General features: G+C 73.1%; 53 protein-coding genes and 1 tRNA gene (2 of these 54 cut by a window edge). 27 read left to right on the top strand and 27 right to left on the bottom strand.

Annotated features, from left to right (window positions below):
• On the top strand, positions 1-261 hold the 3' portion of the coding sequence (locus ACWCHM_RS31855; protein ID WP_454221073.1) for a sensor histidine kinase. 912 nt of this gene lie to the left of the window's left edge; 261 of the gene's 1173 nt are visible here — the last part of the coding sequence; the start codon falls outside the window, past its left edge; the stop codon is at positions 259-261.
• A gap of 42 nt (positions 262-303) precedes the next feature.
• Positions 304-1092, top strand: a complete 789-nt coding sequence (locus ACWCHM_RS31850; protein WP_454221072.1) for a hypothetical protein — start codon at positions 304-306, stop codon at positions 1090-1092.
• A 185-nt stretch (positions 1093-1277) separates the two neighbouring features.
• On the opposite strand, the gene ACWCHM_RS31845 is transcribed toward ACWCHM_RS31850, so the two are convergent.
• Positions 1278-1508 (bottom strand): winged helix-turn-helix domain-containing protein, encoded by a 231-nt coding sequence (locus ACWCHM_RS31845; protein WP_454221070.1) that lies wholly within the window; start codon positions 1506-1508, stop codon positions 1278-1280.
• A 175-nt stretch (positions 1509-1683) separates the two neighbouring features.
• Between ACWCHM_RS31845 and ACWCHM_RS31840 the strand changes: the two genes are divergently transcribed.
• The 3 genes from ACWCHM_RS31840 to ACWCHM_RS31830 are packed head-to-tail and all read left to right on the top strand — an operon-like array spanning position 1684 to position 2828.
• A complete protein-coding gene (locus tag ACWCHM_RS31840; RefSeq protein ID WP_454221068.1) occupies positions 1684-2274 on the top strand; it encodes a hypothetical protein in 591 nt (196 codons plus the stop codon).
• A gap of 42 nt (positions 2275-2316) precedes the next feature.
• On the top strand, positions 2317-2580 hold the full coding sequence (locus ACWCHM_RS31835) for a DivIVA domain-containing protein (RefSeq protein WP_204957539.1): 264 nt from the start codon (positions 2317-2319) through the stop codon (positions 2578-2580).
• Positions 2568-2828 carry a hypothetical protein gene (locus ACWCHM_RS31830; protein ID WP_454221067.1) on the top strand — a complete coding sequence of 87 codons (261 nt, stop codon included), beginning with the start codon at positions 2568-2570 and terminating at the stop codon, positions 2826-2828. Before ACWCHM_RS31835 ends, ACWCHM_RS31830 begins: the two co-directional genes overlap by 13 nt.
• Before the next feature lie 86 nt (positions 2829-2914).
• Here the strand turns inward: ACWCHM_RS31830 and ACWCHM_RS31825 are convergent, their stop codons facing one another.
• Positions 2915-3817, bottom strand: coding sequence for an ABC transporter permease (locus tag ACWCHM_RS31825; RefSeq protein WP_088643199.1), 903 nt, complete (start codon positions 3815-3817; stop codon positions 2915-2917).
• Positions 3817-6687, bottom strand: coding sequence for an alpha/beta fold hydrolase (locus tag ACWCHM_RS31820; RefSeq protein ID WP_454221066.1), 2871 nt, complete (start codon positions 6685-6687; stop codon positions 3817-3819). Before ACWCHM_RS31820 ends, ACWCHM_RS31825 begins: the two co-directional genes overlap by 1 nt.
• Positions 6688-7057: 370 nt before the next feature.
• Here ACWCHM_RS31820 and ACWCHM_RS31815 point away from each other — a divergent pair, with 370 nt between their 5' ends.
• From ACWCHM_RS31815 to ACWCHM_RS31785, 7 genes are all read left to right on the top strand, one after another.
• Positions 7058-8245 (top strand): hypothetical protein, encoded by a 1188-nt coding sequence (locus ACWCHM_RS31815; protein ID WP_454221065.1) that lies wholly within the window; start codon positions 7058-7060, stop codon positions 8243-8245.
• Positions 8232-11018, top strand: coding sequence for a nitrate- and nitrite sensing domain-containing protein (locus tag ACWCHM_RS31810; RefSeq protein WP_454221064.1), 2787 nt, complete (start codon positions 8232-8234; stop codon positions 11016-11018). The genes ACWCHM_RS31815 and ACWCHM_RS31810 overlap by 14 nt, the downstream gene beginning before the upstream one ends.
• Positions 11015-11485, top strand: coding sequence for a roadblock/LC7 domain-containing protein (locus ACWCHM_RS31805; protein WP_067305308.1), 471 nt, complete (start codon positions 11015-11017; stop codon positions 11483-11485). Before ACWCHM_RS31810 ends, ACWCHM_RS31805 begins: the two co-directional genes overlap by 4 nt.
• Positions 11482-11949, top strand: a complete 468-nt coding sequence (locus tag ACWCHM_RS31800) for a DUF742 domain-containing protein (RefSeq protein ID WP_204957533.1) — start codon at positions 11482-11484, stop codon at positions 11947-11949. Before ACWCHM_RS31805 ends, ACWCHM_RS31800 begins: the two co-directional genes overlap by 4 nt.
• Positions 11927-12682 (top strand): GTP-binding protein, encoded by a 756-nt coding sequence (locus ACWCHM_RS31795; RefSeq protein WP_454221062.1) that lies wholly within the window; start codon positions 11927-11929, stop codon positions 12680-12682. Before ACWCHM_RS31800 ends, ACWCHM_RS31795 begins: the two co-directional genes overlap by 23 nt.
• 41 nt (positions 12683-12723) lie before the next feature.
• On the top strand, positions 12724-13395 hold the full coding sequence (locus ACWCHM_RS31790) for a hypothetical protein (RefSeq protein ID WP_454221060.1): 672 nt from the start codon (positions 12724-12726) through the stop codon (positions 13393-13395).
• A gap of 112 nt (positions 13396-13507) precedes the next feature.
• On the top strand, positions 13508-15805 hold the full coding sequence (locus ACWCHM_RS31785) for an AAA family ATPase (RefSeq protein ID WP_454221058.1): 2298 nt from the start codon (positions 13508-13510) through the stop codon (positions 15803-15805).
• Positions 15806-16045: 240 nt separating this feature from the next.
• Here the strand turns inward: ACWCHM_RS31785 and ACWCHM_RS31780 are convergent, their stop codons facing one another.
• The 5 genes from ACWCHM_RS31780 to ACWCHM_RS31760 all read right to left on the bottom strand — a co-directional run bounded on the left by ACWCHM_RS31780 (position 16046) and on the right by ACWCHM_RS31760 (position 20068).
• A complete protein-coding gene (locus ACWCHM_RS31780) occupies positions 16046-16558 on the bottom strand; it encodes a GNAT family N-acetyltransferase (protein ID WP_204957529.1) in 513 nt (170 codons plus the stop codon).
• A gap of 133 nt (positions 16559-16691) precedes the next feature.
• Complete coding sequence (locus ACWCHM_RS31775) at positions 16692-17045, bottom strand: DUF3263 domain-containing protein (RefSeq protein ID WP_454223235.1); 354 nt, start codon at positions 17043-17045, stop codon at positions 16692-16694.
• A 98-nt stretch (positions 17046-17143) separates the two neighbouring features.
• Positions 17144-18157, bottom strand: coding sequence for an ABC transporter permease subunit (locus ACWCHM_RS31770; protein WP_454221057.1), 1014 nt, complete (start codon positions 18155-18157; stop codon positions 17144-17146).
• Positions 18154-19164 carry an ABC transporter ATP-binding protein gene (locus ACWCHM_RS31765; protein ID WP_421489973.1) on the bottom strand — a complete coding sequence of 337 codons (1011 nt, stop codon included), beginning with the start codon at positions 19162-19164 and terminating at the stop codon, positions 18154-18156. Before ACWCHM_RS31765 ends, ACWCHM_RS31770 begins: the two co-directional genes overlap by 4 nt.
• Before the next feature lie 118 nt (positions 19165-19282).
• Entirely contained in the window at positions 19283-20068 is a 786-nt protein-coding gene (locus ACWCHM_RS31760; protein WP_204957526.1) for a DeoR/GlpR family DNA-binding transcription regulator, read from the bottom strand.
• A 197-nt stretch (positions 20069-20265) separates the two neighbouring features.
• Here ACWCHM_RS31760 and ACWCHM_RS31755 point away from each other — a divergent pair, with 197 nt between their 5' ends.
• Genes ACWCHM_RS31755 through nagA form a run of 3 tightly spaced genes read left to right on the top strand, consistent with a single transcriptional unit; the run spans position 20266 to position 23236 of the window.
• Complete coding sequence (locus ACWCHM_RS31755) at positions 20266-21195, top strand: SIS domain-containing protein (RefSeq protein ID WP_204957525.1); 930 nt, start codon at positions 20266-20268, stop codon at positions 21193-21195.
• Positions 21192-22130 carry an ROK family protein gene (locus tag ACWCHM_RS31750; RefSeq protein ID WP_454221055.1) on the top strand — a complete coding sequence of 313 codons (939 nt, stop codon included), beginning with the start codon at positions 21192-21194 and terminating at the stop codon, positions 22128-22130. The genes ACWCHM_RS31755 and ACWCHM_RS31750 overlap by 4 nt, the downstream gene beginning before the upstream one ends.
• On the top strand, positions 22127-23236 hold the full coding sequence (nagA, locus tag ACWCHM_RS31745; RefSeq protein ID WP_454221054.1) for an N-acetylglucosamine-6-phosphate deacetylase: 1110 nt from the start codon (positions 22127-22129) through the stop codon (positions 23234-23236). Before ACWCHM_RS31750 ends, nagA begins: the two co-directional genes overlap by 4 nt.
• Positions 23237-23717: 481 nt before the next feature.
• Here the strand turns inward: nagA and ACWCHM_RS31740 are convergent, their stop codons facing one another.
• Positions 23718-24926 (bottom strand): DUF4032 domain-containing protein, encoded by a 1209-nt coding sequence (locus tag ACWCHM_RS31740; protein WP_204957522.1) that lies wholly within the window; start codon positions 24924-24926, stop codon positions 23718-23720.
• 144 nt (positions 24927-25070) lie between these two features.
• Here ACWCHM_RS31740 and ACWCHM_RS31735 point away from each other — a divergent pair, with 144 nt between their 5' ends.
• Entirely contained in the window at positions 25071-25850 is a 780-nt protein-coding gene (locus ACWCHM_RS31735; protein WP_454223234.1) for a phosphatase PAP2 family protein, read from the top strand.
• 9 nt (positions 25851-25859) lie between these two features.
• A complete protein-coding gene (locus ACWCHM_RS31730) occupies positions 25860-27092 on the top strand; it encodes an APC family permease (RefSeq protein ID WP_454221052.1) in 1233 nt (410 codons plus the stop codon).
• Here the strand turns inward: ACWCHM_RS31730 and ACWCHM_RS31725 are convergent, their stop codons facing one another.
• Positions 27093-28886 (bottom strand): potassium channel protein, encoded by a 1794-nt coding sequence (locus ACWCHM_RS31725; protein ID WP_421489967.1) that lies wholly within the window; start codon positions 28884-28886, stop codon positions 27093-27095.
• 111 nt (positions 28887-28997) lie between these two features.
• Here ACWCHM_RS31725 and ACWCHM_RS31720 point away from each other — a divergent pair, with 111 nt between their 5' ends.
• Both ACWCHM_RS31720 and ACWCHM_RS31715 read left to right on the top strand, forming a co-directional pair.
• Positions 28998-29519: an MSMEG_6728 family protein gene (locus tag ACWCHM_RS31720; RefSeq protein ID WP_454221051.1), complete on the top strand. Its 522-nt coding sequence runs from the start codon at positions 28998-29000 to the stop codon at positions 29517-29519.
• A gap of 58 nt (positions 29520-29577) precedes the next feature.
• Entirely contained in the window at positions 29578-31104 is a 1527-nt protein-coding gene (locus tag ACWCHM_RS31715; RefSeq protein WP_454221050.1) for an FAD-dependent oxidoreductase, read from the top strand.
• 32 nt (positions 31105-31136) lie between these two features.
• On the opposite strand, the gene adhE is transcribed toward ACWCHM_RS31715, so the two are convergent.
• Positions 31137-33710 (bottom strand): bifunctional acetaldehyde-CoA/alcohol dehydrogenase, encoded by a 2574-nt coding sequence (adhE, locus tag ACWCHM_RS31710; RefSeq protein WP_454221049.1) that lies wholly within the window; start codon positions 33708-33710, stop codon positions 31137-31139.
• A gap of 223 nt (positions 33711-33933) precedes the next feature.
• Between adhE and ACWCHM_RS31705 the strand changes: the two genes are divergently transcribed.
• Both ACWCHM_RS31705 and ACWCHM_RS31700 read left to right on the top strand, forming a co-directional pair.
• Positions 33934-34902 (top strand): hypothetical protein, encoded by a 969-nt coding sequence (locus ACWCHM_RS31705; protein WP_454221048.1) that lies wholly within the window; start codon positions 33934-33936, stop codon positions 34900-34902.
• Between the two features lie 330 nt (positions 34903-35232).
• The gene (locus tag ACWCHM_RS31700; RefSeq protein ID WP_204957516.1) at positions 35233-35676 is read left to right on the top strand and encodes an HNH endonuclease; all 444 of its coding nucleotides are present in this window, start codon (positions 35233-35235) and stop codon (positions 35674-35676) included.
• A gap of 127 nt (positions 35677-35803) precedes the next feature.
• On the opposite strand, the gene ACWCHM_RS31695 is transcribed toward ACWCHM_RS31700, so the two are convergent.
• On the bottom strand, positions 35804-36568 hold the full coding sequence (locus ACWCHM_RS31695; protein WP_204957515.1) for an enoyl-CoA hydratase/isomerase family protein: 765 nt from the start codon (positions 36566-36568) through the stop codon (positions 35804-35806).
• Positions 36569-36674: 106 nt separating this feature from the next.
• On the bottom strand, positions 36675-39062 hold the full coding sequence (locus ACWCHM_RS31690; protein WP_454221047.1) for a M4 family metallopeptidase: 2388 nt from the start codon (positions 39060-39062) through the stop codon (positions 36675-36677).
• Positions 39063-39230: 168 nt separating this feature from the next.
• Between ACWCHM_RS31690 and ACWCHM_RS31685 the strand changes: the two genes are divergently transcribed.
• Positions 39231-39773 (top strand): hypothetical protein, encoded by a 543-nt coding sequence (locus tag ACWCHM_RS31685; protein ID WP_454221045.1) that lies wholly within the window; start codon positions 39231-39233, stop codon positions 39771-39773.
• 137 nt (positions 39774-39910) lie between these two features.
• Positions 39911-40597: a hypothetical protein gene (locus tag ACWCHM_RS31680; RefSeq protein WP_454221043.1), complete on the top strand. Its 687-nt coding sequence runs from the start codon at positions 39911-39913 to the stop codon at positions 40595-40597.
• Between the two features lie 18 nt (positions 40598-40615).
• Here the strand turns inward: ACWCHM_RS31680 and ACWCHM_RS31675 are convergent, their stop codons facing one another.
• The 4 genes from ACWCHM_RS31675 to ACWCHM_RS31660 all read right to left on the bottom strand — a co-directional run bounded on the left by ACWCHM_RS31675 (position 40616) and on the right by ACWCHM_RS31660 (position 42213).
• Complete coding sequence (locus ACWCHM_RS31675; RefSeq protein WP_421489960.1) at positions 40616-41050, bottom strand: ASCH domain-containing protein; 435 nt, start codon at positions 41048-41050, stop codon at positions 40616-40618.
• 58 nt (positions 41051-41108) lie between these two features.
• Complete coding sequence (locus ACWCHM_RS31670; protein ID WP_281902427.1) at positions 41109-41528, bottom strand: VOC family protein; 420 nt, start codon at positions 41526-41528, stop codon at positions 41109-41111.
• A 35-nt stretch (positions 41529-41563) separates the two neighbouring features.
• Positions 41564-41968, bottom strand: a complete 405-nt coding sequence (locus ACWCHM_RS31665) for a helix-turn-helix domain-containing protein (protein ID WP_204957510.1) — start codon at positions 41966-41968, stop codon at positions 41564-41566.
• 168 nt (positions 41969-42136) lie between these two features.
• A tRNA-Thr gene (locus ACWCHM_RS31660) sits at positions 42137-42213 on the bottom strand.
• Positions 42214-42579: 366 nt separating this feature from the next.
• Here ACWCHM_RS31660 and ACWCHM_RS31655 point away from each other — a divergent pair.
• The gene (locus ACWCHM_RS31655; RefSeq protein ID WP_088643228.1) at positions 42580-43671 is read left to right on the top strand and encodes an ABC transporter ATP-binding protein; all 1092 of its coding nucleotides are present in this window, start codon (positions 42580-42582) and stop codon (positions 43669-43671) included.
• 90 nt (positions 43672-43761) lie between these two features.
• On the opposite strand, the gene rlmB is transcribed toward ACWCHM_RS31655, so the two are convergent.
• Positions 43762-44907 carry a 23S rRNA (guanosine(2251)-2'-O)-methyltransferase RlmB gene (gene rlmB, locus ACWCHM_RS31650; RefSeq protein ID WP_281902422.1) on the bottom strand — a complete coding sequence of 382 codons (1146 nt, stop codon included), beginning with the start codon at positions 44905-44907 and terminating at the stop codon, positions 43762-43764.
• A complete protein-coding gene (gene cysS, locus ACWCHM_RS31645; RefSeq protein ID WP_454221042.1) occupies positions 44907-46322 on the bottom strand; it encodes a cysteine--tRNA ligase in 1416 nt (471 codons plus the stop codon). The genes rlmB and cysS overlap by 1 nt, the downstream gene beginning before the upstream one ends.
• 63 nt (positions 46323-46385) lie before the next feature.
• Between cysS and ACWCHM_RS31640 the strand changes: the two genes are divergently transcribed.
• On the top strand, positions 46386-47063 hold the full coding sequence (locus ACWCHM_RS31640; RefSeq protein ID WP_454221040.1) for an IclR family transcriptional regulator: 678 nt from the start codon (positions 46386-46388) through the stop codon (positions 47061-47063).
• An 87-nt stretch (positions 47064-47150) separates the two neighbouring features.
• Here the strand turns inward: ACWCHM_RS31640 and ACWCHM_RS31635 are convergent, their stop codons facing one another.
• From ACWCHM_RS31635 to ACWCHM_RS31625, 3 genes are all read right to left on the bottom strand, one after another.
• Positions 47151-48842: a S8 family serine peptidase gene (locus ACWCHM_RS31635; protein WP_204957506.1), complete on the bottom strand. Its 1692-nt coding sequence runs from the start codon at positions 48840-48842 to the stop codon at positions 47151-47153.
• A gap of 88 nt (positions 48843-48930) precedes the next feature.
• Positions 48931-49620 (bottom strand): HAD family hydrolase, encoded by a 690-nt coding sequence (locus ACWCHM_RS31630; RefSeq protein ID WP_204957505.1) that lies wholly within the window; start codon positions 49618-49620, stop codon positions 48931-48933.
• A gap of 59 nt (positions 49621-49679) precedes the next feature.
• Positions 49680-50642 carry an EamA family transporter gene (locus ACWCHM_RS31625; RefSeq protein WP_454221038.1) on the bottom strand — a complete coding sequence of 321 codons (963 nt, stop codon included), beginning with the start codon at positions 50640-50642 and terminating at the stop codon, positions 49680-49682.
• A gap of 77 nt (positions 50643-50719) precedes the next feature.
• On the opposite strand from ACWCHM_RS31625, the gene ACWCHM_RS31620 reads away from it, so the two are divergent.
• Complete coding sequence (locus ACWCHM_RS31620) at positions 50720-51268, top strand: CGNR zinc finger domain-containing protein (RefSeq protein ID WP_454223233.1); 549 nt, start codon at positions 50720-50722, stop codon at positions 51266-51268.
• Here the strand turns inward: ACWCHM_RS31620 and ACWCHM_RS31615 are convergent.
• The 3 genes from ACWCHM_RS31615 to ACWCHM_RS31605 form a co-directional block, all read right to left on the bottom strand.
• On the bottom strand, positions 51225-51806 hold the full coding sequence (locus ACWCHM_RS31615; RefSeq protein ID WP_454221037.1) for a GNAT family N-acetyltransferase: 582 nt from the start codon (positions 51804-51806) through the stop codon (positions 51225-51227). The two genes, ACWCHM_RS31620 and ACWCHM_RS31615, sit on opposite strands and share 44 nt — an antisense overlap.
• 287 nt (positions 51807-52093) lie before the next feature.
• A complete protein-coding gene (locus ACWCHM_RS31610) occupies positions 52094-52273 on the bottom strand; it encodes a DUF397 domain-containing protein (protein ID WP_454221035.1) in 180 nt (59 codons plus the stop codon).
• Positions 52264-53076 carry a helix-turn-helix domain-containing protein gene (locus ACWCHM_RS31605; RefSeq protein WP_454221034.1) on the bottom strand — a complete coding sequence of 271 codons (813 nt, stop codon included), beginning with the start codon at positions 53074-53076 and terminating at the stop codon, positions 52264-52266. The genes ACWCHM_RS31610 and ACWCHM_RS31605 overlap by 10 nt, the downstream gene beginning before the upstream one ends.
• 719 nt (positions 53077-53795) lie before the next feature.
• On the opposite strand from ACWCHM_RS31605, the gene ACWCHM_RS31600 reads away from it, so the two are divergent.
• Positions 53796-54044, top strand: a complete 249-nt coding sequence (locus tag ACWCHM_RS31600) for a hypothetical protein (protein WP_204958149.1) — start codon at positions 53796-53798, stop codon at positions 54042-54044.
• A 105-nt stretch (positions 54045-54149) separates the two neighbouring features.
• On the opposite strand, the gene ACWCHM_RS31595 is transcribed toward ACWCHM_RS31600, so the two are convergent.
• A complete protein-coding gene (locus ACWCHM_RS31595) occupies positions 54150-55550 on the bottom strand; it encodes a class II fumarate hydratase (protein WP_454221032.1) in 1401 nt (466 codons plus the stop codon).
• Positions 55551-55899: 349 nt separating this feature from the next.
• Positions 55900-56033 carry the final stretch of a fumarate hydratase gene (locus ACWCHM_RS31590; RefSeq protein ID WP_454221030.1) on the bottom strand. 1534 nt of this gene lie beyond the right edge of the window, so only the last 134 of its 1668 coding nucleotides appear in the window; its start codon lies beyond the right edge, outside the window; it ends in the stop codon at positions 55900-55902.

The raw sequence follows: 56033 nt of genomic DNA, 5'->3' as shown, positions 1-56033 counted from the left end.
TCGGTCGCCACGGCGGTGGTCGACGGTCGGGCCACCCTGACCGTCAGCAACAGCGGGCCGGTGGTGCCCGGGTACGAGATCGAGACGATGTTCCTGCCGTTCCGCCGGCTCAACCGGGAACGGGTCGCCGGTCAGCGGGGCTTCGGCCTGGGGCTGTCCATCGTGCGGGCGGTGGCGCGGGCGCACGGCGGGACGGTGCGGGCCGTCCCCCGCCCCGACGGCGGCCTGGTGGTAACCGTCTCCCTCCCCACCACCGGCTGACCCGGCGGCCCACGGCCAGCGGAGCCATGACGGGAGATGACGATGAACGCGACGAAGGTCGTTGTTGCCCTCAAAGCGGTGAACGACAACACCGTCGTACGCCCGTACGGCGACGGCCTGCTGGTCGACCTGCCGCTGACCTACGGCGACGGCGACGGAGTGCGGGTGTTGGTCGAGCCGATGGGATCGGGCTACCGGGTGACCGATCGTGCAGCCGCTGCCTCCCTGTTGGCCATGGCTGGAGTGAATCTGTCCACCGGCCGCGCTGCCGAGGCATTCGCCGAGCTCATGGTCGGGGCCGGCCTGAACGGGGTCAACGCTGCACCCGGTGAGATCACGACTTTCGGGGCCGCTGATGATCTGGGCAAGCTGGTGCTCGACGTCGCCCAGGCCTCCCTCCGCGCCGATCAGTTGCGATGGCTCGCCCCACGGCAGGCGGGAATGGGGTTCGTCGATCGGGTCACGGACCGGGTCACCGCTTGGGCCGGGCGCAGCCGCGAGCTTCAACGGGACGCTCCGATTCCGCTGGAGTCAGGGCGCAACCGCTCGGTCACCCTGCGGGTCGCCAATGACAGCGAGGCGGCCTATGTCCAGGCCGTCAGCCTGCGTGATCCCGATCAGGCAGCCGAACACTGCTACCACGTCTTCGGCCTGTCGACGATCGCGCGAGAGAGCCGGGTCGCGGCGCTGGACGGCTCGGCGCGCGACTGGCCGGCAGCGATCGTCGCCGAGTTGCGGACGGTCAGCGACGTCGAGTTCTTCGATGACCCACTCAGCCTCGAACGGCAACTCGACAAGGTCGTACCGCTCCCGCAGGCCGCGCTCCGGTAATGGTGGGAGCCGCACCGCCGGTGTGGGCACAGGTCGACGTCCATGATCATTTAACGTTTACGAGTACTTGACACGGCGTGTCGTCTCTCTGAACCGTCAATGATCATGAGGCCCACGTCAGCACCTCGGCGGCATCCTCGACCAATCCCTCGAACCACCTTCGCCACCCCCGTCGGAGGCGAGCGTCACGAGTTGCCCACCTCGCGGACGAACACTCCGCGCCCTGGGGCGCCGATCACCACACCCCGGTCACGCAGCAGCGCCACGGCTCGTGCAGCGGTGGAGAACGAGACGGAATAGAGGTCCGCGAGCTGAGAGTAGGAGGGCAGCTTGGCCCCCGGCTCATACTCGCCACCCTTGATCCGGCTGGTGATGTCGGCGGCGATATCGGTATAGCTCAGCGGAATCGCGGGCATGGTGATCCTCCCGGGTTGGCAATCCCATCTGATCACGTTGTGCAACTCACCTCAAGCGCTTGGTTGACCTATGTCACTAGGCGCAATAACATGGAGGCGAGCCGCCCGGGTTGGCACCAGGGCCGGTTCGCCCTCCGGGAATAGACCCGGACAGCGCCGGGGCAGAGGAGGCACGGTGGAGACGAATACGGAGGTGCCGGTCGCCAGTGCGATCTGGGCGGTCGAGCAGGTGGCCGCCGAGTTGCGGGAGACGTACCTCGGGGTGGCCGCCGCCATGGTGCTGCTGCAACGCGTCGGCGCAGGCTGCACGCACCCGGCGCTCCGGCTGGCCCGGCGCAGCGGCGAGGATGCCCTCGACCTGGCCGGCGAGGTCGACCAGCAGGTCACCGACGGGGTACGCCGACTCCGGGGCACCGCCGGACATGCGGAGCCGAGCACCATCGGTGAGCTGGTCGAGGTGCTGGACACCGTCGGCAGCCAGTGGAGTGCGGCGGCCGATCGGATCCGGCGGCTCCCGGCCCGGGTCACCGCCGCCGGCCAACAGCTCCGCGACGCGCCCCCCGCCGACGCCCCACCCACCGAGGTCACCGGTCCCGCCGGGGCGGCCACCCGTCGGCAGGGGCGGCACGACACCGAGACGACGGCGCGGCAGTGGCAGCACGCTGCCGAACAGCTCGACCTGATGGTGGAGAGCCTGACCTCGGCCGTCGCCGCGCTGGCGTCGTACACCGGCGGGTTGTCGGGGGCGCAACCCACGACCCGCTGAAGCGCACCGCGCACCCCGACGAACGAGGAGAGGCCACACAGGATGATCTATCGAGCCGGGCGGCGGCTGCTGCCGCAGCACGTCCGCACCGTCACCTTCGGCACCCGTCGGTGGCGCGGCCTCGACCCCGAGCAGGTGTACGCCTTCCTCGACCAGGTCGCCGACGAGCTGGAACGGGTCACCCGTGACCTGGCGACCGCCACCACCGAGGGCGAGCGCATCCGGGTGGCGCTGCGACGGTGGGGATCGGGGCACACCGACTGCCGCCGGACGAGAGCCGCCCGGAACAGGTGGTGGCCACGGTGACCGACCCATGCTGGATCATCCACCTGCCGACCAGGCTGACCAGCGTCGACGAGGTCGCCGCCCTGGCGGTGGCGTTGCGTCGCTCGCTCGGGCACGTGCTCGCCGTCGACTTCGGCGAGACGACCCTGTCGCCGGAGGACCGGCAGTCCGTGCGTACCCGGGTCTGGTGCGACGCCCCGCTCGGCGGCCCCGGCCGCTGCGGTCGCACCGCCGGCCACGACGGCGGGTGCGCCCCGACGACGGAATGATCGACTCAACGGGGCCGGTGTCGCGGTGTCCGCCGGCGGCGATAGCGCAACATCGACCCCGTTGCTCTACGGCGAGCGGGCGGGGGTCAGCTGGTGACGTCCTTGCGGGTGAAGCGCCAGAAGGCCAGTCCCCAGAACAGGGTGGCGTAGCTGACCGCCGAGATCGCGCCCCGGACCACGTCGTCGGTCTGCATCGGGGTGGACAGCAGGCCCAGCCAGGCGCTGCTGTAGTGGGTCGGCAGAAAGTCGCGCAGCACCCCCAGCGCGGTGATCTGGTCCAGGATGCTGGACAGGATCCACAGCAGCACCGCACCACCGACCGCACCCAGCGCGGCGTCGGTGACCACCGACAGCAGGAACGCCAGCCCGGCCACCACCAGCAGCACCACCGCCAGGTAGCCGAGCACCGCCAGCAGCCTTACCAGCCCCTCGGTCGGGGTCAGCTCGGCGGCGACCTGGCTGGTCAGCGGCGACCAGCCGTAGCGCAGGGTGCCGGCGAGCAGGGCCGTACCGGCCAGCAACAGCAGGGCCAGCCCCGAGTACGCCAGCGCCACCAACAGCTTCACCGTCAGCAGCCGGGCCCGGGGCACCGGCACTGCCAGCAGGTACCGCAGGCTGCCCCAGCTCGCCTCGCTGGCCACCGTGTCACCGCAGAACAGCGCCACCACCACGACCAGCAGGAACGACGCCGACACCAGGATCGAGAAGAGGGTGAAGTTGAGCCCGCCCGAGGTGGCCAGGTCGGCGAGGCTGGCGAATTCGCCCCCGCCCCCGCCGTCGTCGTCCCCGGAGTCGAACTGGAACGCCACCAGGATGATCAACGGCAGCAGCACCATGAACCCGAGCGCCAACTGGGTACGCCGCCGCGACGCCTGCCGGCGGAACTCCGCCCCGAACGGCAGGGTCGCCCCCGGCCGGTAGCCGGCCGCCGCCCCACCCGGCCCGAACTCCCCCACACCCGACGGGGAACCCACCGAAGAACCTGCCATCACCGGTCACCGCTTCCCCGAGAGTTCTCGCCCACCAGGGCGAGGAACGCATCCTCCAGGCGACGCCGTGGCACCACCCGGTCCACCCCGATCCCGGCCCGGACCAGCTCGGCCACCACCTCGCTGCGGGCGGTCCCGTTCGTGTCCACCACCAGCCCACCGGCGTCGTCGGCGGTCAGCACCTGCACCGCGTCGAGGCGGCCCAGCACCTCCCGCGCGGCGGCCTGGTCGGTCACCTCGAACAGGGTGCTCGGCGACTCGCCGACGATCTCCTCCACCGGGCCGGAGGCGACGATCCGGCCCTTGTTCACCACCACCGCGTGCGTGCAGGTCTGCTCCACCTCGGCCAGCAGGTGACTGGAGACCAGCACCGCCCGGCCGTCGGTGGCGTAGCGCTGGAGCACCCGACGCATCTCCGCGATCTGCGGCGGGTCCAGGCCATCGGTCGGCTCGTCGAGCACCAGCAGCTCCGGCAGGCCCAGCATGGCCTGCGCGATGGCCAGCCGCTGCCGCATCCCGTGGCTGTAGTTCTTGGTCCGCCGGTGCACCGAGTCGCCCAGGCCGGCGATCTCCAACGCCTCGTCGAAGTGCGCGTCGGCCCACGGCCGCCCGGTGGCCCGCCAGTACGCCTTCAGGTTCTCCAGGCCGGACAGGTGCGGCAGGAAACCGGGCCCCTCCACCAGCGCGCCGATCCGCGACAGCACCGGCGAGCCGGGCACCAGCCGGTGCCCGAAGACGTAGATCTCCCCGGCGGTCGGCTGGGTCAGCCCCATCAGCACCCGCAGGGTGGTGGTCTTGCCCGCGCCGTTCGGGCCGAGCAGCCCCATCACCTGACCGGGGTGCACCTCGAAGTCCACCCGGGACACCGCGACGAACCCGTCCGCGTACTCCTTGCGCAGGTCGCGGACGGCGAGCGGGATGCCCGCGTACTCGGGGTGGACGGAGTCGTCCTGGCGGCGGTGCCGGCGGCGGACCACGGCGACGACCACGACGAGCCCGACCACGATCGCGGCCAGCAGGCCGACCAGCACCCAGCGCCACACCGTCGCGGTGGTCGGGATCGGCGTGGCGGTGACCGTCGGCAGGCTCACCGCCCCGTCGACCGCCACCGTGTATACGGCCGGCGCGGCCGGCGTGGTGTACGCCTGGTCGGCGGTGGCCAGCACCACCCGCAGCCGGTGCCCGGCCTCGACCCGGCGGACGATCGCCGGCAGGGTGACCTGGACCGGCTGCGCGGCGTCGATCGTGGCCGGCAGCCCGGTCAACCGGATCGGGGCGACCAGCCCGTCCGGCAGCGTCGCCGCGCCGGCCGGGTCGACGTCGTAGAGCTTCGCGAACAGCACCGCCTCGCCGGTCGCCGACGCGGCCCGGACGGTGACGGTGGGCGCGCCCACCACGTCCACCGCCTCGGTCAGCGGCGCAGACTCGAACCGGGCGTGCTGGCCGGGCACGTCACCGGCCACCCCGTCGAGCAGGGAACCGAGCGAACCGGCGAACGGGATCGCCGAGATCGCCGCCGGGTTGCCGTTGGGCGGGTTCGCGACCGGCTGCGCCGTCCCGGTGACCGGCACCTCCCGCCGGGTGTCCCCGGTCACCCCGGGATAGTCGGCGGTGCGGTAACCGGTGGCGACCAGTCCCCGGTCGAGGGCGTCGAAGCCGGCGATCCGGGAGAACGTGAAGTCGTCACCGGGGGCCGCGCCGGTGCCCTTGACGTAGTGGTCCAGCCACTGCACGGTCAGGTACTTCACCCGGTCGGAGTCGCTGGTCGGCCCGGTGCCGCCGTCGTGGCCGCCGGTGAACCAGGCCACCCGCACGGGGGTGCCGGCGGCGGCGATGCCGCGCGCGTTGGCGTCCGCCTCGGTGAGCGGGAAGAGGGTGTCCGCCTCGCCCTGCACCAGCAGGGCGGGGGCCTTGATCCGGCCCAGCACGTCGGCCGGGGAGGAACGCCGGAGCAGGTCCACCGCCGCCTGGTCGGCCCGCCCGGTGGTGGCGATCCGCAGGTACGCGGCGCAGACGTCGGCGGCGAACCGGCCGCAGGACGGGTCGGCGGCGGCTCCCGGGGCACGCGGCGACCGGCTGCCCGGCCCGTCGCCCGGCTGCGGGCTGGGCGCACCGGCCGACGCGGGAGCGCCCTCCGGCTGGACGGCGGCGGTGTTGCCGGAGAGCCCGGCCGGCCCGGAACCGGCGCTGCCGCCGCCGCCGAAGAAGATGCCGGCCCAACCCTTCTTGAACACGCCCTCGGTGGCCGGCTTGCCGGTGCTCTCCGGCAGGAAGGCGCGGGACAGGTCGTTCCAGGTGATCATGGGGACGATCGCGTCGACCCGGGGGTCCTGCGCGGCCAGCAGCAGGGCCAGCCCGCCGCCGTACGAGCCACCGACCACCCCGACCCGGGGGTCACCGGCGGTGTCGGTACGCACCTCGGGGCGGGCGGCCAGCCAGTCCAGCAGCCGCTGGGCGTCGCGCACCTCGTAGTCGGGGCTGTCCAGGTGGATCTGCCCGCCGCTGCGGCCGAAGCCCCGCGCCGTCCAGGTCAGCACCGCGTAGCCCTGCCCCACCAGGTCCTCGGCGTCGGCGCGGACGGAGTCCTTCGTACCGCCGAAGCCGTGCGCCAGCAGCACCGCCGGTGCCTTCCGGTCGGCCGACGCGCCCTCGGGCAGGTAGAACGTGGTGTCCAGGTCGACGGGCTCGTCACCGGCCGGCCCGGAGCGCACGGTGAGCATGGTCGACTCGGTGCGGAAGTCCGGCCGGTCCGGCCAGACCGCCCAGCCGACGACCGCCGCCAACAGGACGACGACCACCGACGCGGCGACCCCTCGACGACCGGTGGGCAGGGCACGGCGAAGCCGGGCGGCCGACAACGGCGATTTCATTCGGCTCACGGTACGGCCCGGAAGCTGAGCGTTGGCTGAGATCCGCCGTACGTCCGTCCTGGCCAGCCGATCGGCGATCGGCGGAGGCAAACCGCACAAGGTCACCCGGCGTTCACGCAGAACGAATTCGGATTACGTGAATTCACGCGTAAGGCGCGATATCGCTATGGAAACGAGCATGTCACCGTGACAACAGTACGCAGCGTCACGAGAAGTTCAAACTTGCGTCACATCACTCGAAGTGACGCAAAACTGACCCGCGTAGACCTCCGACCAGGGATCACCCGTCGATTAGGTTCTCGGTCCGACGCACGGGACCGAATTGTCACGCCATCCCCGACCCCCTGCGCCGCCGCCGGAGGAGACAACCATGACCGTTCCCGCCTCGCGGGTCCGTCGACGGCCCAGGACACCGGGCCGCCTGTTGCCGCTGTTACTCGCCACTGCGCTGCTGCTGCCGGTGGCGTTCCTCGTCGTACAGGGCCACCAGCTCGTGGACACCGACCGTGAGCTGGCCGAACGGGAACGGCTCGGCGTCGAGTACCTGCGCGCCCTCGGCCCGGTCACCGAGGCGCTGGTCGACGCGCAGACCGCCGCCGTCGCCTCCCGCCCGGTGCCCCGCGACGCCCTGGACCGAGCCGTGGAGGCGGCCGCGGCGGTCGACGCCCGGGTCGGCGGCGAACTGCGCAGCACCGAACGGTGGGCCGGCCTGCGGGCGAAACTGGAGGGCCTGCCCAGCCGGTCGCTCACCGACCCGGAAACCGCCTTCACCGCGTACGGCGAGGTCACCGACCTGCTGCTCGCCCTGCACGGCAAGATCCGCGAAACCTCCGGCCTGATCCGCGACCCCGGCTCCGACTCGTACTTCCTGCAGGACGGCGTCGGCGAGGAGATGCCGGAGGCGACGGTCGCCGCCGGACGCCTCATCGACCTGGCCGTGCTGGCACAGCGACGCCCCGCCACCGACCAGGCCCGCACCGTGGGTGAACTGGCCACCCTCCGGTTCGCCGCCCTGCAACCGGCCGGCGACCTGGTCAACGACCTCCAGACGGTGGTCGACACCTCGGAGAGCGCCGACATCGGCGCCGGGGTGCTCACCCCGTTCGACACCTACCAGCGGGCGGTCGAGGCGCTGGGGGCGCTGTCCCAGCCCCGGGGCCGGACCCAGGAGCTGGACGTGGCGAAACTCGCCGCCGCCCGGACCCAGGCACAGACCGCCGCCCGGGAACTCCAACCGGTCCTCCTCGACGAACTCGACCGGCTGCTGCGGCAGCGCATCGACCAGCTCGACCGCGACGCCCTGCTGATCATCGCCGCCGGTGGGGTGGCCGGGCTGCTGCTGGTGGCGCTCGGCGCGAGCGGTTGGCTGCCGACCCGCCGCCGCGAACGCCCCACGGGCCGGGGCAACCCACCGGGCGGAGAGCCCGCCGACGCCACCGCGCCCACCCCATGGGAACCGCCGACGCCGCCCGGTCGCCTGCCCGCCGGGCCGGTGCTCCAGCCGGCCGGCCGGGGCACCGAACCCGACAGGTGGAGGCCCTTCGATGCTGCTCGGTAGGCTGCGGATCCGGGGCAAGCTTGCCCTGCTGGTGGTCGTCCCCCTGCTCTGCATGGCCGGGCTCACGGTGCCGGTGGTCTGGGAACGCGCCACCGAGGCCCAGCGGGCCGGCGACACCGCCGACCGGGTCCGGATCGCCAGCCGGGTCGGCACGATCCTGCAACACCTCCAGCAGGAACGCCTGCTCGCCGTCGGCCTGCTGCTCGGGCAGGTCCAACGCACCGACCTCGTGCAGAAGATCGCCGAGGTGGACGACCGGGTCGCCGACCTGCGCTCCGACCTCGGCGACGACCTGCCCGCCGAGGTCGACACCGCCCTCGACGGGGTACGCCAGCTGGCCACGCTGCGGACGGCGGCGGTCGCCGGGCAGACCGGCCCCGACCAGCTCATGGCCGGGTACGGGCCGGTGAACACCGCCCTGATCGACTCGCTGCGGCTGCGGCTCAACGCGGACACCCGCACCCCGGCCGGACGACAGGTGCTCGCCCTGGACGGCCTGCTACGCACCGGCGAGACCCTCAGCGCCGGGGCCACCCTGATCGTGCTGGTCGCCGCCCGACCCAACGCCCAGACCGTCACCGCCTACGTGGCCAACTTCGCCGTCCTCTCCGACGAGAGCGCCCGGCTCCAGGCCCTGGTCACCCCCGAGCAGCTCGACCTGCTCACCCTGGAGGAGATCGCGGTCGCCAACCGCACCGGGCCGAACTTCATCGACCAGAGCGCCGTCGACCCGGCCACCGCCATCGGCGCACTGGACGTGGCGACCCTCTTCCCCACCGTCGGCTCGATGATCACGCTAGGCCAGTTCGTCGAGAAGAAACTGGCCGCCGACGTCACCGCCGAGGTACGCGCCGACCGGCAGGTGGCGCTCGCCGGGGCGTACTGGGTGACGCTGCTGATGGTGACCATCCTGATCGCGGTCATCCTGCTCACCATGGCGGTCGGCCGGGCGGTGGCCCGACCGCTCACCCGGCTCACCCGTTCCGCCGACCGGGTCGCCCGGGTCGCCGAGTCCGAACTGGTCCGGGTCGCCGACGACGAGTCCGAAACCACCCCACCGGTACGCCTCGACCCGGTCGACGTGGGGGCCCGGGACGAGATCGGCGACCTGGCCCGCGCCTTCGAACGGGTGCAGAACACCGCCGCCCGGCTGGTGGAACGGCAGGTGGCCAGCCGACGCAACGTGGCCCAGATGTTCGGCCACGTCGGACGGCGTACCCAGAACCTGGTCGGCCGGCAGATCGCCCTGATCGACCGGCTGGAGCAGCAGGAGACCGAGCCGGGCCGGCTGGAACACCTGTACCGGCTCGACCACATCTCCAGCCGGCTGCGCCGCAACGCGGGCAGCCTGGTGGTGCTCTCCGGCGCGACCGGCGACGACGCGCACGTCGCACCGGTCCCGGTCGCCGACGTGGTCCGGTTGGCCCTCGGTGAGATCGAGGACTACACCCGGGTGGACGTGCAGGTCCCGCCGGAGGTCGTCGCCGCACCGGCGATCGTCGGTGACCTGGTGCTGACGCTGGCCGAGCTGATGGAGAACGCCACCGTGTTCTCCCCGCCGCACACCCGGGTCGTGGTCACCGCCGAGACGACCGACGACGGCGCCCGGCTGGCCGTCATCGACCAGGGCATCGGGATGAGCGGGCAACGGCTCGCCGAGGAGAACGCCCGGTTCACCCGCCGGGAACGGCTGGACCTGGCCCCGTCCGAGGTGCTGGGGCTCTTCGTGGTGGGTCGGCTCGCCCGCCGGCACGGCTGGACGGTGGAACTCGCCGCCACCCCGGGCGGCGGGGTGACCGCCAGCCTGGCGCTCCCCGGCTCCGCCCTGGCCCGCCCCGCGACCGGACGTGGCGGGGAACCCGTCAACCGGGTCGCGCTGCCGTCAAGGGACCGCCCCGTGACGCCCCCGCCGGCCGGACTGCCGACGCGGGAACGCCTTGCACCGACCGGCCCGGCCACCGACTTCCCCCTGCGGACCGGCCGCACGCCGGTCGTGCTCGACGCCGGTCCCGCCCGGCCGACGGTCGACGCGGCGTCGGCCCGGCCGGTGGTCGACGCCACGGCGCTGCCCGGGTTCGATCCCACGCTGCTCAGCAAGGCGACCAGGAGCATGGCGGCCACCGGCCCCTGGGACGCGTTCAGCACCGCGCCGGCCGACCAGGAGCCGTCCCGTGCCCCCGGCGGCGACCCGGACGTGGCCCGTCCCACCGGCGGCGAACCGGCCGGGGCGACGACGGTGCTGCCGGCCCGGGGCACCGCCCCGGTGGCCGACGCGCCCCGCCCGGCGGTCCCGCAGGCCGTCGGACTCCCCACGGTGGGGCAGACCACCGCGCCCACGGCGGACCGACCGGCCCCGCTGCCCGGCATCCGGCAGCGGGTCCCCGGGGCCAGCCTGCCCCGCGCCGCACCTGTCGTCGGGCCGGTCGACGGCAGCCGGGCCGACCCGGACGCCGCGCGGGCCCTGGTCGAGCAGTTCCAGTCCGGGGTGCACCGGGCCGAACAGGCCGGGCCGGCCGCCGCGTCCGTTGCCGCCCGACCCGCTGCCACCCGACCCCCTGCGGCCCAGCCCTCCGCCGAACCGGCGGTGCCCCGGCTGACCCGGCGGATCCCGGGCGCCAACCTGACCGTCTCACCGCCCCGGCAGGCACCCAGCCAGAATCCGGGAGATCCGGGCGAGGTCCGCGATCTCATCAACGCGTTCGAGACGGGCGTCGCCCGCGCTCTGCGCGAAGTCCGCACCGACCACCGCACTGAAGAAGGAACGACACGGTGACCAGCCCGCACGTACACGAGAACGTCGACTACCAGAACCATCCCGCCGGGGATCTCAGTCCGGAGGCGCGCACGTTCAACTGGCTGTTGGACTCGTTCACCTCCAGCACCGCCGGCGTCCTGGAGGCCATCGCGGTCTCCTCCGACGGGCTGCTGATGGCCATGTCGTCGATCAAGGACCGGTCCAACGCGGAACGCCTCGCCGCCGTCGTCTCCGGCATGACCAGCCTGGCCGGGGGTGCCGCCAGCTGGTACGCCCTCGGCGGGCTCAACCGGGTGATCGTGGACATGGCCGACGGCTACCTGCTGATCACGGCGATCAGCAGCGGTTCCGTGCTGGGCGTGATCGCCGACCGGTCGGCGAACCTGGGCACCGTCGCGTACGAGATGACGCTCTTCGCCGGCCGGGCCGGCGGCGCGCTGACACCGAGACTCATCGCCGAGCTGAAGAACGCCGTTCAGCAATGACCCGGGACGCCGCCGGCGAGGAACCGGAACCCGAACCCATGGTCCGGGTCCGCCCCTACCTGCGGATTCCGATCGGCGACGCGACACCGACGCCCGCGCCCGAGCCGGAGGCCGACCGCCCGGCCAGCCCCCGTCCGTTCGTGCTGACCGCCGGGCGGGTGGCCGGCGCGGACCCGGCGATCGGCCTGGAGACCCAGGTCACCGCCCGGTCCGGGCCGGGCCGGGCCGCCGCCGTGGCGGCCCTGCTGGCCCCCGAGTTGCAGGCGATCGTCGCCCTGTGCGGCGAGCCGATCTCGGTCGCGGAGATCTCCGCCCGGATGCGGCTGCAACTCGGCGTGACCCGGGTGCTGGTCGGCGACCTGCGGGCCGCCGGCCATCTCGACGTGCACGTCGGCGTCGTCGACGACGCATTTGACCCCGACCTCATCCTGCGAGTGATTGATGGACTCCGTGCGATCTCCTGAATGGCCGGTCGCCCCGCTCGGCGGGCTCGCCGCGAACAGTGCCTCCGCCCGCTACGGACAGCCCGTGGGCGGCCCTCCGACGGTGCCGCAGCACCTGGGCGCGCCACCGCCGTACCGACCACCGGCGGCGTCGGCGACACCGACGACGGACACCCGCAGCGGCCCGCCGGCCGCTCCGCCGATCCCGGTCAAGCTGCTCATCGCCGGGGGGTTCGGGGTGGGCAAGACGACCACGGTCGGTGCCATCTCCGAGATCGCTCCGCTGACCACCGAGGCCGAGATGACCAGCGCCGGGATCGGGGTGGACGACCCGGGGGCCCGCAGCGGGAAGACCACCACCACGGTGGCGATGGACTTCGGCTGCGTGACCATCGACCGGAGCCTGAAGCTCTACCTGTTCGGCACGCCCGGCCAGGACCGGTTCGGTTTCATGTGGGACGACCTGGCGCGGGGCGCGCTCGGCGCGTTGGTGGTGGTGGACAGCTCCCGGCTGGACGACTGCTACCCGGCGATCGACTTCTTCGAGCGGGCCGGCCTGCCCTTCGTGGTCGGGGTGAACACCTTCGACGGCCGGCTGACCCACGAGCTGGGGGCGATCCGGTGGGCGCTGGCGATCGGTGACCACGTGCCGCTGGTGCAGTTCGATGCCCGGGAACGGCTGTCGGTGCGGGACGCCCTGCTGGTCGTCCTGGACCGGGCGCTGGACCGGGCGGTACGGGAGAAGGGCGCCTGACCGAACCGACGCCCGGTCGTTTCATCGGAGAGGGGGACGTGATGAGGGGTGGTCTGGACGAGACACTGGCCCGGTTGGCCCGCCGTGAGGAGGCCCGTCGCCGCCGGTCGGCCGATCCGGAGGCCGACGACGGTGGACCGACCCTGGCCTTCGGGGCCACCGGCCACCCGCCCACCACCCCGGCCAGCCCTGGGCCGGGAGCGACGCAACAGGCACGCCCGGGGCCGGCCGCCACCGAGCCGACGCGCTCCGGGCCGGGACCCGCGACGCCGGCGGCCGGCGAACTGGCCCGGACCGGGTCCGGGTGGGCCGGGCCGGTGCCCGCCGCCGACGGCGACCCGGTGGAGGAGGTGGCCGAGGCCGTCCGCCGGGTGGTGGCCGCCCGTCCCGGGCTGACCGTGGTGCTGCGTGTCGAGTACGCGGGACGCACGTACCCGCTGCGCATCGAGCAGGCGCAGCCCACGGCCCGTAACGAGCGGCCGGGCACCGGGGCACGCACCGAACGACCGGAGAACGGGGCACGCAACGGGCGGCCGGAGGTCGGGGCACGGGCGGGTGTCGACCCGTCGGCCGCCCCGCCGCCGGCCTGGCCGCTGGCCGACCGGACTCCGCCGGCGTGGACACCGGCCCGGGAGATGCCGGGTGTCGATCCGGCCGCCCGGCTCGCCGAGTTGATCAGGCGGGACCCGACGCTGCTCGACAGCGACACCTGACGGTACGACCGGGGCGCGGGACCCCGCGTCGCCGGCCGGCCGGGCGGCTGGCCTGGGCGGTCGTACCGGATGACCACGGGCGTCGGCGGCGGCGGGCGGCTACTGTCGGGCGATGCCCGCACCGGATCTGACCCTGACCGCCAGTCTGCGCCCGGCCGCGCTGGATGCCCGACGTGGCATCGTCCGGCTGCATCCGGAGGTGCTCACCGCCCTGGCCCTGCGCCCCGGGGACCCGGTGCGGCTGGCCGGTAGGCGGGTCACCGCCGGGATCGTCGCGCCCGCCGAGCCGACCGCCAGCGCCGCTCTGCTCTACGCCGACGACCTGACGCTGGGCAACCTCGGGCTACGCGACGGCGGTCAGGTGACTGTCGGTCCCGCCCCGGTGACCCCGGCCAGGCGGGTGACCCTGGCCGGCCCGGTGTCGGTGCTCGCCGCGGTGTCCCCGGAGATGCTCCGGCTCGCCCTGCTCGGCAAGGTCGTCACCGAGGGCGACAACGTCTCGCTGCTCCCCCAGGACGTGCTCCCCGACGCCTCGGTGCGCGGTCTGGTCGAGGCCGCCCGCCGCAGTCTCGCCAACACCGTCGGGTACGCCTGGACGAGCACCCTGTTGACCGTGGTCGCCGCCGACCCGCAGACCGGTGGCCTGGTCACCATGGACACCGTGGTCGGTTGGGAACACGGCCAGGTCACCCACGGTTCGTCCGGTCCGGCCGGTGGCGGGCCGGGCTCGGCCGGCCGCGCCGGGACGGCTCCGGCCGGCAGCCCGACGGGCCCGACCGGAGAGGCCGAGAGGGCCGGGCAGGCCGGCGGGGCCGGGGAGGCCGGCGGGGCCGGGCACGACGACGACGTGCCGCACGTGGACGAACTGCCCGGCCTGCGGGCCCAGGCCGAGCAGCTGACCGAACTGCTGGACCTCGGCTTCCACCACCGGGAGGTGCTGGGGCGGCTGGGCACCACGGTCTCGCTCGGTGTGCTGCTCAGCGGGCCGGCCGGCTCGGGCAAGTCGGCGCTGGTGCGGGCGGTGGCCAAGACGGTCGGTGCCCGGGTACGCCCGCTGTGGGCGCCGGAACTCGCCGCGCTGACCAACGACGCGGCGGCCCGACGGCTGCGCGACACCGTCGCCGAGCTGGCCTCGGGCGGGCCGGCCGTGCTGCTGGTCACCGACGTGGAGGCGCTGGCCCCGGCCGAGGACGCCGGGCCGCTGGCCACCGTGTTCCGGCAGGTGCTCGCCGGGGCCGTCCGGTCGGGTACGGCGGTGGTGTGCACCACCTCGCGGCCGGAGTCGGTCGACCCGGGGTTGCGCGCGCCGGATCTGCTGTCGATGCGGATCTCGGTGCCGCTGCCCGATCCGGCGTTGCGTCGGGAGCAGTTGACCGTGCTGACCCGGCAGGTGCCGCTGGCCGAGGACGTCCGGCTCGACGAGGTGGCGGGGCGTACCCCCGGGTTCGTCGCCGCCGACCTCGCCGCGCTGGTCCGCGAGGCCGGGGTGCGGGCGGCGCTGCGGCAGAAGACGGCGCAGACACCGACGGTGGCGATGGCCGACTTCACGGCGGCGCTGGAGGTGGTCCGGCCGACCACCATGGCGGCGTCCACGCTGGAGCTGGCGACGGTCACCCTGGACGACGTCGGCGGCCTCGGCGAGGTGAAGCAGACCCTCACCGAGTCGGTGCTCTGGCCGCTGACCTACCCGGACACCTTCGCCCGGCTGGGGGTGCAGCCGCCCCGGGGGGTGCTGCTCTACGGGCCGCCCGGGTGCGGCAAGACCTACCTGGTGACCGCCCTGGCCGGCACCGGACGGGCGAACGTGCTGTCGGTGAAGGGTGCCGAACTGCTGTCCAAGTGGGTCGGCGAGAGCGAGCGGGCCGTACGGGAGCTGTTCCGCCGGGCCCGCGAGGCCGCGCCGACGCTGGTCTTCCTCGACGAGATGGACGCGCTGGCCCCGGTGCGCGGCCAGGCCACCGACGGCGGTACGACCGACCGGGTGGTGGCCGCCCTGCTGACCGAGCTGGACGGGGTGGAGGCGCTGCGCAACGTCGTGGTGATCGGGGCGACCAACCGGCCGGATCTGGTCGACCCGGCCCTGCTGCGCCCCGGCCGGCTGGAACGGCTGGTGTACGTGCCGCCGCCGGACGGCCCGGCCCGCGCGGAGATCCTGCGGGCCGCGTCCCGTGCCGTGCCGCTCGCCGGGGACGTCGACCTGGCGGCGCTCGGCGAGGAGCTGACCGGCTTCTCGGCAGCGGACTGCGCGGCGCTGGTGCGGGAGGCGGCGCTGGCCGCGATGCGGGAGTCGCTGTCGGCCGCCACGGTCACCGCCGCGCACGTCGCCACCGCCCGGGACCGCGTCCGCCCCTCGCTGGACGCCGAGCAGGTCGCCTGGCTCGCCGCCTACGCCGACAAGCACGCGGGCTGAGCCTGCTCGTGCAGCCGTGCCGGGCGGGTCGGGCCGTGCCGGGCGGTTGGCTCCGGCTGGGCGTGTCGTCGGGGAGGGTGGATGTGCCGGTGAGCGATATACCTGAGCGGCATAAATATGGCAGGTAGTCATATCACTCGCTGCGGGCATCTCGACCGTAGGCGACACGCCGCCCGCGCGGGGCAGACGAGGGGTCAGCCGTCGGCAACACGCCGATCCGCGCGGCGGCAGGCGAGGGGGTCAGCCGGCGGCGGGGGGCGTCGCGTCGAGTGAGATCTCCGCGTACACCTTGTGGTCGTCTTCGCGGAGCTTGGCGCCGCAGTTGCGCAGCACCGCGACGGCCCCCAGGTTGTCCGGGGTGGTCTCGGCGACGACGGAGTGCATGCCGGCCGCCGCCGCGGCGTTGAGCAGTTGCCGCAGGGCCGCCGCGCCGAGCCCCTGGCCCCGGGCCGACCGGCCGAGCCACATTCCGGTCTCGACCACGCCGGGAGCGTCGCAGCGGGTCATCCGGATCATGCCGACGACCTCGCCGCCGGCGCACACGGCGAACATCAGGGTGCGGGTCGGGCCGTCCAGCCCGCCGAAGCTGGCCCGGTGGAAATCCCGGAACGCCTCCCGGCGGGCCAGCGACCAGCCGGCGGGGGCGTCGACCGGGGGCATGACGTCAATCGGCTCCGCCTCGGCCGCCGCTACGGAGAGCAACGATTCCAGGTTCGCCTCGTCCACCGGCTCCAGCCGTACCGTGCCTGCCACGTGCCGCAGTCTGCCGCCCGTAGCGGCCGTCGTCCACCTCTTTGGCCGGTGACTGGCGGTCTGGTCGCAGGTCTCGGCCGGTCGTCCCATCGGAGCGGGCAACCTCACGCTCCGCTGTCGGTGCGCGCGGGTCTCAGCGGCGGCGGTTGCGGGCGCGGGAGGCGCGCAGCCGGCGGAGCCGACCGATCAGCAGCGGCTCGGCGGCCAGCGCGGCCGGGCGGTCGAGCAGGGCGTTGAGCAACTGGTAGTAACGGGTCGCGGACAGCCCGAAGGTGTCCCGGATGGCCTGTTCCTTGGCCCCGGCGTGCCGCCACCACTGCTGTTCGAAGGCGAGGATCGACCGTTCCCGCTCGGTCAGCTCGTCGCCGCCGGGGGGTGGGGGGTCGGCGGGGGGCACGGGCGGCATGGCGTCGGTGGGCGGCGGCACGGCGCTCCTCGGCAGGGTGGACGACCGGGCGTGCCGGCCGGGGAAACCCAGCTTAACCAGGGTGGGCGACGCTTCCGGACGACGGACGGGCCCGGCCGACACGTGGTCGACCCGGGCCCGTCACGGTCGGGTGCCGCCCGAACCGGGCGGCACCCGGATCAGGTGATGTCCCGCCGGCGCATCATCCAGAACGCGGCGACCATCACCACGGCGGTGCCGATGCCGAACACCAGCGCCGAGTCCTGCCAGGTCACCAGCAGTTCCTTGGGCGTGCACTCGCCCTGGACGAGCTCGCAGGAGCGGTAGTCGACAAGCGCCCACTGCTTCTGGAACCAGGCCAGCGCGTAGGTGGACAGCACCCACCGGTCACCGAAGCGCACCTCGGCGATCGTCGTGGCGATCCGGATGCCGATCTCACTGATCACCCCCGCGCCCACGGCCACCCCCAGGGCCATCGCCGTGTGCCGGCCCAGGGACGCCAGGGCGAAGGCCACCGCGCCGGCGGCGAGGATCATCGCCAGTGCCCGCAGGCCGCTGATCCCGGCGGACTGCCACACCCCGGAGGTGACCTTCTCGGTGGTCCCCCGGAAGCTGGCGATCAGCCAGAAGGCCAGGGTCCACAGCGCACCGAGCACCACCGTCACCCCGGTCAGCGTGGTGAGCACGGCGGCCAGCTTGGTGCCGAGCACGGTGAGCCGTTTCGGCCGCCACAGCAGCAGGTTCATCATCCCGCCGGTGCTCCACTCGGCCCCCACGAAGGAGGCGCCGATCAGGAAGCCGAACAGCGCCACCGCCCCGGCGAAGACGGCGATGAAGATCTCGAACTCGGCCCGGAAGTCGAACTGGTAGGGCAGGTTCCACTTCGGGTCGAACATCTCGGCGGTGGGCTTCCAGTCCCGGCCGCAGTTCGGGCCGTACCGCTCGTCGGTCTGCTCGCCACGGGCCTTGGCCGCGTCGCACTCGGCGATCGAACGCTCCCACTCCCGGAGGGCGTCGCGGAAGTTCGCGTCCGACTCCGCCTGCGCCTGGGCGATCACGGCCGGCGAGAGCTTCTGGCTGGAGAAGGTGAAGGCGGTGACGATGCCGGCCAGGCCGAGGACGAGCAGGATCAGCATGACCCGGGTGAGCCGGCGCTTGGCCAGCCGACGTAGTTCGGTGACGTACAGGCTCATGCGCCCCACCCTCCCGTGGTGCCGGCGGTGCGGCCCGGCTCGCCGATCGTGGCGGACTGGTCGACCTGGCGGTGCTGACCGGGGACCGGAGCGGTGGCGGTGATCTCCAGGAAGACGCTCTCCAGGTCCACCGAGACCGGGGCCAGTTCGCTGACGTACAGGTGTTGTTCGGCGAGCAGCCGGCTGACCGTGGCCGGCTTGTCCACGCCGGCCAGCATCAGGTGGTCCGGGTGGCGGGTGACCGCGACGCCGGCCCGGCCGAGCAGGTCGGCGGCGGCGGAGAGGTCCTCGGCGGCGTCCAGCCGCACCCGTACGCCGCCGTGCGAGTGCTGGGCCAGCACCTGCTCCACCGGACCGGCGGCGACCCGGCGGCCCAGCGAGATGATGGTGACCTCGTCGCAGATGAGCTGGATCTCGCCGAGGATGTGGCTGGAGAGCACCACGGTCATCCCGGATTCGGCGAGGGTGCGCATCAGGGTGCGCATCTCCCGGATGCCGCCCGGGTCGAGGCCGTTGGCCGGCTCGTCGAGGATCAGCAGTTTGGGGTTCTTGAGCAGGGCGGACGCGACGGCGAGCCGCTGCTTCATGCCGAGTGAGTACGTCTTGACCCGCTCGGCGGCCCGGTCGCGCAGCCCGACGAGTTCGAGCACCTCGTCGACCCGTACGGCGGGGACGTCGCCGGCCCCGGCCAGCAGGGACAGGGTGTCCCGGGCGGAGAAGTGCGGGAAGAACTGCGGGCTCTCCACGATCGCGCCGACCTGACCGGCGACGGTGGGCAGTGCGCCGGGCACCTCGTGCCCGAGGACGGCCATCCGCCCACCGTCGGGCTGGATCAGCCCGAGCAGGGTACGCAGGGTGGTGGTCTTGCCCGACCCGTTGGGGCCGAGGAAGCCGTGCACCTGGCCGGCCTCCACCCGCATGTCGAAGCCGTCCAGCGCGTTGCGGACCCCACGCCGGCGGCTCTTGTACGTCTTACGTAGACCTTCGATCTCCAGGACAGCCGACAAGCTGCGCCTCCCCCGATGGTGGCTGATGACAGCGGTCACCATACTCGGTATACCCGGGAGGGCAATACCCGGTATGCATCGGCGCTCGATTACTACCGACGGTGTACCGACGGGTCACTCAGGCACAGATGACGGCCACTCCGGCGGCGCGGAACGCATCGACCAGTTCCGGGGCCGCCCCGGAGTCGGTCACCAGGGTCTCCACCCGCTCCACCGGGCAGATCCGGGCGAAGGCGTGACCGCCCAGCTTGGACGAGTCCGCGATGATCACGACCCGTTTGGCCCGCGCCACCATCAGGTTGTTCATCGCCGCCTCCCCCTCGTGGTGGGCGGCGGCACCCAGCTGCGGATCGAGCGCGTCCACGCCCAACAGGGCGACGTCCAGGGTGACCTCGCGCAGCAACGCCCCACCGAGCGGCCCGACCAGTTCGAACGACTTCGGCCGCACCACACCCCCGGCGACCACCACCTTCATCCGGGAGCGGACCAGCAGTTCGTTGGCGATGTTCAGGGCGTTGGTGACCACGGTGAGCTGGGCACCCTCGGCGTTGGTGTTCAGATCCGGCCGGACGGCCAGGGCGCGGGCCACCTCGGTGCTGGTGGTGCCGCCGTTGAGGCCGACCACGGTGCCCGGCGACACGAGCGCGGCGGCGGCGGCCCCGATCCGCTGCTTCTCGGCCGAGTGCTTGGCCGTCTTGTAGCGCAGCGGCAGGTCGTAGGACACACCGTTGGCGACCGCGCCGCCCCGGGTCCGGGTGATCATCTGCTGCTGGGCGAGCTGGTCGAAGTCGCGGCGGATGGTGGCCTGGGAGACGTCCAGCCGCTCGGCGGCCTCCTCGACGCTGACCCGACCGCTGTCGGTGAGCATTTCGAGCAGAGCGTTCCACCTGGCGTACCGGTCCACGGGGGGCCTCCGACTCTGCACGAAGGGTGATCGAATGCGTGCACAGTAGTGCGCGAAACTCCCGGTACGCAAAACCATCGACTGCGCGATCCGGGGGCAGGTTGCCACGCGCACCTCGTTTCGCGCAGAATAACGCGCGAAAGACGGTGGTAATGAGCCGTATTGCGCACCTCCCTCCCCTGTGCGAGGAGTTCCCCATGGCGTACGTCGACGCGGAGATCGCCAGCCAGCCCGACTGCTGGCGGGAGGCGGCCCGACTGGCCGGCACCGTCGCCGGCACCCTTCCCCGCCCCGGCGAGCGGGTCGCCGTCGTCGGGTGCGGCACGTCGTGGTTCATGGCCATGGCGTACGCCGGGCTGCGCGAACGGGCCGGCCACGGCGAGACCGACGCCTTCCAGGCCAGCGAGTTCCCCGCCGACCGCCGCTACGACCGGCTGATCGCCATCACCCGCTCCGGCACCACCACCGAAGTCCTCGACCTGCTCGCCGCGCTGCACGGGCGGACCCCCACCACCGTCCTGGTCGGCGACCCCGGCTCGCCCGCCGTCACGTTCGCCGACACGGCCGTGCCGATGCCCTTCGCCGACGAGCGTTCGGTGGTGCAGACCCGGTTCGCCACCACCGCCCTGGCCCTGCTCCGCGCCCACCTCGGCGACAACGTCGAGGCGCTGGCCGCCGACGCCGAGGTCGCCGTCCGCGCCCCGCTGCCGCTCGACCCGGCCCGCATCGACCAGGCCACCTTCCTCGGTCGCGGCTGGACGGTCGGGCTGGCCCAGGAGGCAGCGCTGAAGTGCCGTGAGGCGGCCACCTTCTGGGCCGAGGCGTACCCGGCGATGGACTACCGGCACGGCCCCATCTCGATCGCCGGCCCCGGCCGGCTGGTCTGGGCGTTCGGTGAGCTGCCCGAGGGCCTGCCGGAGGACGTGGCGGCAACCGGGGCGGCGTTCGTGCACAGCCGGCACCACGGCTGCCACACCGTGCTCGGCAGTTGGGCGGCCGGCCGGACCCCGGTCGACCCGATGGCCGACCTGATCCTCGCCCAACGCTTCGCGGTGGCCCTGGCGACCAGCCGGGGGCTGGACCCGGACGCGCCCCGCCACCTGACCCGCTCCGTGGTGCTGGCATGACCGACGGGCCGCCGGGCGACGACCGGGTCGTCGTCGCGCTGGACGTCGGCGGCACCGGCATGAAGTGCGCCCTGGTCCGCCCGGACGGCAGCGTGCTGCACGCCGAACGGCACCCGACCGACGCCGGGCGCGGCCCGGACGCCGTGGTGGAGACCGTCCTGGCCGTCGCCGGGGGCCTGGCCGACCGGGCGCGTGCCGCCGGGTCGATCCCGGTGGCCTGCGGCGTCGCCGTGCCCGGGGTGGTCGACGAGGCCGCCGGGGTGGCGGTCTGGTCGGCCAACGTCGGCTTCCGGGACGTACCGCTGCGGGAGCTGGTGGGTGCGCGGCTCGGGCTGCCGGCGGCGCTCGGCCACGACGTGCGGGTGGGCGGGATCGCCGAGGCCCGGCTCGGCGCCGGCCGGGCGGCCCGGCACGTGCTCTTCGTCGCGATCGGCACCGGCATCGCCGCCGCGCACGTGGTCGCCGGGTCGGCCGCCGTCGGCGCGCACGGTGCCGCCGGCGAGATCGGCCACATCCTGGTACGCCCCGACGGCCCGCGCTGCGGCTGCGGCCGGACCGGCTGCCTGGAGGCCGTCTCGTCCGCCTCGGCCGTGGCCCGCCGCTACGCCGAACTGGCCGGGGCGACGGCGAGCGCGGCCGACGTGGCCAGGCGGGCGGCGGCCGGTGAGGAGCTGGCCGGGCGGGTGTGGCGGGAGGCCGTCGAGGCGCTCGCCGACGGGCTCGCCACCGGGCAGGCCCTCTACGACGTGGACACCATGGTCATCGGCGGCGGCCTGGCCCGGGCCGGCGGGCAGCTGCTCGACCCGCTCCGCGCCGCCCTGCACGAACGGATGACCTTCCATCGGGAGCCGCGCATGGTCGCGGCGGCCCTGGGCGACGAGGCCGGCTGCCTCGGTGCGGCCCTGCTCGCCCTCGACAGTCTGGAGAGACGATGACCCAGCGGGTGACCGGCAAGGTGGTGACCCCGACCGGCGTGATCCGGCAGGGGTGCGTGGAGCTGGACGGCGAGCGGATCACCGCCGTCGCCGAGTACCCGGCCAAGCGCGACGGGCACTGGATCGTGCCGGGCTTCGTGGACATGCACACCCACGGCGGGGGCGGGCACACCTTCACCACCGGTGACGCCGACGCCGCCCGCGAGGCCGCCGCGTTCCATCTGCGGCACGGCACCACCACCCTGCTGGCCAGCCTGGTCAGCTCCCCGTTCGAGCTGATGCGGACGGCGACCGTCGCGTTCGCGCCGCTGGTCCGCGAGGGGGTGCTGGCCGGCGTCCACTTCGAGGGGCCGTACCTGTCGGCGGCCCGGTGCGGCGCGCAGAACCCGGAGTTCCTCCGCGACCCGTCCACCGACGAACTGGGCCGGCTCATCGCGGACGGCGACGGGACGGTCCGCATGGTCACCCTGGCCCCCGAGCGCCCCGGCGCGCTGGACGCCATCAAGCTGCTCGCCTCGCACGGGGTGGTCGCCGCCGTCGGCCACACCGACGCCACCTGGGAGCAGACCCGGGCCGCCGTCTCGGCCGGGGCCAGCGTCGGCACCCACCTGTTCAACGGGATGCGCCCGCTGCACCACCGCGAACCGGGCCCGGTGGTGGCCCTGCTGGAGGCCCCGAACGTGGTCTGCGAGCTGGTCGCCGACGGGGTGCACCTGCACGACGGGATGCTCAGCTTCGCCGCCACCGTGGCCGGCCCGGAGCGGATCGCCCTGGTCACCGACGCCATGGCCGCCGCCGGGATGCCCGACGGCGAGTACGAGCTGGGCGGCCAGCCGGTCGCCGTGGCCGACGGGGTGGCCCGGCTGGCCCGGGACGGCGCGATCGCCGGCAGCACCCTCACCATGGACGCGGCGCTGCGGCACGCCGTCACCGCCGGCATCCCGATCGTCGACGCGGTACGCATGGCCGCCACCACCCCGGCCCGTGCCATCGGCCTGGGCGACCGGATCGGCGCGCTCCAGCCGGGCCGCCGTGCGGACCTGGTGGTGCTCGACGACGAGCTGAACGTCGTCCGGGTGATGCGCGCCGGCAGCTGGCTCGACTGACCACTCCCCCGCGCCCGCCCAGCTGGTGCGACACGGCGACGCGACGCGTCGGGCCTGGGCGGGACCTCGGTCATCCGCCACTGCGTGACGCGGCCCGCTGGCTCCCCGGCGACCTGCCCACAGGTGCGGACCGGCGAGCACCGGGGGTGCAGTGCGCGTCCTTTCGAGCTGATGACGTCAACGGTTCACGGGGCACCCGAAGACGCCGGTGCCCGAAGGACCACAGCGGACCGACGCATCGAACCCCGGTGTGGCGAAACGCGCCGCACCGGGTACCCGAGTCATCCACGTCATCAGGTCTAAAGGACGCGCACCACACATCCTGACCGGCGGAGGCGCTGACGGCGGAGGCCTTGGCGGCAAAGGCCTTGGCGGCGGCGGTGTTGACGGCGGAGGCGTTGGCGGAGCCGGTGTTGCGGAGCCGGCCGGCCGGCGGTCATCCGGTCGACCCGGTGCCGCCCCCGGCCGGAACGCGGGCGGGTCAGGCGGTCGGGACCTCGACGCCCAGCACGGCCTGCTCGTCGGGGCGGTGCACCAGCACGTCGGCCAGGTACGACTGCACCGCCGGACCCATCCCCACGTCCCGGCCGGCCCGCTCGGAGAGCAACCACTTGTGCTCGATGATCTGCGCGAAGACCTCCTGCGGCTCCAGCTTGTGCCGCAGGTGCGCGGGGACCGCCCGGACGACCGGCTCGAAGACCTCGGTCAGCCAGCGGTGGGCCGCCTGCTGCTCGTCGGTCAGGTCGCTCTCCACCCGGTAGGCGTCCAGGTCGTTGAGGAGCCGGCGGGCCTGGTTCTCCTCGGCGTCCAGCCCGGTGAGCCGGATCAGCCGCCGGGTGTGGTAGCCGGCGTCGACGACCTTCGGGCGAACCAGGTACCGCCCGTCGTCGACCGTCGACAGGGCCACCTCGGCCACGTCGAAGCCCAGGTCGTTGAGGCGGCGGATCCGGCGCTCGATGTCGTGCCGGGCCTCCCGCTCGACCTGCTGCTCGTAGGTGATCTCGTGCCAGAGCCGTTCGTAGCGCTGCACGACCTCCTCGCAGACCACCTCCGGGTCGATCGAGTCGTGCAGCAGCCCCGCCGCCTGGAGGTCCAGCGCCTCACCGAAGATGTTGACCCGGGCGATCTCCAGGTCCTCGCCGCGCTGCCCGTTGGACAGCGAACGGTGCAGCGCGCCGGTCTCGGCGTCGACCAGGTAGGCGGCGAACGCCCCGGCATCCCGCCGGAACAGGGTGTTCGACAGCGAGCAGTCACCCCAGAAGAAGCCCGTCAGGTGCATCCGGACCAGCAGCACGGCGAGGGCGTCGAGCAGCCGGCCCATCGTCTCCGGGCGCAACGTGCGGGAGAACAACGCCCGGTAGGGCAGCGAGAACTGGAGATGCCTGGTGATCAGCACCGGGTCCAGCGGGGTGCCGTCGTCGGCCTGCCGGTCGGCCACGATCGCGATCGCCTCCACCGACGGGAAGTCGATCCGTTCCAGCGCCCGCAGCAGGTCGTACTCGCGTTCGGCGACCCGTTCCCCGGTCTCCTTGACCGCGTACACGTAGTCGCCGAGGCGGACGAACCGGACGATGTGCCGGGAGATGCCCTGCGGCAGCGCCACCAGGTGCCGGGCGGGCCACTGTTCCAGCGGAGTCGACCAGGGAAGGTCGAGCAGCGCCGGGTCGACGAGGGCCGAGGTGATCCGCACGGGGACAAGTGTGCCGGGTGTCCCCCGTCCGACGCTTCCCTTCGTGGTTCGACACACATCGACCCCGGGCCGTGCCGTCCCGACCACCGGGTCGGCCGGTAGCGTGATCGCGTGCGGGAGCGAACCACGAGGGTACGCGGCGGAGTGCGGCTCAGACCGGTCCGCCCGGCCGGCTGGTGGTACGACCTGCTGCTGCTCACCGCCCTGGTCGCGCTGACCTGGGCACTCGCCGCCGGCCACCTGTTCGGCGTCGACCGGGCGGTCGCCGACTGGGCCGGGGCGCACCGGCCGACCGCCGCCTACTGGATCGCCCGGGTGCTCAACCTGCTCGGCCAGGGCACCCCGTTGACGCTGCTCGCCGCCGCCCTGGGGGTGCTGCTGGCCGTCCGGCTCCGCTCGGTGCGCCCGCTGCTGCCCCCGGTGGTCGCCTTCGCGCTCACCCTGCTGACCATCGGGCCGCTCAAGGTGTGGACGGCCCGCCCGGCCCCGAGCGCCAGCGTCAAGGAGCCGTTCCTGTCACCGGAGCAGACCCTGCCGCTGTTCCAGCACGAGCTGCCGGTGCGCTACGCGCAGTCGTACCCGTCGGGGCACGTGGCCAACGCGATCGTCTGGTACGGCGTGCTCGCCCTGCTGCTCGTCCCGCTGTTGCGTACCGTCGGCCGGCGGATGCCACCCCGGCTGGCCACCGCCGTACGGGTGGTGCCGCCGCTGGTGGTCCTGTGCACCACCACCTACCTGGGCTGGCACTGGTTGACCGACTCGGTGGCCGGGCTGCTGCTGGGGCTGCTGCTGGACCGGCTGCTGCGCCGGATCCCCTGGGACGACCTGCCGCTACCGACCCGGCTGCGCGGCCGGGACCGCCCGTTCACCGCCGACCCGGGCCGGTCGCCCGATGGGGGCCGCCCGTTCACCTCCGCCCCGTAACCTGCCGGGGTGGATCGACTGCGGCGGCGGTTGGGCGTACCCGATGCGGTGGTGGTCGGGTTGGGGGCGATGCTCGGCGCGGGCGTGTTCGTGGTCTTCGCCCCGGCCGCCGCAGCGGCCGGGGGCACCGGGCTGCTGGTGGCGCTGGCGCTGGCCGGGTTCGTCGCCTACTGCAACGCGACCAGTTCGGCCCGGCTGGCGGCCCGCTATCCGGAATCCGGCGGCAGCTACGTCTACGGCCGGGAACGGCTCGGCCCGTTCGCCGGGTTCCTCGCCGGTTGGGGTTTCGTGGTCGGCAAGACGGCGAGTTGCGCGGCGATGGCGCTGACCATCGGAGCGTACCTGTGGCCGGGGCAGGCCCGGCCGGTCGCGGTCGGCGCGGTGCTCGCGGTGACCGCGGTGAACCTGCGCGGTGTCACCCGCACGGTCGCCGCCACCAAGGTGCTGGTGGTCGTGGTGCTGGCGGTGCTGGCCCTGGTCGCGGTGACCGGCCTGGCCGCCGGGGAGGTACGGCTCGACCGGCTCGCCGAGGGCGGCGGTACGGCCCGGGGTGTGCTGACCGCCGCCGGCCTGCTCTTCTTCGCCTTCGCCGGGTACGCCCGGATCGCCACCCTCGGTGAGGAGGTCCGCGACCCGGCCCGCACCATCCCCCGGGCGGTGCCGCTGGCCCTCGGGGTGGTGCTGGCGGTCTACCTGGTCCTCGCGGTGGTCGCGGTAGGCGTGCTCGGCCCCGACCGGCTGGCCGCGTCCGTCGCGCCCCTGGCCGACGTGGTGACCGTCGCCGGGCTGCCCGGCCTGGCCTGGGTGGTCCGGGCCGGGGCGACGGTGGCGGTGACCGGGGTGCTGCTGTCCCTGCTCGCCGGGGTGGGCCGCACCGTGCTGGCGATGGCCCGCCGCCGGGATGTGCCGGGGGCGCTGGCCGCCGTGCACCAGGTGCACCGGGTCCCGCACCGCGCCGAGCTGACCGTGGCCGCCGTGGTGGTCGCGGTGGTGGCGCTCGGTGACGTCCGGGGCGCGATCGGCTTCTCCAGTTGCACGGTGCTGGTCTACTACGCGATCACCAACGCCGCCGCGTGGACGCTGGGCCGGGACCCGACCCGACGGCTGCCCACCCGGGCGCTCGCCGGGGCGGGGCTGGTCGGCTGCCTGCTACTCGCGGTCAGCCTGCCCACCGCCAGCGTGCTCGCCGGTTTCGGGGTGCTCGCCCTCGGCGCGCTCTGGTACGCCGTCCGACCCCGCTAGTCACTCCTGCGGGTCACGTGAGGCCGGCACCCCGGCGGGCGGGGGCGGGGCCGGGGGCGGGGGCGGGGTGGTCTCGCTGAGCAGGGCGCTCAGCCCGGCCCGCCGGGCCACCACGGTCAGCCGGTCCCCCGCCGAGATCACCATCCGGGGGTCGGCCCGCCAGTCGGTCTTGTGGCCGGGCCGGGAGTGGGCCAGCAGGCGCACCTCGCCGGGGCGGGCCACCGCGCCGAGCGGGCGACCGTCCAGGGCCGCACCGGCCGTCACCGGCACCTCCACCACCAGCAGGGCGTGCCGGTCGACCGGGATGGTGGCGATCACCGCCCGGTCCAGCAGGGCGGCGGCGAACGACGGCGCGGCCAGGTAGGACACGCTGCGCGAGATGCCGATGCCGAACGCCCGCTGGATACGTTCGGCGAAGTCGCCGTCGAAGAGCCGCAGCACCACCCGCAGCTCCGGGTTGAGCACCCGGCCGTTCAGCGCGGCCCGCAGGTTGACCCCGTCGTCGGTGGAGACCACCACCAGCGCCTGGCAGTGTTCCACCGAGGCCGAACGGAGGGTCTCCTCGCGGGCGGCGTCCCCGACGATCAGGGGCACCCCCAGCCGCCGGGCCAGCGCCGCACCACGCGCCTCCGCGCTGCGGTCGATCGCCACCACCTCGACGCCGAAGTCGTGCAGTTGGGCCATCACCCGGGTGCCGATGTTGCCCAGGCCGACGACCACCACGTGCCCGGTGCGTTCCGGCTGGATGCGCCCGGCGTGCAGGGCCAGCCGGGCGTTGACGATGCCGTCGACCACCACGGCGGTGATCAGCGGGATCAGCGCCAGCCCGGCCAGGTTGAGCACCACCTGCATGATCTGGGCGGCGGCCGGTTTGGTGACGTCCGGGTCCTGGCCGCTGAGCGTGGTGACCAGGGTCAGGTAGAGCGCCTCCGTCCAGCTCACCGCGACCGCACGGGCGTTGAGCCAGCCGAGCAGGGCGATCACCCCGAGCAGGGTCAGCACCGCGATACCGATCTTGCGGGTGGCGAAGCTGCGGACCGCCCGCAGCAGCACCGCCAGGGGTCGCCGGCGACGCCGCGCCCGGACCAGCCGGCGGGCCGCCAGCTCGGTGCCGGCGGGCTGGCCGGTCGCCTCGGCGAGCACCACGTCGGCTGCCTGCTCGTCGGCGGGCAGCACCCGGACCAGTTCCGGATCGGTGGTGACGGCCAGCCCGCAGACCACGTCGGCGGGGCGGACGTCGGCGCGGCGGGCCACGTAGAGGGTGCGACCGCCGTGCCGGAAGTGGGTCGGGGCCACCTCACCGAGGGCGGCGGCGACGAACGCCGGGGCGGCCATTGAGGCGTCGGAGAGGACCGCCGAGTCGGGAAAGAGCTGCCGCAGGCCGTTGGCGAGGCTGGTGTTGAACATCCGGACCACCAGGCGCAGCCGGGGTTCGACCTCCTGCGCGCAGAGCGCGGCCTGCATGTTGCCCACGTCGTCCTGGTGCAGCAGGGCCAGGCCGTCCGCGCCGGCCAGGCCGGCCCGGCGGAAGGTCGACTCGTCGAGCCGGTCGGCCCGGATCACCTGTACCCCATCGACGTCCCGCCCGTCGGGGCCCTCGGAGCGGCGGCGTTCCGGCACCACCAGGGTGATCCGGACCCGCCCGTGCGCCGGGTCGGTGCCGAGCAGCGCCCGCACCACCCAGTACGCCAGCGGGTCGTCGCCGCAGACCACGTAGTGCCCACGGGTGTCGCCGTTCATCCGTAACCGCCAGCCGGTCGCGCGCCGGGCCCGGTCCCGCAGGGGTTCGGCCATGCCCGGATGGTAGCCATCCGGTCGCCGGACACGCAGCCCTGGTGAGCGCACCGGACGGTACCGGTTGGGCGGGCAGGCATGGTGGGCGTGGCGGCGGGTAGAGCAGCGGGCGTGCAGACGTTCCTGCCGTACCCGGACTTCCTGGCCAGTGCGCGGACCCTCGACCAGCGTCGGCTGGGCAAGCAGCGGGTCGAGGCGCTCCAGGTGCTGCGCGGGCTGACCCGGCCAGGTTACGGCTGGCGCAACCACCCGGCGGTGAAGATGTGGGCCGGTTACGAGGAGGCGTTGACCCGGTACGGGCTGGACGTGTGCGCGGTCTGGTCGGCGGCGGGCCGGGCGGACACCTGCGCGTCGACACTGGTCACCGACCTGACCGCCGCCCGGGGCCACGGCCGGGTCCGCAGCCAGGCGGAGTTGGCCGCCGTCGGTGAGCTGCCACCCTGGTTGGGCCGCGAGGACCTGCACCGCAGCCACCGCTCGGCGCTGCTGCGCAAGGACCCGGCGCACTACCGCCCGCAGTTCGGCGACGTGCCGTCCGACCTGGAGTACGTCTGGCCGCCGTCCGACCGTCCCCCGCTCGCCGCCGCCAGCCGACCCGCCGACGCCCCCGGTGGCGGCACCGCACCGGTCTGACCGGGCCGGATCGGGCCTGGTCGGGCAGACTGGGGGTCCCTCGGGTCGGAAGGTGCACATGGCGCTGTCGCAGAAGCTGGGCCGGCTCATCGGCGTACGCGAGCACGTGGTGGACCCGGGCGGGGGTGGCGCCCCCCGGGTGGCCCGGCCGACCACGGCCGTGGTGGTGGGCGGCGGGATCGCCGGCATGTCGGCGGCGGTGGTGCTCGCCGAACGCGGGGTGGACGTGACGGTGCTGGAGGCCGCTCCGACGCTGGGCGGCCGGCTCGGCGCGTGGCCGGAGGCGCTCGCCGACGGCAGCCAGGTCAACGAGCACGGCTTCCACGCGTTCTTCCGGCAGTACTACAACTGGCGGTCGATCCTGCGGCGGGTCGAGCCGACGCTCGGTTTCCTCAAGCCGATCCCCGGCTATCCGATCCTGTCCGCGCAGTGGCCCACCGAGGAGTTCGGCCGGCTGCCCCCGGCCCCGCCGGCCAACCTGCTGGCGTTACTGCTGCGCAGCCCCAGCCTGCGCCTGGCCGACCTGCGCACGATGGACCGGGACGCCGCGTTGCCGCTGCTCAGCTACGACCCGGTGCGCACGTACGCCGAGTTCGACGACACCACCGCCGACGCGCTGCTCGCCTCGCTGAAGCTGCCCGACCGGGCGCGGGCGATGCTGTTCGAGGTCTTCTCGCACTCGTTCTTCAACCACGAGACCGAGATGTCGGCCGCCGAGATGATCGCCCAGTTCCACTTCTATCTGCTGGGCAACCCGGAGGGGTTGGCGTTCGACTGCCCCGACGAGGACTACGCCACGGCGATCTGGCAGCCGCTGACCCGGTACGTGGAGAAGCACGGCGGCCGGGTGCACACCGGGGTCGCCGCCACCCGGCTGGACCGGGAACCGGACGGCTGGCGGGTGACCACCGCCGACGGCACCGTCCACTCCGCCGGGCAGGTGGTGCTGGCCGTCGACCCGCCCGCGCTGGCGGCGCTGGTCGCCGCCTCCCCCGGCCTGGTCACGGTGGCACCCGAGCTGGTGGCGCGGATGCCCGCGTTCGGTCGGCCCGGCCCGCCGTACGCGGTGGCGCGGTACTGGCTCGACGGGGACGTCCGGGCCGACCGGGCGGTGTTCAGCGGGGTGTCCCGACAGCCCACCCTGGACTCGGTGACCCTCTACCACCGGCTGGAGAACGAGTCCCGCCGCTGGGCGCAGCGCACCGGCGGCGCGGTGGTGGAGCTGCACGCGTACGCCTGCGACGAGGGGGTGCCGGCGGAGGAACTGGCCGAGCGGATGCGCACCGAACTGGTCACGCTCTGGCCGGAGGTCGCCGGGCTGGGGGTGCGGGAGCTGCGCGCCCGGGTCGAGGCGCAGGCCCCGGCGTTCACCCCGGGCAGCCACCCCGGCCGCCCGGGGGTACGCACCGACGCCGAGGGCCTCTACCTGGCCGGGGACGGCATCGGCACCGACTTCCCCAGCGCGTTGATGGAACGGTCGGCGGCGACCGGAATCATCGCCGCCAACCACATCCTGCGCACCGCCGGGGCGGCCACCGAACCGGTCCGCTCCATCCGCCCCCGGGGACTGCTCGCCGGGAAGTGAACGGGGGCCCGCCCGGCCGGTGGGCCGGACGGTCAGCGCGCGGTGCCCTGGTACGCGTCCCGCATGAGCTGCTGCATGTCGTCGAGCATCGGCATCCGGGGGTTGGCCGGGGCGCACTGGTCCTCGTAGGCGTTGAGGGCCTGCTGCGGCAGCGCCGCCTCGAACGCGGCCCGGTCGACGCCGATCGCGGCGAACGACGGTTCGATGCCGACCGCGTCGCGCAGCCGTTCCACCGCGTCGGCCAGCGACGCCACCCCTTCCGCCGGGGTGCCCGCCGGCAGGCCGAGTTGGGTGGCGATCTCGGCGAACCGCTCCGGTGCCCGGTAGCTCTCGTAGCGCGGCCAGCCGGACAGCTTCGCCGGGACGGTGCCGTTGTAGCGGATCACGTGCGGCAGCAGCACCGCGTTGGTCCGGCCGTGGGCGATGTGGAACGTCGCGCCGAGGGTGTGCGACATGGCGTGCACGATGCCGAGGAAGGCGCTGCCGAACGCCATCCCGGCGATGGTGCCCGCGTTGTGCATCCGTTCCCGCGCCTCGGGGTCGGCGTCGACCACCGCCCGTTCCAGGTTGGCGAAGATCAGCCGGATGGCGTGCAGGGCCAGCCCGTCGGTGAAGTCGTTCGCGTACACCGACACGTACGCCTCGATGGCGTGGGTGAGGGCGTCGAAGCCGCTGTCGGCGGCGATGGTCGCCGGCATGCTGGCGGTCAGCACCGGGTCGACGATCGCCACGGTCGGGGTGAGCGCGTAGTCGGCCAGCGGGTACTTCTTGCCGGTGCGGTGGTCGGTGATCACCACGAACGGGGTGACCTCCGCGCCCGTGCCCGACGTGGTCGGCACGCAGACCAGCCGGGCCAGCGCGCCGAGGGTGGGGAAGGTGAAGGCGCGCTTGCGGATGTCGAAGAACTTCTCCCGCATGTCGTCGAAGACCACGTCCGGGTGCTCGTAGCGCAGCCACATCACCTTGGCCGCGTCCATCGCCGAGCCGCCGCCGAGGGCGACGATGGTGTCCGGCCGGAAGGCCCGCATCAGCGCGGCCCCCCGGTCGACGGTCTCGACGCTCGGCTCGGGCTCCACGTCGTCGATGATCTGCAGGGCGATCCGCCCGGGGCGGCGTTGCAGCACCCGGTTGATCCGGTCGACGAAGCCGAGCCGGGTCATGGTGGCGTCGGTGACCACGGTGACCCGGTGCACGTCGGGCATCTCGGCGAGGTAGCGGATCGCGTTCGCCTCGAAGAAGATCTTCGACGGGACCTTGAACCACTGCATGTTGTTGTTCCGCCGGCCGATCCGCTTGATGTTGAGCAGGTTCACCGCCGAGACGTTGTCCGACACCGAGGTACGGCCGTAGCTGCCGCAGCCCAGCGTCAGCGACGGCAGGAACGCGTTGTACATGTCGCCGATGCCGCCCTGCGAGGCCGGCGAGTTCCAGATGATCCGGACCGCCTTGACCCGGCGGCCGAACTCCTCCACCAGGTCCTCGTCGGCGGTGTGGATGACCGCGCTGTGCCCGAGGCCGTGGAACTCGACCATCTGCTCGGCGTACCGTAGGCCCTGCTCGCGGCTGTCGGCGCGCAGCACGGCCAGCACCGGGCAGAGCTTCTCCCGGGTCAGCGGCTCGTCGGGGCCGACCCGGTCGACCGCGACCAGGATGATCGAGGTGTCGGGGGCGACGGTGATCCCGGCGGCGTCGGCGATCCAGGCGGCGGTCCGGCCGACCACGTCGGGGTTGAGCTTGCCGGCGGGGAACAGCAGCGCCTCCAGTTTGGCCTTCTCGGCCGGGGTGGCCAGGTGGGCGTGCAGGGTGCGGAACTCCGCGATGGCGGCGTCGTGGATCGCCGCGTCGAGGATGACGGCCTGCTCGGAGGCGCAGATCATGCCGTTGTCGAACGACTTGGACAGCACGATGTCGTTGACCGCGCGCTTCAGCTTGGCGGTCGCCTCGATCCAGGCCGGCACGTTGCCTGCGCCCACACCGAGCGCCGGCTTCCCCGCCGAGTAGGCCGCCCGGACCATGGCGTTGCCGCCGGTGGCGAGGATGGTGGCGACGCCGGGGTGGTGCATCAGCGCGGTGGTCGCCTCGACCGACGGCTCCTCGATCCACTGGATGCAGTGCTCGGGGGCCCCGGCGGCGACGGCCGCGTCGCGTACCGTGCGGGCGGCCTCGACGCTGCACCGCTGCGCCGCCGGGTGGAAGGCGAAGATGATCGGGTTGCGGGTCTTGAGCGCCAGCAGCGCCTTGAAGATGGTGGTCGAGGTGGGGTTGGTGACCGGGGTGATCCCGGCGACCACGCCCACCGGGTCGGCGATCTCGACGATCCCGCTGATCTCGTCCCGGGCGATCACCCCGACGGTACGGGTCTTCGCCATGCTGTGCGTGACGTGCTCGCAGGCGAAGATGTTCTTCACCGCCTTGTCCTCGAACACCCCCCGACCGGTCTCGGCGACGGCGAGCTGGGCGAGGGCGGCGTGCCGGTCCAGCGCGGCCACCGACGCCTTGCCGACGATGTGGTCGATCTGCTCCTGGTCGTACCGGTCGTAGTCGGCCAGGGCCTTGAGGCCGTCGGCGACCAGGGCGTCGATCGTGGTGGCGAGTTCGGTCGACATGCTTTCACCTCGGCGGTTGGCGGCGTCTCGGACACCCTCAGCATCCATCGACGGCCGTCTCGGCGGTGGGGCGCAAGGACCCGTCCGACGGTGGCCAAAGGTCCCGTCGTCGCGCCCGTCCCGGGCACCTCCGGGTCGACCGAAGGTCCCGATGTCACCCGGCGGGCACGCAGCGTCGCCTGCCCGACACCGCGCTCCGCCGCCCCCGTCCACCATGATTCGCATGACGGGACCGCGAAGGGCCTACACGTTGCTCGCCGTGGCCGCCGTCGGGGTGGCGGTGCTGGCCTGGCGGATCGGGGTCGACAAGGCCAATGCCCTGGTGGGCCTGGCCGGCGTCTTCGCCGCGAGCGCGCTCGGGCTGTTGTCCCTGTTCAGCGCGATCGACCCACGACTGTCCCGGGCGGCGGCGGACGCCGCCGCCCTGCCGCCGGGGTCCACCCCGCCCGCGTCCGACGCACCGACCGGAGCAGACGCCACTCCGTCGGCCCCGGGGTTGCGCCGCCGCTGGCGACGCTGGCGGCTGCCGGCCGGGATCGCCGCGCTGCTGCTGGTGATCGTCAGTACGGTGACCGTGCTCTCCTGGCCGACGGACCGCACGCCGGACGCGCGCAGCGCCTCCCCCACGACCTCCGTCGACGCTTCGTCGGCCGACCCCGGCGTCACGGCGACCCCGGTCGGGCCGACGCCCTCCGCCGATCCGTCCGGGGCGACGCCCGCCACCACCCCGGCGACCCCGGATCCCGGCCCGGACGGGCCCACGGCCGGCCCGGGCCCGACCCCCACGGCCCGGCCGACGCCCGCCCCCGGGCCGGTCGAACGGGACTGGGTGCCGCCGAAGGACGCGCCGCACTGGAAGCTGCTCGACGGGGACTCGGTCTACTTCCTGCCGAAGCCCCGGGTCGCGCGGGGCACCGGTGCGGGCACCCTGATCTTCCAGGGGAAGGACCACCAGCTCGCCCTCTACGACTGGACCGACGACCCGACCGACCTCAGCTACGAGGGCTGCCGGAATCCGAAGGCGCAGCGCTATTCGAGCATCGACCTCGAACAGCTCGAACCCACCCCGGTCACCTACTGCCAGCCCGACCCGGGCGACCCGACGGTGGTCAACTACGTCCGGATCGACCACAACCGCTACCAGGCGACGCCGGCCTCGGTCGACGTGACCGTCTGGTCGGTCCGCTCGTAACCAGGTCTGCCGGTCCGGCAGCTCGCAAGCGGAGGGCACGGCCGGCGGGTGGCATCGAAATGCGTTGCCCGCCCGCGCCGCCGCGCCTACCGTGATCCGCGCAAGGCCAACCAGTCGAACCGGGAGCACGCCATGACGTCGCCGCAGCTCACCAGCGCGTGGTCGACGCTACCCGTCGACGGTGACCGAGCCGAACACCCCCGGGACGGGGAACCCGACTGACGCGTGCCGCACGTGCCGGCCGCCCCGTCCCACCGTGGACCGGGTGGCCTTCGTCGTCCGGGCCGACCGACAGACCGATCGACCCACCGACCGCGAAGGGAGAGCCCGGTGGACGCCGTCCTCGTCATCAACGCCGACCTCGGCCCACTGCACCGGGTCACCGTCCAACACGCGATCCGGATGCTGTGCCGTCGGGTCGCCGAGATCCACGAGGCCGAGCCGGACCGGGTGATCGGGGTCTTCCCCGTCCCCCGGGTGGTCCGGCTCGTCCGGTACGTCGTCACCCGCTGGCGGTTCAGCGCCGGCCCGGCCTGGTCCCGGGCGGGGGTGCTGCGCCGCGACGGTGGGCGGTGCGCGTACTGCGGCGGGCCGGCCAGCACCGTCGACCACGTGCTGCCCCGCTCACGCGGCGGTGGCAACACCTGGCGGAACACCACCGCCGCCTGCTACCCGTGCAACCAGCGCAAGGGTGACCGGACGCCGGCCGAGGCGGACATGCCGCTGCGGCGGGCGCCGGCGACGCCGAGCTGGGCGAGCCTCGCCGGGCGGTGACCGGACCGGCCGGCGGGCACAGGGGGTCGCGTCGGGGTACGCCCCGGCGCGACGCCCGCCGGCCCCCACCGCCCCGCCCCACCCAGGGGAACGGGCCCCGCCATCGGTGGCAGCCGGGCGGACCGGATCAGTGACCGGCGGCCGGCGACCAGGGAAAGTCGGGCGGGCGGCGTTCGTGGTGGGCGGCGACGCCCTCGCGGGCCTCGCCACTGTCGCGTGCCTTGCGGTGCCACCAGGCGATCCTCGCCGGTCCGGCCCGGTCGTCGATGATCTCCTTGGCGGCGGCGATACTGAGCTGGGAGCGGGCGGCGATGGCCCCGGTGATCGCGGACACCCGGCCGGGCAGGTCGTCGACCACCTCGTCGGCCAGGCCGACCCGCAGCGCCCGTTCGGCGTCGATCAGCTCGGCGGTGAAGATCAGGAACTTGGCCGTGGACGGGCCGACGAGCCGGGTCAGCCGCCTGGTGGTGGGTGCCGGGTAGACCAGCCCGAGCCGGGCCGGCGGCACCCCGAACCGGGCGTCCGGGGCGGCGATCCGCAGGTCGCAGGCGACCGCGAGCAGGCATCCACCGCCCACGCACGGGCCCTGCACCGCCGCGACGGTGGGCTTGGCGAACGCGGCCAACCGTTCCTCGGCGGCGACCGCGATGCCCGCGTCCCCGTTCGCGTCCAGCAGCTCGTCGAAGTCGCCGAGGTCGGCACCGGCGCAGAACGCCCCGTCAGCGCCGGTGAGCACCAGGGCGCGGACCGCCGGGTCGGCCTCCAGCCCGTCCAGCAGCACCGGCAGCCGCCGCCACATGGCAGGCGTCATCGCGTTGCGCCGGGCCGGGTTACGGATCGTCACCGTCGCCACCGCGCCGGTCACCCCGACGGTCAACTCCGCGTCCGACACCGTCGTAACCCCTCTCGTCGCGTCACCGGTGCGGCGACCATAACGGCGCGGGCCCGGCGACCACCCAGGAGGGGTGGCCGCCGGGCCCACCGACGCAGGGGTCAGGTCAGGACACGTCGAGCGCCGTGTCGTCGACCACGAAGGACGTCCGCAGCGAGGCGTCCTCGGTGCCGGTGAACTTCAGGGTCACGCTCTGGCCGGCGTACGCGGCCAGCGAGAACGAGCGCTGGGTGTACCCGGTGGCCTTGTTCAGGTTCGAGTAGGTCGCCAGGGTCGCCAGCACGGTGCCCGAGGAGTTGAGCACCTGCACGGTCAGCTTGTCGTACGCGGTCGTGGTGGTGACCTCCCGGCTGTCGATGTGCAGCCAGAAGCTGAAGTTGTACGTCGAGCAGCCCGCCGGCAGGCTCACCGACTGGGAGAGCGTCTCGGTCAGGGTGCCACCGGTGCCGCCCAGCCAGGCGTTCCAGGTGCCACCGTGGGTGGGCTGGCTGGCGCCGTTCTGCCCGATGACGCCGGTGCTGGCCGCCCAGACCGTGTTGCCGGACTCGAAGCCGGGGTTGCCCAGGAGCTGGCCGGCGGTGCAGCCGCCACCGACGCTGCTCACGACCAGCGTGTAGCTGGCCGAGTGGGCCACCGCGCCGGTGCCGGTGACCGTCACCGGGTAGCTGCCGGCCGGGGTGCTGGCCGAGGTGGCGATGGTCAGGGTCGACGCGGCACCCGAGGTCACCGAGGCCGGGCTGAACGTCGCGGTCGCGCCGGTCGGCAGGCCGGACGCGGAGAACGTGACGGTCTGCGCGGTGCCGCTGGTGGTCGCGGTGGCGACGGTGGTGGCGACCGAACCGCCCGCGGTCACCGAACCGGAGGTCGGGGAGAGCGAGACGGAGAAGTCGTTACCGGTCGAGGAGCAGGGGGCGTCGCTGCCGGAGACGGCGACCGCGGTCCATGCCGCCTGGACGGCCTTGTACTCGGTGGAGCAGCTGCCGTACAGGTCGGTGGCCGCCTTCAGGCTGTACGCACGGGCGGTGTTCGACGGGGTGCTGGTGTTGACGTACGACGTGTTGGAGGTGAAGTACACGTCCAGGGCGCGGAACCAGATCTTCTCGGCCTTCTCCCGGCCGATGCCGGTGACCGCCGGGGCGGAGCCGCAGACCGGCGAGGTGCCGTACGACGTGGCGCCGGTGCCCTCGGCGAGGTTGAAGAAGAAGTGGTTGCCGACACCGGAGGAGTAGTGCACGTCCTTGTTCTTGGTGCTGGTGGTCCAGCACGAGTCGGACGAGCCGTCCAGCGACGGGTTGTACATGTAGCGCAGCGGGGTGCCGTTGCCGTTGATGTTGATCTTCTCGCCGACCTGGTAGTCGCCCGGGTCGCTCGGCGCGGCGGCGTAGAACTCCACCATGTTGCCAAAGATGTCGCTGGTGGCCTCGTTGAGGCCGCCCGACTCGCCGGAGTAGACCAGGCCGGAGACGGCCTCGGTGACGCCGTGGCTCATCTCGTGGCCGGCCACGTCGAGGGAGACCAGCGGCCGGGAGTTGCTGGCGCCGTCGCCGTAGGTCATCTGGGCGCCGTCCCAGAAGGCGTTGATGTAGTTGCGGCCGTAGTGGACCCGGCTCGGCACGCCGGTGCCGTTGCCGAAGATGCCGTTGCGGCCGTGCACGTTCTTGAAGTAGTCGAACGTCTTGGCCGCGCCGAAGTGGGCGTCGACGCCGGCGGACTGCCGGTTGCTGTTGGTGCCGTCGCCCCAGACGTTGTCGGCGTCGGTGAACGTGGTGCAGGTGGTGGTGCCGTTGTTCATGTCACAGGTGCGCCCGTTGCCGTGCGACGGGTCGATCATCTGGTAGGTGCTGCCGGAGAGCGTGGTGTCGATGCTGACCGAGCCGGTGTAGATGCCCTGGCCGCTGCCGACCACCGACTCGATCTCGTCGTGCGCGCCGACGACCCGGCCGGTGCTGGCGTCGGTGATGACGTGCAGCTTCGACGGGGTCTGCTGGTCGGCCTTCCAGCCGGACAGCACGGTCTCCCAGGCGAGCATGCCCTTGCCGGAGGTGGCGTCGACGAAGAGTTCCGGCGTACCCACCTCGGTGATCGTGCCGGAGAACGCCTTGCGGGCCGTCGCGGCGGCCGACGCCGCGCTGATCTTGGCGGTGGTGCCGAGGGTCAGCGGGGCGGCCAGGCCGACCGAGGTGCCGGCGAGGGTGCCGTCGGGCGCGGTGTGAATGACGAAGTCACCGCCGTACACCCGCAGCCCCTGGTAGGTACGTGTGTACCGGACGTGTGCCGCACCGTTGGCGTCGACCTTGGTGCGGACCGCCTGGTACGCCTCCGCGCCGGTGCCCTGGACCGCGCCCGGGTTGCTGCGCAGCAGGCTCTCGGCGCGGGCGGCGGGGGCGGCATCGGGGGCGGGGGCGGGGGGAGCCGCGTGCGCTGCGGTGGCGACGCAGGTCAGCATTCCGCTGGTGAGCAGAGCTGCGCTGACGGCGGCGAGGGGTCTTTTCACGTGCCCTCCTGGCAAGGGAAAGATGTGACGGGGGTAGTCACGCATGTAGATATAGCGATACACCCGGGAAAAGAGAAGGGATGGAGCGGTTCCATGACACGACACTGGCCGAACGGAGGAGGGGCCCTACCCGGGGAACCGATTGACGTCGATGCACGTCCGATCGGGATGAGATCACCCGCCCTGCTCCTGGCAACCGCCACGACCGCCGCCGCGCTACTGACCGGCTGCTCAGCGGCCGAGCCGGGAACCCCTGCGTCACCAGCGGCCACGACCGCTCCGACCTCCGACGGGACCGCCGCCGCAGGCACCCCGACCGGGGCCCCGGCGACCGGCACGCCCGGCGACCCCGGCACCCGGGGAACCGGGGCGGACCGGGTCGTCCTGACCCGCTCCGGCGGTTTCGCCGGTAACCGGGACACGGTGACCGTCGAGCCCGACGGCCGGTGGACCACGACCGACCGGGCCGGCGCGACGCGTACCGGCCGGCTCGACTCGGCGGCGCTCGACCGGCTCCGGACGCTCATCGGCCCGGCAACCCGCGACCATGCCGGCGTCCTGTCCGACGACGGCTGCGCCGACACGTACCGCTATCAGCTCGCCGTCGGCACCACCCACGTCGACTGGACCGACTGCCCGACCGGCCCGCAGCCACCCGCCGCCACGCGGGAACTGGCCGCGCTGCTGATGAAGACCACCGCCACCGGCTGACCACGAAGGTCGTTTCCCGCGTCCGGCCAGCGGTCGCGTCGGCGGTGGCGCGGCTCACGGCGGCCCGCGCGGGCGGAAGCCGCCCGGGGTGACACTGGTCGGATAACCTACCCGCTCCGATTCGTGCGAGGAGCGTTGTGCCGAAGAGACGACCCGCCGGTCCGCGCCACCCGCTCGACCCGACCGTCCCACACCGCCCGTCGCGCCCGCACCTCCCCCTCGGCCTACCGCGCGCGTCCGGGCCGGCCGGCCTGCGCCGGACGCTCGGCCGGATCGGGTCGCTGCCGGCGGTGGTCGCCACCGTCCTGGCCACGGGGTGCGCGGTCGCCGACGTCGAACGGGCCTCCGTGCCCACTCCGACACCGGTGGCGCGGACGTTGCGGACCCCGGACACCCTGCTGGGGCTGCCCCGCACGGGCACGCCACTGCCCGCCGGGCTGCCCCGGTTCCGGCTCAACGAGCTGACCCGCGAGGCTTCCCCGGCCACCAGCACCGTCGAGGGGGTCTACGGACAGGGTCGACCCACCCCGGAGACGATCGTGGTGAGCGCCGTCTCGGGCACCGTCGCCGACCCGCAGGCCATGCTGGACCGGCTGCTCAAGCCGTACCGGATTCCGAAGCCCCGGTCGGTGGAGTTCGGCAGGTACGGCGGCGAGGCCCGGTGCGGGCGCGGGCGGACCGCCGACCAGGGCCACCTCACCGCCTGCGCCTGGGCCGATCCCGAGGTCGCCGGGGTGGTGGTCTTCCTGACCGCCACCAAGCAGCCGGACCGCAAGGAGGACTTCCTCACCATCCGGGACGAACTGGAACAGCCCACCGGCTGACCAGCCCGCCACCCCGGGTCAGCCGGTGACGCCCGGCACCACCCGGAAACGTTCGACGACCGCGAGGGTGTCGTCGTCCACCCGGAACCCGGGATCACCCAGCCAGCCCAGGTAGTCCGGCCCGTGCCAATAGTCCTCGTGACCGGCCCGCCAAGCCGCCACCGAGTCGTAGCCCTCCCCCTCGTCGCGGGCGTGGTCGAGGTCGACGTCGCCGAGCCGGACCACCCGCACCCCGGTCACCTCGATCACCGCGACCGGCCGGTCGGCGGAGTCGACCACCACCGACCGGTCACCCACCGCCGGTAACGGCTCGCCGTCGCGCTCGTAGTCCTGGAGCAGGCCCGTGGTGGAGGTCTTCGCCCCGCTGAGCACGGCGGCGACGAGCTGGTCACGCAGCGGGCCAGGGAAGGCGAACTCGCATTTCGGCAGGTCGGGAACGTTCGGCGTGGTCACCGGGCGACGGTAGCCCGGTGACCACGCCGCCCGCACCCGCGATACCGGCGTCGCCGGGTCAGGCCCGGGGGAACATCTGGCCGATCCGGATCCGGTTGCCGAACGGGTCACGGATGCCGAAGTCGATGCCGTACGGCCGTTCGGTCGGCTCGTCGGTGATGTCGACGCCCTTGGCGACCAGGTCCTCGTACGTCTTGTGCGCGTCGTCGGTGGTGATGCTCAGCCACCCGCCGATCGCGCCCTTGGTCAGCAGCTCCCGGACCTGCTCGGCGGTCGCCGGGTCCAGCGCGGGCGGGCCGGGCCTCTCCAGCAGCACCTCGCGCTGCGGGTCGCCTGGCACGTTGACCGTCAGCCACCGCATGAAGCCCAGATCCTGGTCGGTGTTGACCTCGAAGCCCAGCTTGCCGACATAGAAGTCGAGCGCCTCGTCCTGGTCGAGGACGTAGAGCTGGGAGCGGGTGATCGCGTTCATCGTCATGCCGCAGACGCTATGCCAGGCCGCTGACCTGCTGCTTATCCAAAACTGCTGGGCCTGGTCCAGGCCTTGGTGAAGCAGCTCGGCACCGTCGGGTCGCCGGCCGACCGGCGGCTGCGGTACTCGCTCGGTGACTCGCCGACGATCTGCCGGAAGGTGCGGCTGAACGAGCCGAGACTGCTGAACCCGACGGCGAAACAGATGTCGGTGACGTCCCGGCCGGTCTCCACCAGCAGCGCCATCGCCCGCTCCACCCGACGTCGTTGCAGGTAGCGGTGGGGCGTCTCGCCGAAGGTTGCCCGGAAGGTACGGATGAAGTGCGCCTCGGACACCAGCGCGATCCGGGCCAGCGCCGGGATGTCCAGCGGTTCGGCGTATGCCCGGTCCATCGCGTCCCGGGCCCGCAGCATGGCCCGGTTCGACTGCTCCACCGCACGACTCATCGGCCCCCGCCCCCGTCGTCCCCGTTCGCGCCGGATCAGGTTACCCAGCCGGGCCCGGCCGGCGGGGTCCCGCGACGGGCGGGGACGGCGGCACGGACGGTCGTCCGCGCCCGCGCATCGCCGACGGATCGACAAGCGGCAACGCCAGTGGCGGCCGTGCTGTGGAATTGGAGCCCCCGGCCGGGATCGAACCGGCGACATCTCGCTTACAAGGCGAGTGCTCTGGCCAGCTGAGCTACAGGGGCGCGTGGTGCGAGGTCAGCATAGCGACTGACGTCGGGAAATCCCGGCCGGCAGGGTGCCCGAGCATGGAAAACGTCAATCTCATGCCCGTACCACCGACGAATCGACGCGCCGGAGCCCCGTCAGGCGAGGGGATTGATGCCCGGCCGTGCCCGCCTGACCGAAATGCGTATGCCGTCCGTCCCACTCGGTGTATCCCGTCTTGGCAGGGATGGAAATCCCGTTTACCGTGCAGTGACACGGATGACACCCGGGGTCGGCCACGGCTGCCCTGCGGATGGCGTCCGCGGGTCGGCACCGTGGGTGCCGACAGCTCCTTCACTCGGATCGTCCGGCACGTTCCTGCCGGTGAAAGGAAGCGCACCACCATGGCTACGGTCACGTACGCGAAGGCCTCCCGGATCTACCCGGGCACCGAACGCCCCGCGGTCAACCAGCTCGACCTCCAGATCGGCGACGGGGAGTTCCTCGTCCTGGTCGGCCCGTCGGGTTGCGGCAAGTCCACCAGCCTGCGGATGCTCGCCGGCCTGGAGGACGTCGACGACGGCGCGATCTACATCGACGACCGGGACGTCACCCACCTCCCGCCGAAGGCCCGCGACATCGCGATGGTCTTCCAGAACTACGCCCTCTACCCGCACATGTCGGTGTACGAGAACATGGCGTTCGCCCTCAAGCTGCGCAAGACCCCCAAGGCCGAGATCGACCGGCGGGTCAAGGAGGCGGCCGGCCTGCTCCAGCTGGAGGAGTACCTCAGCCGCAAGCCGAAGGCGCTCTCCGGTGGTCAGCGCCAGCGTGTCGCGATGGGCCGGGCGATCGTCCGCGAGCCGCAGGTCTTCCTCATGGACGAGCCGCTGTCGAACCTCGACGCCAAGCTCCGCGTGCAGACCCGTACCCAGATCGCGTCGCTCCAGGCCAAGCTGGGCATCACCACGGTCTACGTCACCCACGACCAGGTCGAGGCCATGACCATGGGTCACCGGGTGGCGGTCATGCTCGACGGCGTCCTCCAGCAGGTGGACACCCCGCGGGCGCTCTACGACACCCCGGCCAACGTGTTCGTCGCCGGCTTCATGGGCTCCCCCGCCATGAACATCAAGACCGTCCCGCTGAACGAGCGGGGTGCGGCGTTCGCCGAGATGCACATCCCGCTGACCCGCGAGCAGGTCGAGGCGGCCCGCAGCGAGGGTGGCGACAACCGGGTCACCGTCGGTTTCCGCCCCGAGGACTGCGACCTGGTCAGCCCCACCGAGGGCGGCATGCCGGTCGTGGTCGAGCTGGTCGAGGACCTCGGTTCGGACGCGAACGTCTACGGCCACGCCGCGCTGGAGGGCCACGAGGAGCGGTTCGTGGTCCGCACCGACCGGCGGAACATGCCGAACATGGGTGACACCGTGTTCGTGAAGCCGCGTGCCGGCCGCAGCCACGTCTTCAACGCGGCCACCGGCCACCGCATCTGATCCCACCGCACGGAAAAGGGGCGGTCCGCTTCGGCGGGCCGCCCCTTTAGTCGTGTTCTCGTCCCGGGCGGGCCGGGTGCCCGCGCCGGATCAGCCTTCCGCAGCGCGGCGGCGGGCCACCTCGGCGAGGGTGACGGCGGCGGCGACGCTGGCGTTCAACGACTCCACGTCGGAGATCATCGGGATGCTGACGGTCAGGTCACAGGTCTCCCCGACCAGCCGGGACAGCCCGCGCCCCTCGGAGCCGACCACCACGACCAGCGGGCCGACCGCGGCCTCCAGGTCGTACAGGTCGGTGTCGCCGTCGGCGTCCAGGCCGACCACCATGAACCCGGCGTCCTGACACGCCTTCAACGACCGGGTCAGGTTGGTGACCTGGGCGACCGGCACCCGCGCCGCCGCGCCGGCACTGGTCCGCCAGGCGGTCGCGGTGATTCCGGCGGCCCGCCGCTCCGGTACGAACACACCCTGCGCACCGAACGCGGCAGCCGACCGGATCACCGCACCCAGGTTGCGCGGGTCGGTGACCCCGTCCAGCGCCACCAACAGCGGGGCGGGCTGCTCCAGGGAGGCCGCCAGCAGGTCCTCGAAGAGCTCGTAGGCGAACGGCGGCACCTGGAGGCCGACACCCTGGTGCAGCACACCGCCGGTCATCCGGTCCAGTTCGGCCCGGCTGATCTCCAGGATGGCGATGCCCCGGTCGGCGGCCGTCCGGGTGATCTCGTTGACCCGGTCGTCGGCGTCGATGCCCAGCGCGGTGTAGAGCGCGGTCGCCGGCACCTGGGCGCGCAGCGACTCCAGCACCGGGTTGCGGCCCACCAGCAGCTCCGGGCTGTCCCGCGACGGGTTGGACTTGCGCCCCGGCGCGACCCGGGGACCGCTGCGGCCCGCACCGGCGCCACCCCGGCCACCCGCGCCGGACCGACCACCACCGCCGGCTCGGGCGGGGGCCACGCCCCGGGTTCCCCTGCCCCAGGTGGTGTCCTTGGTGCCCGGCTGGCCGATCTTGGGAGCGCGGCCCTCCTCGGCCGCCGCCCGGCGCTCCTTGTCCTGCTTCCAGGCGGTGCGCTGGGGAAGCTTCTCGGTCCCCGAGTACGCCTTGTGCCAGGGCCGCTCGTCGGCGGGCAGGGTCTTGCCCCGGCCCGCGAGGGAGTCCTTGTTCTTGCCGCCGGAGCCCTTGGGGGCACCCGCCTTCGACGTCAGTCGCCGGCCACGGCGCTGCGAGTTGCCGGCCATCAGTCCTGCTCTCCAATAGTCCAACGGGGCCCCTGCGGGGTGTCCTCGACCACCACGCCGGCCTGCTTGAGCTGGTCGCGTACGGCGTCCGCAGCCGCCCAGTCCTTGCGGCTGCGGGCCTGCGCGCGCTGCTCCAGGGCCAGTGCGACCAGGGAGTCCACCACGCCCCGCAGGTCGTCGACGCGACCGCCACCGGTCCAGGCCGGGTCGAGGGGGTCGACGCCGAGGATATCCAGCATCGCCCGGGTGGCGGCCAGGGTGGTGCGGACCGTCACATCGTCGCCGTCGGCCAGCGCGGTGTTGCCGTCCCGCAGGGTCGCCTGGAGGACGGCGAGCGCGGCCGAGGTGTTCAGGTCGTCGTCCATCGCGGCCACGAACCCGGCGGGCAACTCACCGAGCTGCCCCGCGCCGACCCGCTCCACGGCCCGCTGCACGAACCCCTCGATCCGCCGGTACGCCACCGCGGCCTCGCGCAGCGCGTCCTCCGAGTAGTCGATCCGGGACCGGTAGTGCGCCGCCGCGTAGTAGTAGCGCAGCTCCACCGGACGCACCCCGAGCGAGTCGACGTAGTCGAGGTCGAGGGCGTTGCCGAGCGACTTGCCCATCTTGGCGCCGCCGATGCTGAGCAGTCCGTGGTGCACCCACCAGCGGGCGAAGGGCAGCCCGGCGGCCTGCGACTGGGCGATCTCGTTCTCGTGGTGCGGGAAGGTCAGGTCGAGCCCGCCGCCGTGGATGTCGAACTCCGCGCCGAGGTACCGCAGGCACATCGCCGAGCACTCGATGTGCCAGCCGGGCCGGCCCCGACCCCACGGCGAGGGCCAGTAGGCGTCGGCCGGCTCGTCCGGCTTGACGCCCTTCCACAGCGCGAAGTCCCGGGGGTCCCGCTTGCCGCGATCCGGGGCGTCCCCGGCGGACTGCATGTCGTCGGGCGACTGGCCGGACAGCGACCCGTACGCCGGCCAGGAGGACACGTCGAAGTAGACGTCGCCGGAGCCGTCGGTGGCCGGGTAGGCGTGACCGGTCTCGATCAGCCGGGCGATCAGCTCGTGCATCTCCGGGATGTGCCCGGTCGCCCGCGGCTCGTACGTCGGCGGCAGCACGTTCAACGCCCGGTAGGACCGGGCCAGGACCAGCTCGTTGGCGTACGCGATGGACCAGAACGGGCGGCCCTGCTCCTGCGCCTTGACGAGGATCTTGTCGTCGATGTCGGTCACGTTGCGGATGAAGGTGACCTCGAAGCCGGCGGCCGACAGCCAACGCCGCAACACGTCGTAGTTGACGCCGGAGCGAAGATGACCGATGTGCGGCGGCGCCTGGAGGGTGAGACCACACAGGTAGACCCCCACCTTGCCGGTTTCCCGCGGAACGAAGTCCCGCACCGATCGGGCGGCGGTGTCATACAGGCGTAGCGTCACCGTACCAGGGTAGCTGTCCGTGCTGTCCCGGGTCGGCCCGAGCCGGGTCGTACGCTGCCTGCTGTGGAGACGACGGCGGCCCCCGGCGAGCCGGGCAACCAGACGCCTGCGGGTGGCGAGACGGCGCAGACCCTGGACCGGGGCCTGCGCCTGCTGCACCTGGTCGCCGACGCGCCGGCCGGACTGACCGTCACCGAGGCCGCCCACCGGCTCGGCATCGGCCGGGCCGCCGTCTACCGGCTGGTGAGCGCGCTGACCGGACACGGCATGCTGCGCCGGGGCGGCGACGGCCGGCTGCGCCTCGGTGTCGGCGTGCTGCACCTGGCCCGACGGGCCCAGCCGCTGCTGGCCGAGGGGGCCCTGCCGGCGCTGCGGCGGCTCGCCGAGCAGACCGGGGCGACCGCGCACCTGACCGTGGTGGAGGGCGGCGAGGGGGTCGCCCTGGCCGTGGTCGAGCCGAGCTGGACGTCGCTCCACGTGGCGTACCGGCCGGGGGCCCGGCACCCGCTGGAGCGCGGGGCCGCCGGGCGGGCCGTCCTCGCCGGGCGGGCCGGCCACGCGGGCCCGGTGAGCACCGCCGGGGAGCTCCAGGCCGGGCCGTACGGGGTGGCCGCGCCGGTGCTCGGGGTGCCCGGCCTGGAGGCGAGCGTCGGGGTGATCTCGCTGGCCCCGCTGCCGGTCGACACGGTCGGCCCGCAGGTCACCACTGCCGCCCGGACGATCGCCACCGCCCTGTCCTGAGCCGCCGGGCAGATGCGCGGAGAGGCCCGCACGACCAGGGGTCGTCCGGGCCTCTCCGTCGAGCGGTTCAGGCCGTGCTGTCGAACGTCAGGGGGTGACGTTCGGCTTGAGCGGGCTGCGGACCGCCGCGTTGGCGTCCACGATGCCGTACCCGTAGAAGCCGTTGAAGTTCAGCGACCCGGCGCAGTACGCGTCGAACTCGGTCGACCGGCCCTCGTTGGCGTAGCTCTGCAGACGCGGCTCCGGGCAGGCGTGCTCGGTGGCGGTCCGGTAGAGGTGCTGCTCCACCTTGGCCGGCGCCAGGCCGTAGCCGTCCTTGCCCTCCTTCTTGCCCCACTTGCTGACGATCAGCGCGGCGACCCCGCTGACGTGCGGCGACGCCATCGAGGTGCCCTGGAGGTAGGTGTAGTAGCCACACTCACCGGCGGTGGTGCACTGCTTGAACACCGAGTTCTCGAAGCCCGGCACGACGTTGCCGTTCTCGTCGACCGATCCCTCCTCCTGGAGCACCTTCTTCGGGTACGTCGAGAGGATCATGTTGGCGTCGGTGCGGTAGGTGTCGGTGCCGAAGCCGTCGCGGTACCAGCCACCCGGCGCGGCGACCGAAATCTGCTCGGTGCCGTAGTTGGAGAAGTCGGCCTTCTTGCCGGACGGGCCGACGGCGGACACGCCGATCACGTGCGGGCCCTCCGCGGGGAGGTCCCAGCAGCTCTCGTTGTCGATCGGGCGCGGGTACGGGTCGGCGCCGTAGTCCGGGCTGGACACGTCGGTGCGGGGCGCGCCGAGGTCCTCGTGGTTGTTGCCGAGCGCGCCGACCAGGGTGACGCCCTTGTTGTGGGCGAAGTTCAGGGCCCGCTTCATCGCCTTGATGACAGCCCGCTGCTCGGCCTGCGACTCGGGCGAGTCGGCCGGGTTGGCGGTGCAGTTGTAGAGCCACGGGTCGACGTAGAACGACATGTTCACCACGTCGAGGCCGGACTTGCCGGCGTGCACCAGGGCGTTGACGACCGGGTTGAGGAAGAAGTATCCGGAGTCCTGGCCGCCCTTGAGCTCCACCAGCGAGACGTTCGGGGCGACACCGGACAGGCCGAAGCCGTTGGCCGCCGCACCGATGGTGCCGGCGACGTGGGTGCCGTGCCCGCCGTCGTCGGTGCCGACCGGGTCGAGGCAGCTCGCCACCTCGCACGGACCGTCGATGTCGACGATGTCCGGAGCGAAGTTGCGGGACAGCGCCCAGTTGAAGTTGGGCGCGAGGTCGGGCTGGCTGGCGTCGACGCCGGTGTCCAGGACGCCGACGGTGACCCGCTTGTCGCCGGGCATGACCTTGCGGGCCTTGTCGGCCCCGATCATGCCGAGGCCCCAGAGCTTGTCGTCGAGCGGGTCGAGCTTCTTGCCGTTGGCGTTGCCCTTCGCCTTGGCCGCCTGCCCGGCCCGGGTCAGCAGGTTCTCCTGCTCGACCCGGTCCAGCTTGGGCTTGCGGCCGATGGCCCGCTGCTCGGCCGCGCCGACCAGCGCGGGGGCGGCGGTGACCCGGCCGGCGAAGTCGGCCCGGTCGCTGGTGACCTGGTACAGACCGACGTCGTCCGTACGGGACACGACGGTGCCGCCGGCGGCACGGATCGCGGCGATCGCCGCGTCCGCAGAGACGCCGTCCTCGGCCACCACGGTGAACGTCCGGCTGGTGGTCGGCCCGGCGTTCGCCGGGACGGTCAGGCCGGTCACCGTAAGTGCCAGGGCCGCCGCGGTCGCGACGGCTCCGGCGGTGAAGCGCTTGCTCACCACATCAGATCCTCTCGTTGAGGGACGTGGCGCCATCCCATAGCACCGGCGGGAATTCCGCCAGATACAAATCCGAATTGGTCCCGCATCAGGCATTCGTCGGTTGCAGGCTACGCAGGGCCGCCGGCAGATCGGTGAGCGTGCCCACCTCGGCGTCGGGGCGTACCCCGGCGGGGAGGGCCAGTCCGCGTCGGTTGAGCCAGATGCCACGCATTCCGGCCTGCTGGGGGCCGAGCACGTCGTGGGAGATCGAGTCGCCGACGTACGCGATCCGTTGCGCCGGCACCCCGGCGGCGGCGACGATCGCCGCGTAGAACGCCGGGTCGGGCTTCTTGGGCAGGCCGCCCTCGTGGGCGTACAACTCGAAGGCGAACTCTCCGGGCAGGCCACAGCGTTCGGCGCGGCTGTTGCCGTTGGTGGCGTACCCGAGGGTGAAGTCGGCGCGCAGCGCGGCCAGCGCCGGCAGGGCGTCGGGGTACGGGTGGCTGAGCGCGTAGCGCGTGGTGAAGAAGAGCTCGGCGAACTCGTCGAGCTGGCCGACCAGCCCGGCCCGGTCGAGGGACCGGGCCAGCGCGGCCCGGCGGATCTCCATCACCGGCGCGGCGGTCATCGACCCGAACACCGCCTGCCAGTCGGACTCCACCTCGGCGAAGGTCACCCCGGCCGCCACCGGGGTCCGGCGACGCATCTCCTCCAGTACGGCCACCAGGGCCCCGGTGACCGCCGGGCGCAGGTCGATCAGGGTCTCGTCGGCGTCGAACACCACCACGCTGAGCATGCCCGACACCCTCTCACGTTCCCCCTGCCCGGCCACGTCGAGCAGGCCACCACCCCGGCTCAGGTCAGTGCCGGCTGTTCCGTCCGGGCCGCCGGCTGTTCGGTGCGGCCCGCGCGCAGCTCGTCGAGGCGGACCAGAGCCACCCCGGCGACGATCAGCGCACCCCCGGCGAGTTGCACCGGCACCGGCAGCTCGCCGAGCACCAGCCAGGCGATGAGCACCGCGAACAGCACCTCGGTCAGCCCGACGAACGACGACAGCCGGGCACCGAGCAGGCGCGTCGCGGCGATCCCGGTCAGGTAGGCGACCACGGCGGCGACCAGTGACAGCCCGACGATCGGGACGAGCCAGCTGGTGCGCTGCCCGGCGAAGTCGACCGCGCCGAAGGTGGCCCGCAGCGGCAGCACCCCGACCAGGCCGAGCAGGGCGAGCACGGCCGCGCCGACGGCCATCCCGCCACTGGCCATGGTCACCGAGGGCAGGTCGGCGTCGACCCGCGCGGCGAGGACGAAGTAGCCGGCCAGCCCGACGGCCGCGCCGAGGCCCCAGAGCACGCCCACCGGGTCGAGCCGGCCCGTGCCGGTCAGGTCGAGCACGAGGACGAGCCCGACCAGGGCGGCCAGTGATCCGGCGAGGGTGAGCCGGCGGGGGCGCTGCCCGTGCACCAGCCACAGCCAGCCGACCACGAGGATGATGCCGAGGTATTCCAGCAGCAGGGCCACCCCGACCGGCAGGTAGCGGACGGCGTTGAAGAAGCAGGCCTGTGCGGTGGCGACACCGAGCAGGCCGAAGACGGTGACCGGGCCGAGGTTGCGGCGCAGCACCCCGGCCCGGCCGCGCAGCGCCAGCACGGCGGGGACGGCCAGCACCAGGGCGGCCAGGCCGACCCGGGCGACCACGACCGCCTCGGCCGACCAGCCGGCCCCGATCAGCGACCTGGCGAAGATGCCGGAGGTGGCGAACGTGACGGCGGAGAGCAGGGCAAGGGCCAGGCCGGTGCCGGCGACGGGTCGGTGCGGCATCGGGGCTCCTCGGACGTGACATCAGCAAAGTAGGCTTACGCCAGTGACGCTAGCCGCCGACGATGACAGGGGTCAAGTTGCTTTTCGCCCATGACACGGAGTGCGGGCTGACCGCCGCCACCGCCCTGGTCAACACCGACGGCCGGGACGGCGAAGGGCTGCCCGACATCGCCGCGCTGGACCGCTTCGTCACCGCGAACGGGTGGACCGGCCGGCACGAGCGCACCGACGCCGAGCTGCACGCCGTCCGGGCCCTGCGCCCCCGGCTGCGCCGGCTCTGGGACGACGACCCGGACACCGTCGTCACCGTGGTCAACGACCTGCTCCGCGAGTCCCGGGCGCTGCCGCAGCTCATCCGGCACGATGACGAGCCGTACCACGTGCACGCGGTGCCCCGGGACGCCCCGCTGGCCACCCGGATGGCCGTCGAGGCGGCGATGGCCGTCGCCGACCTGGTCCGAGGCGACGAGCTGGGCCGGCTGCGGCACTGCGCCCACCCCGAGTGCGGCAACGTGCTGGTCGACCTGTCCCGGAACCGGTCCCGCCGGTTCTGCGACGCGGGCTGCGGCAACCGGGTCGCGGTCAGCGCGTACCGGGCCCGCAAGGCGGCCGGTAGTCGCCCCTGAGCAACTCGTACTCCACCTCGCCGTGCTCCGTTCCGGGGATCGGGTCGGCCCAGTCGAGGTGGAAGGTGCGGACGTACCGCAGGCCGGCCTTCGCCAGCACCGCCCGGGAGCGCACGTTCACCGCCATCGTCTGCGCCCACACCCGGCGTACCCCCGGGGTGTCGAAGGCGTGGCCGACCAGCGCGCGGGCCCCCTCGGTGGCCAGGCCCCGCCCCCAGGCCGCCCGACGCAGCCGGTAACCCAGCTCCGGCCCGGTGCCGTCGTCGGACGGGTCGAGCGCGAACCAGCCGAGGAAAGCACCGTCGATGGTGTCCTCAGCCGCCCAACGGCCCAGCCCCGGGTAGCGGTCGTAGCCGGCGAGAATCCGGGGTAGCTGCTCGTCCCGCACGGTGGCGGGCGGGGTCGGCCGACCGCCGGTGAGGAACCGCATCACCTCCGGGTCGCTGTCCAGTTCGACCAGATGCGGCACGTCGTCTTCGGTGAAGCGACGCAGCCGCAGCCGTGCCGTCGTCAGCAACACCCCGTCCACACCGGTCACGACCCGGATCATGCCGGCCGCCGGCCGTCCGGTCGACCGGTTATCCCGGCAGACCCAGCCCCACCACGGCCCCGTCGGTCCCCGACCCCGGGCCCCACCATGCACCCCACCCTCCACCCCCAGCGCCCACACCCTCCCCCACATTGGTGATCAAGAAGTTTGCGGCTGGTGATCAAGAGGTTTGTGGGCTGGGAGAGCGCTCCGCGTGACGCAAATCTCTTGATCACCGGGCCGAGCCGGGGCGCAGGCGGAGGGCGGGCGGGCCTGGCTGGCGGCGGCCGGTCCGGTCAGCGCGGCGGCGCGGCCACGAAGATCCGCCAGGAGTACGCCGGGAAGGTGAGCACCGGGCCCGCCGGATCCTTGCTGTCCCGCACCCCGACCACCCCGACCAGCTTCGCCACCTCGACACACTGATCGTTGGAACCACTCCGGCGGCTCTTTCGCCAACAAGCCCCGGTCAACTCCATGAGTCCGCCAATTCCCTCAGCCGCTCGATCGACTCCTGCGGTGGAAAAGCCACGCCGAGGGTAGCCTCCCAGGTGCGCTGAAGCCGCCTCAGATCAGCAGGGTCATCCAGTTCCTGTCCGCCAATCTGACCGCCGAGGAACGCCAACTCCACATCGCCCGGCATGCTCGCCAGGATGAACGGCCCGTTCAGGCCCGGATACTCCTCAGCCGAGGAAGGAACGACGTGCAGTCGGACCTGCGGGTGTTCCGTGGCTATACGAGCAAGGTGTAGAGCCTGGTCATGCATGACTTTGCGGCCACCGACCCGGCGGTGCATGACCGCCTCATCCAGGACCGCCACAAGGCGTGGGGGCCGTTCGGTGTAGAGCGTTTGTTGACTCTCCATCCTGTCGGCCAGTCGCCGTTCGACCTCTTCCGGGTCAAGCATGGGGTCGGACTCGAAGACCGCCCGCGCATATGCCTCGGTCTGTAGCAGTCCCGGGACGTGCAACGGGTCGAACCATCGCAACGCCCACGCCTCCGCCAGGATCGCACGCCAACCTCGGAGCCATACCTGTGCCCGGTCGAGCGCGACCAACTGGCTGAGCATCCGGCTGAAGATGCCGCCGGTGTCGAGGGCCTTGTCGACCAGTTCGAGGTACTTGGCGGTGGGCGGCTGCTGGCCCAGTTCGATCGCGCTGACCATCGACGCCGAGTAGTTGACCGCCTTGGCGAGGTCGTCCTGGCTCAAGCCCCGCCGGGTTCGGGCCCGCCGCAGCTCGGCGACGAGGAAGGCCGCCGCCGTCATCCGCCCGTCCGTCATCTCCAGCCGCCCTCCACCGCGCCGACGATCGACTCCGACACCACGCCGACCAGGGACGCCGCTGACACAGGACAAGACCGGAAGCCGACAACAACCCTTCACACGGTAGTGGTTTCATCAGCAGACTGTGAAGTGCGACATCGACCGCTCTCCCTCCGGGCGGACCGGTGTCGCGGTGGGACGGCCTGCTCCCCGGCCGGCGGTCCCACCGCCGGGGGAGACGACCAGCCGACCCACCATGGAGGCGACGCGATGCCCCGGCTCACCTGGCGACACCGGCTTGCCCGTAGATTCCGACCCGCCCGGCTCCCCGAAAGGACCGAACCCACCCAGCCCACTCCCCCGTCCGCCGGTCCAGCCACCCACCCGACACCGTCCCCGACCACCGGACCGGGCGCTTATCCGGCCACGTCCCCGACCACCGGGCCGGCCACCCACCCAGCCTCCTACCGGGCCAGCGGACCGGACGCCCATCCGGCCCCGGACACGGGAGCGGAGGTACCCCCGGGCACCGGGTCGGGTCCACCCGGGTGGGAGGACACCACCATCTCGTTTCCCCGGGTGGGGCGGGTCGGTTGGCTCACGCTGGCCCAGGAATGGCGCGCCAACCGGGGACGCCGGTGAGCGCGGCGGCCGGCCCGGACGGGCCGCGCCGCCCCGGCGGACCACCCGACCCCGTCGGCCGTGGTGGGCCGGGGCCGGCGAATCCGCGCCCCCACCTGCCGTTGCGCCCGCTCTGGCTGTGCCGGGTATGCGCCGCGCCGTGGCCCTGCGGGACCGCCCGACTCACCCTCGTCTCCGAGTACGCCCACGACCGGGTCGCGCTCAACATCTACCTCTGCACGGTGCTGCACGACGCCACCGCCGACCTGTACCGCCTCTATCCCGACACCGGCCCCGACCCGGCGACCCTCTTCGCCCGCTTCCTCGCCTGGGTTCCCCGTACCCGCCCGCCGACCGAGCCATGATCCACTCAGGAGAGCCGACGTAGCGCTGTCGAATCCGCCTGACACCGCTCCATCGGCCCACAGGAGTCGATCAAACAGGGGCGGGGTCAGGCAGGGTGGAGCGGGTCAGGGGTGGGTCATCCGGAGCAGGTCGAGGGCCTCGTCGAGCTGGGTCTCGGTGAGTTTGCCGGAGTCGACGTGACCCCGGGAGATCACCACCTCCCGGATGCTGACCTGCTTCGCCAGCGCCTCCTTGGCGATCGAGGCGGCCTCGTCGTACCCGAGGTGGCGGTTGAGCGGGGTGACGATCGACGGCGACCCCTCCGCGTACGCCAGGCAGACCTCGGCGTCCGCGACCAGGCCGGCCACCAGCCGGTCGGCGAAGAGCCGGCTGGACGCGGAGAGCAGCTTGATCGATTCGAGCAGGTTGCGGCCCATCACCGGGAGCATCACGTTCAGCTCGAAGTCGCCCTGGCTGCCGGCGAACGCGACAGCCGCGTCGTTGCCGATCACCTGCGCGCAGACCTGCCGCACCGCCTCGGCGACCACCGGGTTCACCTTGCCCGGCATGATCGACGAGCCGGGCTGGAGGTCGGGGATGCGCAACTCCCGCAGGCCCGCCCGGGGGCCGGACCCCATCCAGCGTACGTCGTTGGCGATCTTGTAGAGCCCGACCGCGACGGTACGCAGCTGGCCGGACGTCTCGACCAACGCGTCCCGCGCCCCCTGCGCCTCGAAGTGGTTGCGGGCCTCGGTCAACGGCAGCCCGGTCGAGGCGCGCAGCTTCTCGATCACCTTGCCGGCGAAGCCCAGCGGGGTGTTGATGCCGGTGCCCACGGCGGTGCCGCCCAACGGCAGCTCGGCCAGCCGGGGCAGCGCCGACTCCAACCGCTCGACGCCGTAGCGCACCTGCGCGGCGTACCCGCCGAACTCCTGCCCCAGGGTGACCGGGGTGGCGTCCATCAGGTGGGTACGCCCCGCCTTGACCACCGTCTCGAACTCGGCCGACTTCGCCTCCAACGCCTCCGCCAGGTGGCGCAGCGACGGCAGCAGGTCCTCCACCACGAACTGGGTGGCGGCCAGGTGGATCGAGGACGGGAAGACGTCGTTGCTGGACTGCGAGGCGTTCACGTCGTCGTTCGGGTGCACGTCCCGGCCCAGCTCCCGGGTGGCCAGGGTGGCGATCACCTCGTTGGTGTTCATGTTCGACGAGGTACCCGAGCCGGTCTGGAACACGTCGATCGGGAACTGGTCGTCGTACCCGCCGTCGGCCACGTGCGCGGCGGCGGTGGCGATCGCCTGCGCGACGTCCGCGCCGATCACCCCCAACTCACCGTTGACCAGGGCGGCGGCCCCCTTGATCTGGGCCAGCGCCTTGATCTGGGCCGGCTCGATACCCCGGCCGGAGATCGGGAAGTTCTGCACCGCGCGCTGGGTCTGCGCCCGCCACAACGCCTCGGCGGGCACCTCCACCTCGCCCATCGAGTCACGTTCGATCCGGTAGCCCGCTGCGTCTGGAGTCGTCACCCGTCCCATCCTGCCCCGCGCTCCCCCTGCTCGCAGCGAGGCTCAGGAGAAAACGGACGACAGAACAAGATCAAGCAAAAAGCAGCCACATGAATCACCCGACCGGGGAGCAGGGTAGGCCCGCTTGACGATCATGGAGTTGTGGTGCCGACTTTGGGGGTCTTACGGGCGTTCTGTTACCCACCACAACTCCATGATCGGCGAAGACCTCCGGTTGACGCTGCCAGGAGCACACGTCATCGAGATCGTTCAGCGTGACCGGACGCAGGGTGAGCCGCGCCGTACGAATCGGGTACGTCGGTCGGGACACTCAGCGATGTTAGGGCGTGTGCGTGGGCGAACTGGCTCGTCAGCGGCGGCCCACGGTCAGGACCGGCTTGGTGACCTCGGCGAAGAAGTCGTTGCCCTTGTCGTCGACCACGATGAACGCCGGGAAGTCCTCCACCTCGATCTTCCAGACCGCCTCCATGCCCAGCTCGGCGT

This window comes from Micromonospora sp. SCSIO 07396, from assembly GCF_053667945.1.
Note: the sequence above shows the minus strand (reverse complement) of the source record. Positions and strands in the feature narration are given on the sequence as shown.

Excerpts from the sequence above, each read along its gene's own strand:
- ACWCHM_RS31850 (WP_454221072.1), top strand. The coding sequence starts at position 304 with ATGAACGCGACGAAGGTCGTTGTTGCCCTCAAAGCGGTGAACGACAAC.
- ACWCHM_RS31845 (WP_454221070.1), bottom strand. The coding sequence starts at position 1,508 with ATGCCCGCGATTCCGCTGAGCTATACCGATATCGCCGCCGACATCACC.
- ACWCHM_RS31835 (WP_204957539.1), top strand. The coding sequence starts at position 2,317 with ATGATCTATCGAGCCGGGCGGCGGCTGCTGCCGCAGCACGTCCGCACC.
- ACWCHM_RS31825 (WP_088643199.1), bottom strand. The coding sequence starts at position 3,817 with ATGGCAGGTTCTTCGGTGGGTTCCCCGTCGGGTGTGGGGGAGTTCGGG.
- ACWCHM_RS31820 (WP_454221066.1), bottom strand. The coding sequence starts at position 6,687 with ATGAAATCGCCGTTGTCGGCCGCCCGGCTTCGCCGTGCCCTGCCCACC.
- ACWCHM_RS31815 (WP_454221065.1), top strand. The coding sequence starts at position 7,058 with ATGACCGTTCCCGCCTCGCGGGTCCGTCGACGGCCCAGGACACCGGGC.
- ACWCHM_RS31810 (WP_454221064.1), top strand. The coding sequence starts at position 8,232 with ATGCTGCTCGGTAGGCTGCGGATCCGGGGCAAGCTTGCCCTGCTGGTG.
- ACWCHM_RS31800 (WP_204957533.1), top strand. The coding sequence starts at position 11,482 with ATGACCCGGGACGCCGCCGGCGAGGAACCGGAACCCGAACCCATGGTC.
- ACWCHM_RS31795 (WP_454221062.1), top strand. The coding sequence starts at position 11,927 with ATGGACTCCGTGCGATCTCCTGAATGGCCGGTCGCCCCGCTCGGCGGG.
- ACWCHM_RS31790 (WP_454221060.1), top strand. The coding sequence starts at position 12,724 with ATGAGGGGTGGTCTGGACGAGACACTGGCCCGGTTGGCCCGCCGTGAG.
- ACWCHM_RS31785 (WP_454221058.1), top strand. The coding sequence starts at position 13,508 with ATGCCCGCACCGGATCTGACCCTGACCGCCAGTCTGCGCCCGGCCGCG.
- ACWCHM_RS31770 (WP_454221057.1), bottom strand. The coding sequence starts at position 18,157 with ATGAGCCTGTACGTCACCGAACTACGTCGGCTGGCCAAGCGCCGGCTC.
- ACWCHM_RS31755 (WP_204957525.1), top strand. The coding sequence starts at position 20,266 with ATGGCGTACGTCGACGCGGAGATCGCCAGCCAGCCCGACTGCTGGCGG.
- ACWCHM_RS31750 (WP_454221055.1), top strand. The coding sequence starts at position 21,192 with ATGACCGACGGGCCGCCGGGCGACGACCGGGTCGTCGTCGCGCTGGAC.
- nagA (WP_454221054.1), top strand. The coding sequence starts at position 22,127 with ATGACCCAGCGGGTGACCGGCAAGGTGGTGACCCCGACCGGCGTGATC.
- ACWCHM_RS31725 (WP_421489967.1), bottom strand. The coding sequence starts at position 28,886 with ATGGCCGAACCCCTGCGGGACCGGGCCCGGCGCGCGACCGGCTGGCGG.
- ACWCHM_RS31715 (WP_454221050.1), top strand. The coding sequence starts at position 29,578 with ATGGCGCTGTCGCAGAAGCTGGGCCGGCTCATCGGCGTACGCGAGCAC.
- adhE (WP_454221049.1), bottom strand. The coding sequence starts at position 33,710 with ATGTCGACCGAACTCGCCACCACGATCGACGCCCTGGTCGCCGACGGC.
- ACWCHM_RS31705 (WP_454221048.1), top strand. The coding sequence starts at position 33,934 with ATGACGGGACCGCGAAGGGCCTACACGTTGCTCGCCGTGGCCGCCGTC.
- ACWCHM_RS31685 (WP_454221045.1), top strand. The coding sequence starts at position 39,231 with ATGAGATCACCCGCCCTGCTCCTGGCAACCGCCACGACCGCCGCCGCG.
- ACWCHM_RS31670 (WP_281902427.1), bottom strand. The coding sequence starts at position 41,528 with ATGACGATGAACGCGATCACCCGCTCCCAGCTCTACGTCCTCGACCAG.
- ACWCHM_RS31665 (WP_204957510.1), bottom strand. The coding sequence starts at position 41,968 with ATGAGTCGTGCGGTGGAGCAGTCGAACCGGGCCATGCTGCGGGCCCGG.
- ACWCHM_RS31655 (WP_088643228.1), top strand. The coding sequence starts at position 42,580 with ATGGCTACGGTCACGTACGCGAAGGCCTCCCGGATCTACCCGGGCACC.
- rlmB (WP_281902422.1), bottom strand. The coding sequence starts at position 44,907 with ATGGCCGGCAACTCGCAGCGCCGTGGCCGGCGACTGACGTCGAAGGCG.
- ACWCHM_RS31630 (WP_204957505.1), bottom strand. The coding sequence starts at position 49,620 with ATGCTCAGCGTGGTGGTGTTCGACGCCGACGAGACCCTGATCGACCTG.
- ACWCHM_RS31625 (WP_454221038.1), bottom strand. The coding sequence starts at position 50,642 with ATGCCGCACCGACCCGTCGCCGGCACCGGCCTGGCCCTTGCCCTGCTC.
- ACWCHM_RS31610 (WP_454221035.1), bottom strand. The coding sequence starts at position 52,273 with ATGGAGTTGACCGGGGCTTGTTGGCGAAAGAGCCGCCGGAGTGGTTCC.
- ACWCHM_RS31605 (WP_454221034.1), bottom strand. The coding sequence starts at position 53,076 with ATGACGGACGGGCGGATGACGGCGGCGGCCTTCCTCGTCGCCGAGCTG.